Genomic DNA, 57,671 nt, shown 5'->3' with positions numbered 1-57,671 from the left:
AGATTCAGAGGGCAATATCTGGATTAAAATAAAAAAAGTGAGCGACGCAGTGCTCCATATAGAGATTATTGATGATGGCATCGGAATTGAGAATTCAGTGAGGCAGTACAGCACAGAACACGTTAGCCGCGGCATGGAATTAACTAATGAGCGAATTAAACTACTGAGTAAGTTTAGTGAACGTCCTATTACAATCACGGTACTTCCGGTACACCCGGAAGGCACTCATATTCATATAACAATTCCAATTCAGGACCGTTTACTCAGTTAAAGCTACCGGTCACTCAATTGCGGAGAAAACAAAATTTAAAAAGATCTATTATTGTATTAGAATTTCGAAAGACATTAACGGTTCACAGACCATTAATATATTTTTTATCTAAGTGTGTGTTTAGCGGCTGAAACTTCCCCAAAGTTTCACCGCTTTTTTGTTTTTAGACGTCTTTGTTCTTCTTAGATTTGCCGATTGTGGAATCATTACAACTAAACATAGAGGCATTAATATTTGCCTCAGAACAAAGTATCTCGGTTAACGAGATTTATCAGGTACTCTTGGCCACAGGAACCAGCAGCGTAACCGAGGAAGAGATATCACTTCATATCCAGGCTATAAAGGAAAAGTACGAAGGCAATTTTGCAATAGGACTAGTTGAGCTGGCCGGAGGCTATCAATTTTTGAGCAAAAAGGAATACTACCAGTTGGTAAATCAGCTCCAAATCCAGCGTTCAAAAAAGAAACTAAGCCAGGCAGCGTTGGAGACTCTTGCCATTATCGCGTACCGACAGCCGATAACCAAATTGGAGGTTGAACAGATAAGAGGAGTTAATTGCGACTACACCATTCAAAAACTTCTGGAGAAGGAATTAATTACAATTTCCGGGAAAGCCGAAACCATAGGAAAGCCTATTCTTTACAGCACCAGCCCACTTTTCATGGACTATTTCGGGATTAATAGTAGCGCTGAACTTCCTCAGCTGAAGGACTTTGCAAACGACGCGAATGAGATAGGAGAACAGCAGGAATAATTTTTTGGACAACTATTTGCGCCGATCGATTTTCTTTTATTTTTGCCCTCATACAAGAATCAATTTTAATTAAATTAGTACTATAAATTCTTAACATTAATCAGGAACGCTTACCCAATTGCTAAGAACATGAAAACGCCGAAGAAGAAGCCAAGCATGACTAAAAACGCTACCAGTGGCGCCAAGACGTTGAATTTAAAGCCTGCCGACTCGAAGGCGAATAAGAACTTCATCGATGATGACGATGACCTGGACGTTCCCTTAGATGACCTCGGAGGTCTTGACGATTTTAGCTCATTTGACGATGATGATGACGATTACTAGCAAGTAGAAATAATGAAAAAGCATTCAGAAGTTGAATGCTTTTTTTGATAACACCTGTAGACCTGCCCTAAACTTTTCATCCGCTTCTCTTGTCCATTTTTTCTAGTGTTCTGTAATTTTAAAGCCAAAATTTTCTCTAAGTTTGGGACGTAATATGATAATTACTGAAGTAAAGGATAAAAAAGAAGCGAAAGCTTTTTTGGACGTGGCAAGGATTATCTACAAAGATGATCCGGTGTGGGTATGCCCTTTGGATGTAGACATAGAGAAGGTATTTGACCCAAAACAAAACAACTTCCACCAGCACGGAGTAGTTTGCCGATGGATAGCCTATAACGAAAACCAGGAGCTTGTGGGCCGGATTGCCGCTTTCATTAACTATAAGAAAGCAAACTCTTTCCCGCAACCTACCGGAGGAATTGGCTTTTTCGAAAGTATTAACGATCAGGCGGTGGCAAACCAACTGTTTGACACGGCGAAGCACTGGCTACAAGAACAGGGCATGCAAGCGATGGACGGCCCCATTAACTTCGGCGAGAATGACACATTTTGGGGGCTTCTTGTGGAGGGTTTCACTCACCCTTCCTACGGCATGAACTATCATCGCCCCTATTACAAACAGCTGTTTGAAAACTATGGATTCAAAACGATTTACGAGCAGATTACCAATCACCTCAGCGTTCATAAGCCTTTTCCTGAACGATTTACTAAAATAGCAGAGTGGGTATCGAAGAAGGCAGGATATAGCTTCCGCCACTTACAGGTGAAGGAGATAGACAGGTTCGCAGCGGACTTCATGGAGATTTATAACGACGCCTGGAAAGACTTTGAAAATTTTGTCCCGATAACCAAGGAGACAATTATCCAGAGCTTCAGTAAAATGAAGGCGATAATGGACGAAAAGCTGATTTGGTTTGCTTATGTGAACGAAGAACCTGCTTCATTCATCATAATTCTACCGGACGCCAATCAAATCATTAAACCCCTCAATGGAAAGCTGGGGATTCTGGAAAAGTTGAGATTTCTCTACTACCGCTGGAAAGGAGTTTCGCGCATGCGTGCTGTAGTAATGGGGACGAAACAAGCGTATCAGAAGCATGGCCTGGAGTCGGCAATGTTTATCAAACTTAAGGAGTATGTTTTACCACTCAATCAATACGACGAACTGGAGCTATCTTGGGTGGGGGACTTTAATGATAAGATGTTAGCAATCCACGAAGCAACTGGTGCTACCTTCGGGAAAAGGCATGTAACGATGAGGAAGATATTCTAAAAAATGCCCTGACATCCAGGGCATTTTTTTTAAGCCAATACTTTCGACCTGCGAATTTCCTCAAAAAGTTCAATGATCTTCTTTTGAAGCTCAATTACTTCTGTTTCTCTTTCCTGAAGCCTTTTGGTAATAATTTCTAACTCTGAAATATACTTTTCCTGTTGCTCAGTATCATTAAAAGTAAGTAATTGTACCACTGTCATATCGAACAATTTTGCGATTTGTTCTAAACGAGAAAGATTAATATCAGTAATACCGGTTTCTATCTTTGAGAACGCAGGAATAGAAATGTCCAACCGCTTTGCTACATCCTCCTGACTCCAGCCTTTTTGATGTCTAAGGAGCCGTATCTTTTTTCCTAATGTTTTCATTTTCCTTTATGTTATACTTTTAATGTGTTAAAGCCTTTTCAGCTATCTGACTCAAATCCAACCCGCCAAAATCACCGGAACTCATAAGAAGCAAGTTTTTAGAGTTATAATTAATAGAACTCAAAAATTCTACCAATATTTCGGGTTCGTTGAAAAATTTTAACTCCTCGTTACCAAAGGCTTGCCTTACTATATCTTCCTCATAAGGTTCTAGTTGCTTTTGCTCAAAAGTGCGTCGGTTTATAAATACTGCAGCCACATCCGCTCTGTTCATACTGCCTTCATACTCCCTCAGAAAGTCTTTGTTAAGGCTACTAAAGGTATGAAGTTCGATCACCGCAACTAGCTCCCTTTCAGGATACTGTTCCTTTACAGCATCAACGGTCGCTTTTAGCTTTGACGGCGAATGAGCAAAGTCCTTATAAACAGCCGTTGAAACATTTTTTCCCAAAAGCTCTAATCTTTTAGCTGCACCTTTAAAAGAACTGATGGCGTCGTAAAATTGTTCATCAGAAATATCCAATTGTGTACAGACACCGTGGGCCGCTTCTATATTTTGTAAATTATGTTTACCAAATACTTCCAGAGGATACTCATTAGTATCAGTCCGCAGATAAGTGGTCCCCTTTAGTGTGTAAAACGAAGGCAAATCATAAGGTATCCGGAGAAGGCCTGGATCTGCTTTAGCTGCAACCTGATCTACAATAACGTCACTGCTATTGTAAACAATGGCCCCGCCAGGAACTATTGTCTGCAGAAAAATCTCGAACTGCTCCACATAATTCTCGAATGTCGGGAAAACGTTTATATGATCCCAGGCGATGCCACTGATGACACCGATGTTCGCCTGATAAAGATGGAACTTAGGCCTTCGGTCAATCGGCGATGCGAGATACTCATCTCCCTCAATCACGATAATGGGAGCATCCGATAGTTGGACCATTGTATCAAATCCTTCCAACTGAGCCCCAACAAGATAATCGAACTCTTTACCACACTTCTTCAAGACATGAAGAATCATGGAGGTAATTGTCGTTTTACCATGACTTCCTCCCACCACGATTCGGACTTTCTCTTTCGATTGTTCGTAAATGTACTCGGGATACGAATACACTTTCAAGCCAAGCTCCTGCGCGCGAAGCAACTCCGGATTATCCACCCGTGCATGCATTCCCAAAACAACGGCATCGATATCAGGGGTGATATTTTCAGGAAACCAGCCCATCTGAGCAGGAAGAATTCCCTGTTTGCTCAACCTCGAGCGGGATGGTTCATATATTGCATCATCAGATCCGGTAACTTCGTTTCCTTTTTTAGACAAAGCAATAGCCATATTATGCATAGCGCTTCCGCCCACGGCAATGAAATGTATTCGCATTAAACTAAAATATATTTAGATTTTAATCTAGGGTAAAACAAGAGAACTTATTTTAAGTTTTCTTTTATAAATTTTACAGAAGCCCAGTTATCCAACTGTTTTGATGAGATCTTTTTGAGAGAATGAAGTTGCGCCTCCTCTTCCAGGATAGCAATATCTTCCTGGTAAAACCCGCTTATAAAAAGTGAACCGCCATTCTTTAGTACTACCGCATAACTACTCAGTTGGTCCAATAATATATTGCGGTTAATGTTAGCAAGGATTATATCGAAAGACTGATTTGGGATTGCTTCTTTAGAACCACAGAGAACTGTGATTTCCGGGGTGTTATTCAGGTGAGTGTTTTCGATAGCGCTATCGTAACATATAGGATCGTAATCGATAGCCGTTGCCGCGACTGCACCTGTTTTTCGTGCCAGGATAGCCAGAATTCCCGTCCCGCAGCCCATATCTAATACCGTCTTCCCCTGGAAGTCCTCCTCCAGTATGTACTCCATCATCATGGTTGTTGTTTGATGATGCCCTGTTCCGAAAGACATTTTAGGGTCAATTACGATCTCGTAGCGAAACTCTGGCCGTGGAGCGTGGAAGGTAGCCCTTACATAGCACTCATCTTTGATCGTTAGCGGTTCAAAGTTACTCTCCCACTCCTCATTCCAATTCTTTTGCGGAATTAAATTTTTTTCGTAGGAAAAAGAGAACATCTCTTCATAGCCCAGCAGTGCCTCGTTTAGCTTCTCCTGATCAAGCTCAGAGCTAGAAATGTAGGCATTAAAACCGGCGCTCGTTTCCTCAAAGGTATCGAAACCTGCTTCTGCCAAAGCATTTATCAGCAGGTCCCGATGAAAATCCTCCTCAGACTGTAAAGTGAATATGAATTCGTAGTAGCCCAATTACTGAATATTAAAAGCTTTCACAATGTCTGTAAAATCTCTCGACTTTAAAGAAGCACCACCAATTAATCCCCCGTCAATATCTGCCTGCGAAAATAATTCCGCAGCATTTTTGGGGTTGCAGCTGCCTCCGTATAGGATTGTTGTGTTTTCAGCAACCTCAACTCCGTATTTAGCTTCTATTTCTTTACGGATAAAGGCGTGGATTTCCTGTGCCTGCTCAGGACTCGCAGTAACTCCCGTTCCTATTGCCCAAACCGGCTCATAAGCGAGTACAACTTTCGCAAAATCTGCTTCAGCAAGATGAAACACGCCCTGCTCCAACTGTTCTTTAATCAATTGGAAATGCACGTTCTGATTACGCTCTTCCAATGTTTCCCCGATACAGAATATTGGTCTTAAACCGTTTTTTAATACCGCATCTGTTTTCTGAGCTAATAATTCATTGTTTTCGCCAAAATACTGGCGACGCTCTGAATGGCCCAGGATCACATATTCTGCACCAACTGATTTAACTTGCGAAGCTGAAATTTCACCAGTGAAAGCACCTGAATCAGCCTGATGACAGTTTTGTGCACCAACGCTTACTTTTGAACTTCCTTTAGCAAGTTGTGCAAGGCTGTAAACAAACAGTGAAGGAGGACAAACGATCACTTCCTGATCTCCTCTTGCTTCATCATTTACCATATTAATAACCTCAGAGAATAACGTCATCCCTGAAGTGTAATCCATATTCATTTTCCAGTTACCTGCTACTATCTTCTTTCTCATGATATACTATTAGGTTAAAAATTTCTATAGCTTTTTGTTAATTCAAAGACTTCATTAAGGATTTTCTGATCATCCTCCCCAAAAGTTATTCCCCTCCGTTCAAAAACTTTTTCAGCGGTTTCAAAAACTTTATTCAGGTTGTACACTTCAAAACCCTGTGCTCCTCCCCAGGCAAAGTCCGGAACGAAATTGCGGGGATAACCGGCACCAAATACATTTGCACTTACTCCTACCACAGTTCCTGTATTAAACATTGTATTAATACCGCACTTTGCATGATCCGCCATAATCAGACCACAAAATTGCAGTCCGGTTTTACGGAACCTCTTTTTATTATAGTCCCACAACTTCACCTCGGCATAGTTATTTTTAAGGTTGGAATTGTTGGTATCTGCACCAATATTACACCATTCTCCTAACACTGAATTTCCGAGGAACCCCTCATGCCCTTTTGACGAATTGGAGTATAGAACCGAATTATTTACTTCTCCTCCCACCTTACAATGAGGTCCTACAGTCGTTTTACCGTAAATCTTTGCTCCCATCTTGACCAGCCCATTTTCGCAAAGGGCAAAAGACCCGCGAATTACTGAGCCTTCCAAGACATTAGAATTTGAGCCAAGATAGATGGGTCCCTCCTTAGTATTAAAAATAGTGCACTCCGCATTGGCTCCCGGTTCCACAAAAATTTGGTCGCCTAATAGGGTATTGGTAGTGCTCAGGCTTGCGGATGACCTTCCTTTCGTTACCAGCAAAAAGTCCTTTCGAAGCTCAGCATCATTGAATCTGAAAATATCTTCAGGATATACTATTCTGATAAAATCGGTTGAATAGTCTACGATTTTTAAAGCAGGGCGATTATGCAGTTCCTCGGGCGAGCTGTCTTTTGCCGCAAGCAGTACGTTCTGGCTATACAGAGCCTCTCCTGCCTTCAAATTATCTATGGCTTCCAGTAACTGATCGTCAGGACAAACTGAACCATTTATAAAGATATTTTGACGGTGGAAATGATAGGGAAACTTGTGCTGCAGGTATTCAGCAGTCAAGTACGACGCTTCCGCTTTCAAGTACCTCTCCCATTTTTCCGCGATGGTTAAAATACCGATGCGAAGGCTGGCCACCGGCCGGGTGAACGTAAGGGGCAGCAAGCTTTCCCTGGCCGAATCATCAAATAGAACGATCTTCATCGGGGCAAAAATAAAAAAAGTCCCAGCTGATTTAACCGGGACTTTATATATTTTAAATGATGTTAATTACTTCTTTGCGTAGCGGCTACGGAACTTATCAATACGTCCTGCTGTGTCTACTAACTTCATCTTACCTGTATAAAACGGGTGAGACATGTGAGAAATCTCTAACTTCACTAATGGGTATTCATTTCCGTCTTCCCACTGAATTGTTTCTTTTGTGTCTATGCAAGATTTGGTAACGAAAGAATAGTCGTTAGACATGTCTTTGAAAACTACCAATCTATAATTCTTTGGATGTAAATCAGCCTTCATGGTTCAAACTCCTTTTTGAGAGGCGCAAATATAATACTAATACTTTGACATAAAAAGCTTTTTTCTTTTTTTATCGAAAATCATTTTTCTTATCCCAAATATCGCACCACTCGTTTTACTTCTAAAAGACTAACAGAAGCAGAAAGTGGAAACAAATGGCTTTACTCCCGCTTTAGGTTAAAGCTCCGCTTTTAGCGGAATTTTATCTTTGAACTTTTCATAAATATCTATTTTCGCGGATATGGCCAAATTTATCAATTTAAAACCATTTAAGGACTTCTTTCGATCCGGGCAAATCGGGGGCGTGCTGCTGATGCTCGCGGTAATTATTTCCCTAACCTTAGCTAATATTGGTTTTTACGATAACTTCCATTCCGTACTTAATTATCCTATTGGGTATGAACCATGGCATTTAAGATATTCCGTGGAAATGTGGATCAACGACGGGCTGATGGCGATATTTTTCCTCCTTGTGGGCCTCGAAATCAAACGCGAGATACTTGAAGGAGAGCTTTCCTCTATCTCCAGAGCTGTACTTCCCATCTTTGCGGCGGCGGGAGGAATGCTTTTTCCCGCAGGAATTTATGCCCTGTTCAACTCTGGCACTACGTCGGCAAGCGGCTGGGGAATTCCGATGACTACAGACATTGCATTTGCCCTGGCGGTAATTTCCATGCTTGGGAAAAGAGTCCCTACTTCACTAAAAGTATTTCTAGCTGCCCTGGCTATTGTAGACGATTTGGGCGCTATTCTGGTAATCGCATTATTTTATACAGAGGAAGTACATGTTACCCAGTTGCTTTACGCAGGAGGAATTCTGGCGCTGCTTGCAGCAATGAATGCGATGGGCGTAAAAAAGATAGTTTTTTACCTCATTCCCGGTATCTTTCTCTGGTATTTCATTCATCATTCAGGGATTCACGCCACCATTGCTGGCGTCCTTCTGGCGTTTACAATTCCTACTAATCCTATAAAACTTGAATCTCCGCTCGAAAAGTTGGAACATAGCTTAACAGGCCCTGTCAACTATTTGATCATGCCTATTTTTGCACTAGCAAATACAAATATCAGATTCGAAGCTGCCATGCTGGACGGAGTCACTTCCCGAATGGGTATGGGAATTATTTTGGGATTAATCGTCGGAAAAACATTAGGCGTTAGCCTGTTTTCCTACCTGGCAGTAAAACTAGGACTGAGTACTTTACCTAGCAGATCGTCCTGGAAACATATTATTGGATTAGGCATGCTGGCCGGTATCGGCTTTACCATGTCTGTATTCATTGCCATGTTATCTTTTGACAACCTCGAGCACCAGTCGGAAGCAAAATTTTCCATTCTGATTGCCTCCATTTTGGCTGGCGGTCTGGGCTATGCTTTTCTCAGTTTTGTATACCGAAAACGTGTAAAAAGAATACTGCGCTCGAAAGAGGAAATCAAGAGCTTGGGCTATGAGTAATAAGGGAACTATCGTCTGGACTAGCTACAATTCGAGGTGGGAAGATGTAACTGCATGCCCCAGGAAGATCTCTGCCTTCTTATCGAAGCTGCCCGTAGATTCTGTAGTATAAAACTGTCTCGAGCCGTTACTGGAACATAGAACGGCGATTTCGGGATGCCTTAACAAGTAGTCATTTAAGCTTCTGGCAACGATCTCTCCCTGCGAAACCAAGTTTACATTGGCCGGTACCTGCTTCCTGATTTTCTCCTCCAGCAAGGGATAGTGCGTGCAAGCCAGCACGAGGGTATCCACATTAGCCGATTTCGCGAACAGGTTGTCGAGATTTTTTTTGATGAAGTAATCAGCGCCTTCAGAATTGAACTCGTTGTTTTCAACCAGAGGAACCCACATGGGGCAGGCCTCCTGCACAACCTTTATTTCCGGAAAAAACTTCGCTATCTCTATTACGTACGATCCGGAGGCTACAGTTCCCTGCGTCCCTAAAATGCCTACCTCGCCCGTCTGGGTAAGAGTACCTACAACTTCGGCCGTAGGCCTGATCACCCCAAGCACTCGCCTTAAATCGGACAACTCTGGCAAATTCTGCTGCTGAATGGTGCGAAGGGCCTTTGCGGAAGCGGTATTACAGGCTAGTATCACCAGGCGGCAGCCCATCTCAAACAAGCGCTGCACACATTCCCAGGTGTAACGATATACGGTCTCAAAAGACCGCGTACCGTAAGGAACACGGGCATTATCGCCTAAGTAGATATAGTCGTATTGAGGCAACTCTTTAACAATCTCCTTAAAAACGGTTAATCCGCCATATCCTGAATCAAAAACGCCGATCGGTCCGTTATGCAACATGCCGCTAAATTACTAAAAACACATACAGGGTCTACTTCAATTGTTAATCTTACAACCACTATTTCTGTACCTTCCCAGCGGCAGATTTAAAAAGAGATTTATTCCATTCATTCGGAGCCAGCGCCCTATTTTCGCCAGATGAAATTTGTGCTGACATCCACCCTGCTTCTATTTTTCACTGTCTTAGCCAGCTGTCAGGAATCAATAAATGGCAGAGTAGTTAAAATAGCTGATGGAGACACTTTTACGATCTTGACCGACCAAAAAAAACAAGTAAAAGTGCGACTACACGGTGTCGATACCCCGGAAAAAAGTCAGGACTTTGGAACTAAAGCCAGGCAGTTTACTTCGGATTTAATTTTCGGCAAGTCGATTAAAGTCGAAAAAAAGAACTACGACCGATATGGAAGATTGATTGGGATAGCAATGCTTCCGAATGGAAAAAGTCTTAACGAGGAGCTTTTGAAAGCAGGCCTGGCATGGCACTACAAACAGTACGATAAATCCCGAAGATACGCGGAACTTGAGCAGTGGGCCCGATCGCAGAAAAAGGGATTGTGGAGCGCTAAGCAACCGGTGGCGCCCTGGGAATTTCGCAAGAAGAAACTGGATAATGCTCGAAAGCGAAAGATATCTCAGAAAAATAATTTACCTTAGGGCAAAACCGAACCGATGAAGGTAAAAGTACTACTATTGTTTCTGATGATTGGCTTTGGCCTGACGGGATGCCAAAAGGATGACGAAGATCTTTCAGTCGCAGCTAAATTGAAAGGAAAGTGGAAAAATACGGCATCCTATACCCACTATTACAACACTCAGGGTGTTAAGATATACACCGAATCTGATGACGCACTTGCGGATATTGAATTTGACGGAAAATCGACAGCGAAAGTTTCAATGACCGATGGCTCCATCTTTGTTTCTATTCCCGTTCAATATGCTGTAAGTGAAACGAACAGCCAAGACTACCTCACCCTCAGTTCCGGGCTCGGCGTCGAGAAGTTTAGCATTACATCGCTTACCGACTCCAACATGACACTGGAAATTGAAGACGATAGCCCTGAATATACAGAAGGCGATCAAGAAAAAGTGGCTGCAAAAGCAGTTTATATTCAGGAGTACAGGAAGGAGTAAGTCGCGCAAGATGACCGCTGATTATCCAATCTGCACACTCCCTTTTTGCTGTTTCCGGATTTTCCTTGAACCACCTACCTTTACAATATGAAAATTGCCCTATTTCCTGGTTCTTTCGATCCTGTTACCATTGCTCATGTAGACATCTTGAAGCGGTCTGTATCCCTGTTTGATAAAGTTATTATAGGAATTGGCACCAACAGCAACAAGCAGCCATTGCTAGCAATCGAAACGAGAGAGCAGATATTGAAGTCGGTATTTGCAAAGGAGCCGAAGATCGAAGTAGCCTTTTATGAAGGTTTAACGATCGAATTCTGCAAAACTACCGGCGCTCAGTATTTACTCAGGGGAATTAGAACCGTGTCTGACTTCGAATATGAGAAAGCTATAGCACAAATGAATCACGCGCTTGAACCAAGTATCGAAAGTATTTTTATTCTTAGTAATCCGGGATATTCTTCTATCAGCTCTACGATTGTTCGTGACATCCTCAGACACAAGGGAGACATAAGCCAATTTGTTCCCAAAGAGGCCCTGCCCTACCTGACATAAAACTGAAGGCTAACTATTAAAAAGGGGCAAATACCAATAGATTTCGCCCCTTTTCTTTTAAACCTCAATCAGGCTGATTACGTCACAGATCAGCGGATAGGTATTTCTTTTAATATATTCAAAATCAGAAGGAGCAAACCAGCGAGCTTCAGTAATTCCTTCCTCTAACTGGGGGGTCAATGGCTGATTCTCGGCTTTCATGGTGTACCAGGTTGTCTTCTTAAACACCACCTCCCCTTTCTCCTCGTACACATGCCAGGTTCTGCACAGTTTATCTTCAGCTTCCAGCACTTTTATACCGCACTCTTCTTCCACTTCCCGAACGGCTGCCTTCTTCGTTTTTTCATCCTCATCAAGTTTCCCTTTGGGCAAATCCCACTTCCCTTTTCTGTAAATAAAAAGATACTGATTCTCTTCATTTTTTACCACGCCCCCGGCGGCTTTTATAACATTAAAAGGCTTTCTGATTTTCCTAAAAAGCTTTTTAGGGTCCTGAGAAAGAAGAACATAAACAGAAGGAATAGAGCCTTTCACCTGTTGATAAAAATCGCGAAAATCAAATTGCTGAGCATCAATTTGTTGGTAAGAACCGATGCCTCCTGGCATAAAATCTGAGACAATTAAAGCTGTATCGTTAATATAAATCCTATATATTTGTGTCATGATCAACAAAAGTGAGATTGAACAGAAAGTTGCAGAGTTTTTGTTACAAATTAAAGCAATTAAATTACAACCAAACAAGCCGTTTACCTGGGCGTCCGGAATTAAATCACCTATTTACTGCGACAATCGGGTAACTCTTTCTCATCCCGCAATAAGAACATATATAAGACAAAAATTATCTGCTCTTGTTCAAGAAGAATTTGGATCTGTAGGATTAATAGCTGGTGTAGCAACTGCAGGTATCCCTCAGGGGGTGCTTGTGGCGCAAGAACTAGGCCTTCCGTTCGCTTATGTGAGATCAAAACCGAAAGAACACGGAACCGGCAGTTTAATTGAAGGAGAAATTTTTGAAGGTCAGCGTGTCGTAGTGGTTGAAGACTTAATTTCTACGGGAAAAAGCAGCCTGCAGGCAGTACAAGCTTTACGCGATGCTGGTTGTGACGTTGCAGGCTTAGTAGCCATCTTTAGCTACGGACTGGACAGCGCAACGGAAAACTTCAAAGCTGCAAAATGCCGGTTTGAAACCCTATCCAATTATACTGCACTTATCAACTTTGCGTCTGAGCACCAGTTTATCAACAAAGGGGATATTGAGCTTTTGCGTAAATGGAGAGACAACCCGACTGAGTGGGGAAATTCGATCGAGAGCCTTACCTAGCAAATTGCAGTTTAAAAAAACCTAAAAGCTCGAAAAACCTTATAGGGTAAAACGTTCACCATGACAGTATTTGAAAGCAAAGTAGAAATCAATAAACCTGTTGCTGAAGTTTACAGCTTTCTCTCTGATTTTAACAACCACCAAAGATTAATGCCTGACACGGTGAGTAACTGGGCATCGACACAGGATACCGCGAGTTTCACTGTTCAGGGTATGGCCAACCTTGCCTTGCGCATTACTAACCGCGTTCCGAATTCAACGATCATCATTTCGCCTGACCAGGAAGTTCCTTTCAATGTTGATATCCGTTGGGTAGTGGCTGACCTGGGTAACAATACCACCGAAGCAATTCTTACCTTTTCTGCTGAGCTAAACATGATGATGAAGATGATGGCCAGCGGCCCTCTTCAAAAACTTGCGAATCAGCAAACAGCTAGCTTAAAGTCGATTTTACAGTAATCCTACAGCACTGTAGCGGTGAAAGGCAAATTTGCGTAACTAATAGAAATTAGTTTTATGAAATTGACTTTCCTGACCCTTGCATTAGCCACCATCCTAACTTCCTGCAATGACGTCATTACTCAGGAGCAATGCGAGAACATGATGTGTACTCAGCAGTTTGCTGCCGTAACAGTGCAGTTTAAAAACCAATCAGGAGACCTGGTGCAAGTAGAAGATTTCTCTGCGGTTATTCGAAGGACAGAAAAACCAACTTCTGCAGTAGCGCATAAAAGCAGTTTCCCCGATAATTTTTACCCGATAGCAACGGATGCAGATAAAAACATTTTGCGGACAGAAGGTGATATCATCGATGTGTCGGCTCGCCATCCGCTTACAAAGCAAACCAAAACCGCTGAGTTTGTGATTACAGGAGGCAAGTGCACTTGTCACATCGCAAAAAAATCAGGACCAGAAGTAATTATTTTTGATTAACGCCCCTTCGCGAACGCTGTAGGAAGCAGCTCCACTTCTTATCTAAACCCGATTGGACGGAAAGCCCGCAATGAAGCGTGGACTTCTGAGTTTGGGATGAGGACTTGGAGGGAAAGCGGGACCGTAGCTGAAGAAAGCAGGGGCGGCCGTTTTCAAATCCCTTTTCAAGCCATTTTTTCCGGAAGTATCTATTTAGCACCGACTTTTCGTCACCCCTTTTTAAATTCAAACGCCATTTTTTCTTATTGAACGCCCTGATGCTGAGTGGCAAAAGATTTGTTCAACAAACAGCGTTATGAACTTGAATAATTTTACAATCAAAGCACAGGAAGCCATCCAGAAGGCTTCGGATATAGCGGTTGGGAATCAGCAACAGGCTATAGAGAACGCGCATTTGTTGAAGGGGTTGCTCTTGGTTGATGAAAATGTAGTCAACTACCTATTGAAGAAATTGAACGTAAACGTCAACCGTTTGAATACGGTGTTAGACGCGGAAATACAAAGCTATCCGAAAGTTAGCGGTAGCAATATCTATCTATCCTCTTCTGCAAATGCTGCGCTGGTGAAAGCTCAGGGATATTTGAAGGAGTTTAAAGATGAGTTTGTTTCAGTAGAGCACATCCTGCTGGGGATCTTGAATGCCGGCGACAAAACCAGTGGTATGTTGAAGGATGCCGGAGTTACCGAGAAAGACCTTAAAAAAGCAATTACTGAATTACGAGGCGATAACAAGGTGACGGATCAGAACGCTGAAGCGACTTACAATGCCTTGAATAAGTATGCCCGCAATCTGAATGAGTTCGCCGAGTCCGGAAAACTTGACCCGGTCATTGGCCGCGACGAGGAGATCAGGAGAGTTATCCAAATCCTGTCGCGCCGTACCAAGAATAATCCGATCCTGATTGGTGAGCCGGGTGTGGGTAAAACTGCCATTGCAGAGGGCATTGCGTTCAGGATTATCAAAGGCGACGTTCCCGAAAATTTAAAGAGCAAAGTAGTATACTCGCTGGATATGGGAGCCCTGATTGCAGGTGCTAAATATAAGGGTGAGTTTGAGGAGCGGCTGAAAGCAGTTGTAAAAGAGGTTACGCAAAGCGACGGTGAAATCATCTTGTTTATTGATGAGATCCATACACTGGTTGGTGCTGGTGGCGGAGGTGAAGGCGCGATGGATGCCGCAAACATCCTGAAGCCCGCCTTGGCGCGTGGTGAGTTGCGTGCAATAGGCGCCACTACGCTGAACGAGTACCAAAAATACTTAGAAAAAGATAAAGCTTTAGAGCGCCGATTCCAGAAGGTGATGGTGGATGAGCCCGATACCCAGGATGCGATCTCTATTCTTCGGGGATTAAAGGAGCGGTACGAGACCCATCACAAAGTAAGGATTAAGGATGAGGCAATCATTGCTGCTGTTGAGCTATCGCAGCGCTATATTTCTGATAGGTTCTTGCCCGATAAGGCGATTGACCTGATGGATGAGGCGGCTTCGAAACTGCGTCTGGAGATGGACTCCGTTCCGGAAGCAGTAGATGAGCTGCAACGGAAGATAATGCAGCTTGAAATTGAACGCGAGGCGATCAAACGCGAGAATGATGAAAAGAAAGTGGCGGAGCTTTCTGCAGAAATAGCAAATCTTTCTGCGGATCGCGACTCCTTGAGAGCTGCATGGCAGGCTGAAAAAGACCTCGTCGATGCGATCAACACCGAAGTTGAGCAAATTGAAAACTACAAGCTTGAAGCTGAACAGGCAGAACGAGCCGGCGATTACGGTCGCGTTGCCGAGTTACGATACGGAAAGATCAAAGAGTCGCAGGATAAGGTAGAGCGTTTGAAAAAAGAGCTTCAGGAGAAGCAGTCGGACGGCAACCGCATGCTTAAAGAAGAGGTTACTTCTGAAGATATTGCCGGCGTTGTTTCCCGCTGGACTGGTATTCCCGTGACTAAGATGATCCAAAGTGAACGCGAGAAGCTGTTACACCTGGAAGAAGAACTTCATAAGCGAGTTGCGGGACAGGAAGAAGCGATCGAAGCTATTTCTGATGCGATCCGTCGTTCTCGGGCGGGTCTGCACGACAAGCGTAAACCTATCGGCTCTTTCATTTTTCTTGGAACTACTGGTGTGGGTAAAACGGAGTTGGCGAAGGCGCTGGCAGAGTTTCTGTTTAACGACGAACACTCAATGGTACGCATTGACATGAGTGAGTACCAGGAACGTCACGCCGTATCCAGACTGATTGGAGCGCCTCCGGGATATGTTGGTTATGATGAAGGCGGTCAATTAACGGAGGCTGTCCGGAGGAAACCGTATAGTGTGATTCTGTTGGATGAGATTGAGAAGGCGCATCCGGATGTGTTTAACATCTTGCTTCAAGTGTTAGACGATGGTCGTTTAACCGACAATAAAGGACGTGTGGTGAACTTCAAAAATACGATCATTATCATGACCTCTAACATCGGTTCGCACCTGATCCAAGAGAACTTTAGTGGCCTTGACGAGGACAATCGCGAGGAAGTGGTGGCCAGAACGAAGAATCAGCTGTTCGAACTCTTGAAACAAACAATTCGCCCCGAGTTTTTGAACAGAATTGACGAACTGATCATGTTTACACCGTTGAACCGCAACGAGCTCCGGGATATTGTAAGCCTTCAGTTTAAGCAGGTGCAGCAAACACTTGCTGACATGGGAATTGAAATTGAGGCTTCAGAAGATGCACTGGACTGGCTAGCTCAACTTGGCTACGATCCTCAATTCGGAGCTCGTCCGCTAAAAAGAGTGATTCAGAAACGGATCTTGAACGAATTGTCGAAAGAGATTCTTGCTGGTAAAGTTGACAAGGAAAGCCGCATTTTACTCGATGTTTTTGACCACAAGTTTGTGTTTTTAAACAAGGATAAGTTAGAAGAAGCCGGGGTGTAAGGTTCAGACCTGCGCTATGGCTTAAGAATAGAAAAACCGCTAACCTACAAGGCTAGCGGTTTTTTTATTCCCATGTTCTGAATAATTAGGCCCGAATCTCATAGTCATGAGGCTCCTTTTCTCAGTTTTTCTGGCAATCACCTCGGTTCTAAGTTCTTCTCAATCTAATCATAAAAGTGGTTTACTTAGCACTTATAGAGCAACACCATTAAAGGTTATATCAACTACAAAGAATGGTATCAGGCTCCCCGTCTAAGAAAAGTAAGAAGGCCAGGCAGAGCCTATTGACGTGGAGGGGGTAGCGGCCGTAGAAATAAAGGGGCTGGATTGAACCACAAGAAACATCAAACCTCCACAACTCTTATAACAAAAGCCTCGTGTCTTTCTTTAGAATCCCGTAACAATAAATTAATTTAGCACCTTCACCCTATCACAATGCAAAAGGTTTTACTTTTTCTCTCGCTTCTAATCCCAGCGCTTGGTATCGCTCAGGTTAATCTTACACCCGCTAGTATTGTTCTTAATAACGGAGAAACACTTCAGGGCTTTGTAGATTACAAAGAATGGAACCATAACCCGACGAAGATTTCATTTTCTAAAACTCCCGACAAATCGACATTGAAAATGTTTCAAATTGCGGATTTACAGTCTGTTGAAGTTTCGGGAATGGAAATTTATGAGAGACATGAAGTTAGCATAAGTCAGGGAGGCACTGAGTATCAGAATCTCCAGTCCACCGTTGATACCACTCGTATCAAGAGTTTAGTGTTACTAAAAAGGCTTTGGAAGGGAGACAACATCAGTTTATATTCCTACAAGGATAAAATCAAGGAGAGATTTTATATCTCCGATAGAATTGAGCAGACTCCCAGGGAATTAGTAATTCTTTATTATAGGGTAAATAACATAATTAAATCGAGGAAAGAGTATGTATACGAACTGCTGAATACCGCTGAAAGGGTAGGTTTGAAAAGCTATGATTTATTAAATAAAGTTAGTTCCGTCTCCTATAATGAAAAAGACCTCGTAAGCATTTTACGTGGGTTAGAACCAGAGAAGGTAGCTAGCGTCGAAAAAAAGACGAAGAGTCGCAAAGCAGTAAGCTTCTATGTGGGCGGCAAAGCTACTTACAATCATTTAATGTACACCGGCGACCATTACCTTGCAGAAAGAGGGACTAGCCATTCTGGCGCTATCACCCCCGGACTTAGTATCGGATTAAACTGGTACAAACACAGGAATATAAGAAAGACGTTTGTTAGGTTGGAAAGCTCAATTCTTCAGCTTGAATCTACTACTAAACGTGAACCTGCACAGCACTCTACAAAAATTTTAGCGCTGTCCTTTCTGCCTACCTTCCAATATAATTTCTACAATACCTCGACACTTAAATGGTTCGCAGGATTTGGAGCGGGAGTAAACATCTATCATTATCAAGAAAATAGCTTTAGCAGAAAAACAACGACCACCTGGTATCGAAATATTCACAACAGTGAAAACATCGGCTACAGGAACAGACTTATTTATTCCATTCCCTTCAATGCCGGGTTTACTTTTAAAGAAAAAGTAGAACTCTGCTTAAACTTCAACAGGGCCTTTTCGTACGCTTCCTACGACACCTTCGCGCTCCACAACAATACTGTCAGTATCAACCTCAACTATTATCTGAGCAAAAAAAGAAAACCTTAAGGAATTGGCTTAAAGTGAGACTATAGGATCTGCTATCCAATCAGATGCAACACTTCATCCAGTGGCTGGTCTGAATTGATTAAGATTCCCTTGATTCCCGCCGCTTCACCCGCCAGTACATCTCTTTCACGATCACCGATAAAATAAGCTTGTTTCTTGTCGATATTGAATCGTGCAATGGCTTTTTCAAGCATAATAGACCCAGGCTTCCGGCAGAGGCAATTCCCATTATATTGAGGGTGGTGGCGACAGTAATAGATGTCGGTGATATGAATGCCATGGTAGGCGTAGGTATCTTTCAAATGTTGATGCATCTGGCCAAGCGTTTCCTCTGAATACCAGCCCTTCGCTACCCCGCCTTGATTTGTGATTACAATCAACATGTAGCCTCTGTCCTGCAGTTCCTTGAGCGGTTTGAAGTTATGCTCCAGAATCTTGAAATCGTCAAAATTGCACACATAATCTCCCAGTTCCTTGTTCAAAACTCCGTCTCGGTCTAGAAATACTGCTTTGTTCTGTTCCATTGCCCAAAACTACAATATAAGAAGCAATTAAACACCCTATTCTTCGCTTCCGCTGAAGGGATTGAAAGACCTCGCAGAGATACCCATGGTGGAGGCCCGGGAGATTGTTTTGGAGCCGTAACGATTATTCAGCGCGTCGAGCGCCTGATACAGCTTGCTTGTCTTCTCGTAATCATCAAACAATCCCGGCTGTATATTACCCTCCGAAAGGTTACTTAGGCGGACGCCGATAAGCCTCACCGGCCTCCCCTTCTGATAAGCCTTTTTGAAAAGTGTTTTCAAAGCTGGAATCAAAAGATTGTCGGCCTGAGTTGGCGCCACTGTTACCTGTTGGGTGAACGTCTCAAAATTCGAGTAGCGAATTTTTACCGTAAGGCACGCTGCCGACTTTCCATCGTTCCGAAGCTTGTAAGTGAGCTGTTCGAGCATGGAAACCAACAGCGGTTCCATGTACTCCGGATGAGTGATGTCCTTTTCAAACGTATGTTCGCTCGATATAGACTTGCGCTCGTGATAAGGAACGACAGGAGAATTGTCGATCCCGTTTGCCTTATTCCACATGACCATTCCCATCCGACCGAAATGCCTTTCCAAATTGCTCTTGCTCTCGTTCTGGAGCTGGCCCACGGTCATTATCCCGATACTGCGAAGGATCTCGCAAGCCCGTTCGCCAATCATCGGAATCTTCCCCACAGGCAAGGGCGCAAGAAAGGCCTTTTCCTGTCCGTGCTCCACATACAACTGACCGTTTGGCTTCGCCTGGCCGGTAGCAACTTTTGAAACTGTTTTATTGGAAGAAAGTCCAAAAGAAATAGGCAATCCAGTTTCCCTCATCACCTTCTGCCTTAATTCAGATGCCAATCTGTAGCAGCCAAAAAACTGGTCTGTTCCGGTCAGGTCGATATAAAACTCGTCAATAGATGTCTTTTCAAATAAGGGAACGCTTTCGCGGATGATCTGCGTTACCGCAGCCGACGCTTTAGAGTAGGAAGAATAGTCGCCCTTAACGACAGTGGCCTGGGGACAAAGTTGTAAGGCTTTTTTTACAGGCATAGCAGAATGGACACCAAACTTGCGGGCTTCATAGCTGCAGGAAGAAACCACTCCTCTGTCCGAACTTCCTCCAATCAGCACCGGTCGTCCGTTCAGAGAAGGTTCTTTCAGTCGCTCCACCGATACAAAAAAGGAATCGAGGTCGATATGAACAATATGCCGCTTCTCATTCTTCACGTACAAATATACTGAAATACTAAAACAGTTAGTATTTAATGCTAGTTTTGCAACTATGCCCCTGTACCTTACAGCCATCCTGCCTCCCCCCCGTCTAGCCGAAGAGATTGACGAGATCAGAAAGGAAATTTCCGTCAAGTATCAAGTCTTTGCTGCTCTAAAACCACCTGTGCATATCACACTTTATCGTCCGCTGGATGTAGCAGCTAGCGAAGAGAGCCGACTGATAAAGCTTCTGAAACCAATTGGTGCGAGTCACGCTCCATTTCCCCTACAATTAGAGAACTTCGATTCGTTCAACAACAAAACGCTTTTTATTAATACCCCTAAATCCCCGGCTATCGCTAATCTGCAGAAGGACGTTTCGAAAGTATTTTATCAAAACCAGGTAGACGTGCCCGAAATGAAAGGGAACACATCCTTTCATCCGCATATAACTATTGCTTATCGTGATGTTAATCCTGGCACTTTTAAGACAATATGGGAAGAATTCAAAAACCGCAAGTTCAAACGAAGTTTTGATGTAGAGCAATTTAGCTTATTGAAGCATGATGGAAGAAGGTGGAACACCTTTGCACAATTTCCCTTGTGCAGGCCCACTGAGTTAACACTGTTCTGAACCACATCCTACCGCTCACCTGTCAGTATTCACTAAAATTCCTATTTTAGCGATCGACCATAAAATTTAAATAAACATAGTTCCTGTAATTACTGTCTATTTAAACAATCAGCTGTTTCATCACCGGTTTCACCGGATAAATTAGAAAAGATGCGTTTAGGATTTATCTACTACCTGCTTCTTCCATTGTTTCTTCTGCTCGCCTGCAACGATGGAAAGAGAGAAAAGGAGCTTGAAAAGAAAGAAGCAGAACTTGAAAAAAAAGAACAGGAACTGATTCTTCGAGAGAAAAACTTGCAATTGAAGGAACAGGAGCTGGCAAAAGCCGATAGCAGCAAAATCAAAGCCGATACTTCCGTTTACAGCGCCGACCTTCCGGGAAGATGGAAGGTTCATATGGTATGTATTAACACCACTTGTCCTAGTTCCGCCATTGGAGACACAAAAAATGAGGAATGGGTTATCGCTTACGAAAATCAGAAAGTTGTAGCCCGGGCGATGGTAAATAATAAACTGGTTCGCTTATATTCCGGAATCTATAATGGAACAACCCTCAATCTTACCGCCCAACCTGCCACGGAAGAGCCCCAACAAAGTACTGAGATGGTTGTGCAACTGCATCTAACTAATCCTACCCGCATGGAGGGCCGAAGAGAGATAACAAGGGAGGAAGGGTGTACAATAGTTTATTCGGTAGAATTGTCGAAATAGCAAGAGAAAGCCTGATATGATTTTACTTACAGAACTGGACTTCTCTCTGCCGCTTAAAAATCCTGTGGTTATTTTTTCGCTGGTGCTTTTTATCATCTTGTTTTCGCCAATTTTGTTTAACAAGATAAAGGTTCCGCACATCATAGGCCTAATTCTGGCCGGTGTAATTATTGGTCCGTATGGCTTCAATCTCCTGCTCCGTGACAGCAGTATCGTACTTTTCGGCACGGTGGGCTTAATCTACATCATGTTCACTGCCGGGCTGGAAATTGACATGGAAGAGTTCCGGAAAACAAGAGTTAAAAGCTTGGTTTTTGGTTTGTTTACCTTCCTGGTGCCAATCATCTTGGGAACAGCTGCAGCATATTACATTCTGAAGTTCAGCATTCCTTCAGCAGTGCTATTGGCGAGTATGCTATCGGCACATACGCTACTAGCTTACCCAATTGTAAGCAAGTACGGAATAACACGCATGAAGGCTGTTACCCTCACTATTGGAGGAACTATCATTACGGATATCCTGTCACTTTTAGTGCTTGCGGTGGTTACCGGAATGACCCAGGGAGAAATAGGTGCAGCTTTCTGGCTCCGATTGGTGGTGAGCTGCGCAATATTTGGAGTTATCATATTCCTTGGTTTTCCCCTTATCGCCAGGTGGTTCTTCAAACAGTTTGATGATAATATTTCGCAGTACATTTTCGTACTCGCCATGGTCTTCCTTGGTTCTTTCCTAGCTGAGGTTGCGGGATTGGAGGCTATTGTAGGAGCTTTTTTGTCGGGACTTGCCTTAAACCGCTTCATCCCTCACGTATCACCCCTCATGAACCGCATTGATTTTGTTGGGAATGCCTTTTTTATCCCATTCTTCCTGATTGGGGTGGGAATGCTAGTGGACATTAGTGTCCTGTTTAAAGGGCTCGGGGCGATAAAAGTGGCAGCGGTGATGATAACAGTGGCCGTGCTTTCCAAGTACATAGCAGCCTGGCTCACCCAAAAATCATTCAAACTCAGCAGCAGCGACCGGCAACTAATTTTTGGACTGAGCACGGCACGGGTCGGCGCTTCATTGGCAGTTGTACTGGTGGGTTACAACACAATTCTTGCAGAAACCGCTACTGGTGAACCGATCAGGCTTCTTTCAGAAGACGTATTGAACGGCACCATCCTAATGATTTTAATAACCTGTACAATCAGCTCTTTTACGGTTGAAAAAGCATCCCAAAAAATTGCCTTAAAAGAAGAAGACGCAGTGGTTGAGGATGGTAAATCAAATCAAAAGATTCTGATCTCGCTGGCCTACCCTGACACCGTAGCTGAGCTGGTGGACTTCGGCTTATTGCTGAAACCTAAAAAAAGCGATATACCAGTTTATGCCCTTCATGTGATCAGTGATGAAACGGACAGTGATAAAAGTTTGGCAGTAGGAAAGAAAATGATCGACAGGGCTTTGAAGCATGCTTCTGCCACAGAGAATACCTTGATCCCGCTGACCCGCTTTGACATGAACATCAGCAACGGAATCACCTATACGATCAAAGAGCAAAACATCAGCGATGTGCTGATCGGGTTGCATCAAAATTCGAATCAGGAAGATTTCTTAGGACCCGTTGCTGAGCGAATCCTTGAAAGAACAAGCGAGACGATTTTCATATATAAGTCCATTCAGCCCTTCAATACCTTAAAGCGGATGGTTGTAGCTGTACCGCCCCACGCTGAATCAGAACCGGGATTTGTTCACTGGCTGAATAAGCTGGGAACAATTGCCAAAGAAGCTGGACTACCTATAGTGTTTTACGCAGCAAATGAGGCCCTCGAGCATCTGAAGAATCATTTTAGCTCCAGCTCTGTTAAGGTCGACTGCAAGCCTTTCCACAATTGGGACGACTTCCTGATCTTCAGCAGAGAACTGAAGCAAAACGACCTGTTTTGGATTATCTCTTCCCGTAAAGGGCACATTTCCTATGTAGAGCAGCTCGAGAAGCTCCCCTACTATCTTTCTAACTACCTGACAAACAACAGCTTTATTATCCTATACCCGAAACAAATGGAAACAGACATGCTGGGAGGAGAAACATTCATCGAGACGATCTCCGATAAGATCAATGTGGTTAATAAAGCCGGGTCATTCCTGAAACGCTTATTCAGAAGAATTTAAGAAATACGGCGTATACCAATGGCTTCAGTTCTCAGAGATTGGAGCCATACTGGTACTGTATATCACGCCCTTCTCAGCCATTTCCTTAGTGTTACCCGACGCTTGTACATTGCTAAAAGTATTCGTTACAATGCCTAGCCAGCTCATTCCAGCTTTACAAAGGTTTTTCCTAAGAAAAATATCGGAGCTACCCGGTAAAGACTCCAGACGAATGCAAAATGCATTCGACCAGATTGTGTTTCCTTCGACAGTGATATTGTTTACTACCCGGCGCGCGCCGTAAGTACCAACAACTATTCCGGAAGAATTACCGGTGGCAGATCTGGTATCAATAGAATTGCCTACTACCCGGATATTATTCAGGTTATAGCCTCCGTTGCCCATTAGGATGCCAGAAGCATTTTGGCCCTTAGACTTCACACTATTTCCCTGGATAAGTACATTAGTACCATCTTCTGAAAAACCCGGAGAAATCGCGATGAGTCCGGCGGATATTGTATTGTTCAATAAGCGATTATTGCTCCCAAATATCTCAAGACCACTTCTCTGGTTTCCATTGCCGCCAGTCAGCACATTATTACTGATCTCAGTATTTTTAAAATAACCAGAAATACCGTTGCCCCCGCGGTTTTGCGGGTCGTTAAGTTTGTTATTTGTGATTTTAGAATCACTTACGTAGGCTGCAGCACATTCAATAGCAAACTGAATCCCTTTGGTATTATTAAACGTATTTTCAAAAATCTGAACATTGATATTTTCCTGACTCTGAAGTTGAATAGCTGGAGAATTAGGATTTTGAGTTCCCCAATTGGAGAACACGCACTTATTAATCGTCACGTTCTTGGTTCCCCGAAGCTCAATGGAGGTTCTTCCCGCTAAGGGAAAAGTGCAGCTTAAGAACTTTATATCGGTAACGGGAGTAGCATTCAATCCTTTTATCTGTACCACCCCACGGTCTCTTCCTCCTTCAAACGTAACATTTTCAAAATCGAGACCCGCTACTCGGTCATGCACAAACAGGGCGACCAGGTCTGCTCCGATGTTGCCTGGCTGATTCGCATTTAATTTCAGATCCTTTAACTTAATATTACTACTTCCGGAAGTAATCCTAAAAACATTTCTCTTAGCAGCGATGCCATCGGTAAGAATGATCTCAGTAGAAGCGCCCTTCCCTACGATGGTCGTATTGGAGGGTATAAGAAGTTCGTTGGAAATAATAAAACGGCCTGCTGGCAAATACAAAGCTTGTTTACTGGCAGCTGATTTATTAATAAGATCCTGCAGTTCTGCTCTTTTATCAGGAGTGGTACTTGAAATTACGACCGCAGCTGAAGTATGGTCATTTGCACTAGGCGTTTCTTCCGTTGAAGGTTCTGCCACCGCTACCATAACTTCTGAATCCTTTTTACAGGAAAAGAGAAAAACAAGAAAAATAAAGGCGAAAAAGTGGTTCACCCTTCCTAAACTCTCACACATGATCAGCTTTACGAGAGTTTAGACGTCTTTGTTACAACAAGTTATTTCATCGTACAGACAAAAAAAGGTTGCCACTGGATCTTGGGATCCAACTGGCAACCTTCGAAAGGTTTTATAATAAGAAAGAAATTCTAGCGGTGAATTACTTCTGCACGGCTATTTTCCCATTCCCGCTCCAGATACTGAGCATCTTCTGTGCTGCGCGGGTGTACACCTAAAACTATTCCACCTTCTTTGATTCCAGACTCGTATTCCCTTGCGTGTTCTTCAGGAATGCCTGAACCAATCAAGGCTCCAATTATTCCGCCGGTTAGTCCGCCAGCACCTGCTCCCGCCAAACCAGCGGCTAGCGGTCCTGCAACTACCAGCCCCAATCCCGGAATTGCCACAGCTGTACCAATAGCTGCAATTGCACCGATGATTGCACCTGCTGTTCCACCAATAGCAGAACCGGCTCCGGCTCCTTCCATTGCTTTGTTGCCCAGGCTGGAGTCTTTATCGGATTTTTCAAATTCCCTCGTACGGGTTTCATCAGACATCATCACGGAGATTTCGTCCTGACTGTAACCCTTGTTGATTAAAGAATTGTAAGCACGTTCCGCACTTTCTCTGTCTCTGAACATCGCGGTCAGCATGTGACCAGAATTTGTTCTGTTTTCCATAGTGTTAGATATTTAATTATAACGGCCCTAAAGCCGCACCTTCTTAAGCAAAAAGCTAGCCACAATAAAGAAGAGACCTGAGTCGCCAGGCTCATTCCGCAAGTGTTCCCGACCAAAAGTTTGATAGTCAAAATGTTGAGAAGATTAACGGCGAAATAATCTTTAAGGCGATACAACAAGCAACGCTGCGCCGGAAAAAAGACTTATAGCGTTTTTGCCGAGCAGGTACTTCTGCCTCAGCTCCCTATCCAGTCACTCCTAGCTCCCATCCAAACCTCCTATCACCCTGCCTTCACTCGGCTAAGGATCCAGGATGAGTCCACCCTTTTCCGCAAAAAAGTGGACTCAATGTGGACTCGATGCGGAATCAACGGAGAGACATAGGGAACTTGGCCGAGACTTGGACCAGCTCGGGCTAGGAGACGGGGCAGATAAAACAAGGTCGGGACAGCAGAAGTGCAACGATCAGGCAGTTAATTCGGACTGGAGAGACGAAATGAAAATATTCCTACCCCCTTAAGTGTTCAAACACCTTTTTTTTGGGGGGCAAGTCACATTCGAGCCTCTAATATAACACGTAAACAATCAATTATAATTCTGTCTGTCGAAAATACAAATTGAAAGAAACTGAATACACCTCGTTTGAATATCCTGCGGCTCAAGGCAGTACCGAAGGCTGACGCTTAAAAAACTAAGAAGAAGTTCTTTGGACGAAGTAGAAATATTTGTTTTTGAACCTTATAGTAGTGGCGTCTTATCCGTCACGACTCTCCTATACGGTTTCCGTTCGTCAGACCAGCGATGTATCTTCAACTTCCTTCGGATTTCGAACCGCCCGCCCCCTGCTGTTCAGCAAATAATCCCCCTGCCCAGCCGATAGAGGACTTAGATCTCCTGGAAAAAATTACGCCTCGCCGGGCGCACAATAAAAAAGCTCTCGATGGGCGAGAGCTCAAACTAACCAATTATAAACCTAAATATATGAAAGGAGCTGTAGGAGAAGGAGTCGAACCTTCAAGGAGTGGTTTGCCCATTGCTGGATTTCCCAAAATCTCCGCCACCGAGACAAGGAGGTGTGTCTGCCAGTTCCACCACCCTACAGTATTTATTTCTGTTTTAAAGAACTGATACAAACATAACGACTTCTATAATAACTTGCAAATATTTTAACAAAAAAAACTTTTTCATATCAGTTTCGCAAGAACAACATGATACCGTTGCCAATAATATCAGTGATTCAGAAATTATAAACCGATTGATAAATAACAGGGAAGCTAACCAGGGATTTAAAAAAAATAAAGCTCTCGATGGGCGAGAGCTCAAACTAACCAATTATAAACCTAAATTATATGAAAGGAGCTGTAGGAGAAGGAGTCGAACCTTCAAGGAGTGGTTTGCCCATTGCTGGATTTTCCAAAATCTCCGCCACCGAGACAAGGAGGTGTGTCTGCCAGTTCCACCACCCTACAGTATTTATTTCTGTTTTAAAGAACTGATACAAACATAACGACTTCTATAGTAACTTGCAAATATTTTAACAAAAAAAACTTTTTCATATCAATTTCGCAAGAACAAAACAATACTATTGCCAATAATATCAGTGATTCAGAAATCATAGACCGATTGATAAATAACAGGGAAGCTAACCAGGGATTTAAAAAAAAATAAAGCTCTCGATGGGCGAGAGCTCAAACTAACCAATTATAAACCTAAATTATATGAAAGGAGCTGTAGGAGAAGGAGTCGAACCTTCAAGGAGTGGTTTGCCCATTGCTGGATTTCCCAAAATCTCCGCCACCGAGACAAGGAGGTGTGTCTGCCAATTCCACCACCCTACAGTATTTATTTCTGTTTTAAAGAACTGATACAAACATAACGACTTCTATAGTAACTTGCAAATATTTTAACAAAAAAAACTTTTTCATATCAGTTTCGCAAGAACAACACGATACTGTTGCCAATAATATCAGTGATTCAGAAATCATAAACCGATTGATAAATAACAGGGAGCTAACCAGGGATTTAAAAAAAATAAAGCTCTCGATGGGCGAGAGCTCAAACTAACCAATTATAAACCTAAATTATATGAAAGGAGCTGTAGGAGAAGGAATCGAACCTTCAAGGAGTAGTTAGTCCATTGCTGGATTTCCTGATTTCTCCGCCACCGAGACAAGGAGGTGTGTCTGCCTGTTTCACCATCCTACAGTATCTGTTGCTTTGTTAAAGAACTGGTACAAATATAAGGTGACCTGGATCGTTTTTGCAAATTTTTCAACAAAAATTAACAACTTTTAACATTTCGAAAACACAGAGCAAAGTTCAGTACCAATATTGGAACAAACGACAAAAAATCGCTGCTTTAATTGTCAACTTTACAATTTCTTAAACTTTTTGAATTCGAATTTATTGTGGAGAGTCAAAATCTTTTTAAAAAAATAAAGCCCTCGATGGGCGAGAGCTCAAACTAACCAATTATAAACCTAAATTATATGAAAGGAGCTGTAGGGGAAGGAGTCGAACCTTCAAGGAGTGGTTAGCCCATTGCTGGATTTCCCATGATCTCCGCCACCGAGACAAGGAGGTGTGTCTGCCAGTTTCACCACCCTACAGTATCAAAACATCCTGTTAAAGAACCTTTGATACAAAGATAAAATGCCGGTCTATATTTTGCAAATATCATAAGAAAAAAAAGAAGTTTTTGCACTTCAGTCAAAAACAAAGTACCACATTATTAAATTGTTAATAGACCTTTAAATTAGGGTGACTTTTTTGCGATTCTTTCAAAACTCCACCCGCATTGTCCTATTCGAGTTTCAACTTCTCCGCGGGATGTTTATACTACTTCGGGCTGTATCTCCTCCCTCTTCTGAAGTTCCCTCGATGTTTTCGGCGTGGACTCCGGGAATTGCCTTATCCTCTTCCCTCTCCTCGCTTCCAGTACTTGCTGAAGATTCATCTGCTGACACGTCTGAATAGCGGTCCTGCAGATCCTGTGTATCCTCTAATGACGTACCCTCTACATTTTCCGCATGAACTGTTTGTACCCGACCATGCTGTTCATTTAAATTTTCCTGATTTTCCATCGGCGTCTGTTTTCACTACCGCTGCAATTGTCATACCGGAGTTATATCAGTCCCCTAATTTCCTAATCCCTATAATCTAAGTACCTTTGCGCCTGTTATGGCAAAAGTTTCAATAAATATCGCAACAGGCTCAATTCAAAAAGAGGAGATAATTGTAGGCATCGATCTTGGAACCACCAACAGTCTGGTAGCATTTATTAACCCGGAAGGAAACCCTCAGGTGATTAATGATGCAGGCAAGGGACTATTAGTACCATCGGTGGTGCATTTTAACCCGGATGGAAGCGTAGTTGTAGGAAACGAAGCCAAGCAATTTCTGATTTCTGATCCACAGAACACCATCTTTTCGGTTAAAAGATTGTTAGGGCGATCTTACCACGATATAGAGAATTACAAAGATTTCTTCTCTTACAAGGTCATCGATGATAACTCTGAAAGCCTGGTAAAAATAAAAGTAGGCGACAAATTTTTTACGCCGATAGAACTTTCATCATTGATTCTGAAAGAGCTGAAAGAACGGGCGGAACATGCACTGAAGACACCGGTTAACAGAGCCGTTATAACGGTGCCGGCATACTTCAACGACAGTCAGCGACAAGCAACCCGCGATGCCGGAAAACTTGCAGGACTTGATGTTCTCAGGATTGTAAACGAGCCGACTGCTGCTAGTTTAGCCTACGGCATCGGATTAAATCCGGAAGAAGAAAAAACAATAGCAGTCTACGATCTCGGTGGGGGAACGTTCGACGTCTCCATTCTAAAAATCCAAAACGGCATTTTCGAGGTGCTTGCTACCAACGGAAACACATTTTTAGGTGGCGACGATTTCGACCGTGCAATTGTTAATTACTGGGTCGAACAAAATAATTTGACAGATCATGCCTCCGATGCCTCACTGCAGCAAGCGCTACGCCTAAAGGCTGAGGAAGCTAAAAAAGCGCTAAGCACCCAAAACCTGTACAATGATCAAGTAGCAGATATACCGTGTGCCATTACGCGGCAAATGTTTGAATCGCTGATCGCGCCTAAGGTTGAAGAAACAATTTTGGCTTGCAAGAATGCCTTGACGGATGCTGGCCTGAGTCCGGCGGATATCGATGAAGTGGTGATGGTGGGAGGTTCAACACGCACTCCCCTGGTGAAGCACAAAGTGTCGGAGTTTTTTGGGAAAGCGGTACATGATAAAATAAACCCGGATGAAGTGGTGGCGCTTGGAGCAGCTATTCAGGCAGATATTCTGGCTGGCAACCGTAAAGACATTTTACTACTCGACGTAACTCCCCTTTCATTAGGAATAGAAACCATGGGAGGATTGATGGACGTGATCATCCCGCGAAATTCAAAAGTACCCACTAAAGCCGGCAGGCAGTACACCACCTCCGTAGATGGTCAGGTGAACATGAAAATATCGGTTTTCCAGGGGGAACGTGATCTGGTCAAGGAAAATCGAAAACTTGCAGAATTTGATTTGAAGGGAATTCCGGCGATGCCCGCAGGCCTGCCGAAGGTAGACATCAACTTCCTATTAAATGCGGATGGTATCCTAACCATACAGGCTATTGAATTGCGGTCTGGAGTAAAACAAGAAGTAGAAGTAAAACCAACTTACGGGCTTACAGACCAGGAAGTAGAAAAGATGCTATTCGATTCTATTACTCACGCCAAAGATGATGTGGCCCACCGGATGATCATCGAAGCCCGAACCGAGGGAGAGCAGATGGTGTATACGGCGGAGCGGTTCCTGGAAAAGAATGGAGCTTATCTCTCTGTACAGGAAATAGCGGATAGCCAGAAATTTATTCAGGACTTAAAGGAAGTTTTGAACTCTGGCGACAAGGATCTTATCCATAAAAAAATAGACGAACTGAACGAGTTTACCCGGCCTTTTGCTGAACGTGTCATGGATCAGGCCATTGCACAAGCAATGAAGGGGAAGACAATATAGATAGAGCGGTTTTAGCGTCTACCAGGTTAAATCTTAAAAAATGTTAAGGCAGGAACTGTTAACTAAATAATTAGTTGATATTTCCTACCTTAGCTTTTATGAAAACCTTACTAAGCCTTCTAACATTCTTGACCCTGTGTACAAGCACCCTCCAAGCTCAATCTTCCGGTGGAAATAACGAGTACCTACTTGAACTGCTGCAATCTCAAAACTATAAGGAAGCCGCTGAGTACCTGGAAAGAACATCCGACCCAAAAGATCAGAAAAGTATTTCCCGACTTGCCTACTGCTATATGATGGCTGGGAACCTGCCGGAGGCCGAAAAGCGCTACAAACATTTACAGGAACTAGATTCCACCAATACAAATGTCCTTTACAACCTCGCGGTGATCAACGAGAAACGTGGAAATTATCAATTAACGAAAACCTACTATCAGAAGATTACCGAGCAAGACTCTACCAACTTTTTCGTCTACAAGCGCCTCTCCTTCATTGCCGAGCAGTTGAAAGACAACGCGCTTCAGTTGTCAGCCCTCATGCGCGCGAACTATTTGTCGCCTAGCGATCCAGACGTGGCCTACGACCTTTCGAGAACCTTACGAGCGAACGAACAACTCGAAAAGGCTGACTCGGTGATTGACGTAGCACTGGCAGCGGACTCCCTTAATCTTTTGCTTACCCGGGAAAAGATGAAAATAGCTCACTGGATGAAAAAAAGAGAGTTAGCCCGGGACGTAGCAAAACGAGCAGTGGCACTGTTAGGAGATAAATCAGGCGAGACCATAAGCATCCTCGCGCAATCCTACTATCACCTTAATCAGTTTAAGGACTGTATCAACACCTATAACCTGCTGGAACAGGAAAAGCTGGGCAATGAAATTTCTTTTTATTATACTGCCCTCGCCTACAGCAAGCTGAAGGACTACAATAACAGTATTGAATATCTTCACAAGAGTATCGACGATGGCATTTCGGACAATATTAGTCTCTACTATCAACAGCGGCGGAGAACTTCGAAAAGCTGGAAAAATATTCAAAAGCAATTCAGATGTACAAAAAGGCAGCAGAGTACAAGGCGTATAACAGTTATAATTACAGTATTGCCCGCTTGTACGATGGCCAGATGAAAGATTACAAGAACGCCAAATCCTATTATAAGCTATACTTACGTAACTACAAGGAAGAAAAATCCGATAAAGAGATCTACCCTTTTGTTGTGAAGCGGGTTCGGGAACTTGAACAGTTTTAGTTCAGACTATCCTCTGCCCATCAACCTCGCTACGTATTTACCAATAATATCAAACTCCAGATTTACCGACGTACCTGGCTTTACATTTTGCAGGTTCGTATGCTCGTAAGTGTAGGGAATGATTGCCACAGAAAAACGTCCCTCCTGAGAGTTTACAACGGTAAGGCTAATCCCGTTGACACAGACTGAGCCCTTCTCGACGGTTACATTCCCTTTCGACGGATCGTACTGAAATGTATAAAGCCAGCTTCCGTCCATCTCTTCTAATTCAATGCACTCAGCCACCTGATCCACGTGCCCCTGAACAATGTGGCCATCCAGTCGCCCATTCATTTGCATACAACGCTCCAAATTAACCAGATCTCCTTCCTTCAGCTTTCCAATCGCCGACTTATCCAGCGTTTCCTGAATAGCGGTTACCGTATGCGTGTTTCCGCTTACGGAAACCACCGTGAGACAAACGCCGTTATGAGCTACAGACTGATCTACCTTTAATTCCTGAGAGATCTGCGAAGTTACCGTAATGTGGAGGTTTCCCTTATCGGATTGAAGAAACTGAACCTTTCCCAAGGTTTCTATGATGCCAGTGAACATGGGTCAAATTTACATAATTAAAACGACCAGTTCCCAAACTTCCCCTGCCGGTAATCGTCATAGGCTTGCCTTATTTCTTCATGCGTATTCATCACGAACGGGCCTTGAGCTACCAGTGGCTCATTTAAAGGCTCAGCGTGGCCAAAAAGTAATATACTGTCGTCTATCGCATCGATCTGTAAGTTTCCTGAACCCGCTCCAAACTCTACCAGCTGATGTATGCTCGCAAGCGCTTCATTCACCCTCAACTCGCCCCGGATGACATAGAAAAAGATGTTGTGATTTTCAGGAACAGTAAGATGAATGCTGCCTCCCCGGTTAAAGAATATGGTGCTTAAGTGGAGGTCCAGATGCGACTCAAAAGCTCCTTGTACGCCTTCCAGATTCCCCGAGACGAGATTTAGAGTCACCTTACCATCATCCAGCGTAAGTTTGGGAATGTCTCCACTTTGCAGCCCCTTATAAAAAGGTTCTGTCATTTTCAACCGGGCCGGCAGATTCAGCCAGAGCTGTAATATCTCCAATCCTCCCCCCTGCTTCTTGAACTCGTCTGATGATACCTCAGCATGGATAAGTCCCCTCCCTGCAGTCATCCATTGAACACCTCCTGCCGTTATAACACTTTGATGCCCTCCGGTGTCCTGATGCATGATATCTCCTTCAAGGATAAAAGTTACTGTTTCCATTCCCCGATGTGGATGGGGACCAAAAGGTAGTCCATTATTATTAGGAGGATAAACCTGATGACCGTGGTGATTCAGAAAAAGAAAAGGATCAACCTGATCGATGGATCTGTTAGGCAGGGCTGTATACGTGATAAGCTCTCCAATAGGGGAAAAACTGGCATTATGAATCGCTTTTACTGTTCTCATACAGCATAAATTAATCTAAAAATATTTTGTTTCTGCATAAAAAAAATTCACATCAGACTATCCAAAACCTTAAAAGCTTCTGTATAAAGGACCTATCTCCAGTTAAATATTTTATAAGCTATTGCTAAATCTTTTTTATTAATCTTGTGTTACATGTAAACCAAAAACAGCTGCCAGTCCAGCTGTTCCCCTTTTTATTTGTTTATATGTATTTTTGGGGCACAACTTTATGCTAAGACAGAATTTACAACAAAAGTTACTTCAGAAACTATCTCCACAGCAGATACAGTTTATCAAATTACTACAAGTACCAACTGTGGCCTTAGATGCACGGATTAAAGAAGAGTTAGAGGAAAATCCTGCGTTAGAAGATCTGAGCTTAGCGAATATGAACGAGCCGGTGGAGCAGTATCCTGATAAGGATCCTGATGACGACTCAAACTTTGAGGGAGAGGAAAGCGGAGACGATTTCGATGAATTTAATATAGACGACTACCTTCAGGAGGATAACGTTAACGAATACGGATCAAAATACGATCAAAATGGTGATGATGAGGACGATCGAAAGGAAATCCCTATCGCCATTCAAAACTCGTTTTATGAAAATCTTCAGCAACAGCTGGACCTGGTTCCTTTGTCAGATAAAGACTTCGTCATTGGCCAACAGATTATTGGAAGTCTCGATGACGATGGCTACCTGCGCCGGTCAATCACGTCCTTAATCGATGATCTCGCCTTCTCTCAAAACGTTTTTGCGGAAGAAGAAGAGGTAGAGGAAATGCTCAAAGTAATCCAAGGCTTCGAGCCAGCAGGAGTTGGTGCGAGGGATTTGCAGGAGTGTTTACTTATCCAGTTACGTAAGAAAGATCAGAACAACCCGGTCATTCACAAGGCCATCGAAATTGTGGAGAACCACCTGGATGAGTTTACCAGAAAACATTACGATAAGCTGGAGCGGATCCTGGGCATGGACTCCGAGGAACTCCGCGAGGTGGTGAACGAAATCCTGAAATTAAATCCTAAGCCAGGTGACTCGAGTGAGGTTAATACCAAACAGCTACAGGTCATCCCTGATTTTCATATTTCCAACAACGACGGAACATTAGTATTGACCCTAAATGCACAAAATGCTCCTGAACTTCGCATCAGCCGATCCTACCAGGAGATGTTTGAGCACTATGATAAGGCATCCCAGAAGGATAAAAAACTAAAAGAAGCGGTCCAGTTTGTGAAGCAAAAACTGGATTCTGCAAAATGGTTCATCGACGCCATCAAGCAGCGCCAGCAAACCTTGCTTAAGACGATGAATGCTATTATGCACTATCAGTATGATTATTTCCTTACTGGTGATGAGCGCAATCTGAAACCGATGATCCTGAAGGATATTGCAGACCGCATCGGCATGGACATTTCTACAGTTTCCAGGGTTGCTAACTCTAAGTACGTTCAGACTGAGTTCGGAACGTTCCTGCTGAAATCATTCTTTTCTGAGGCCATCCAAACCGAAAGCGGTGAAGAGGTTTCGAACAAAGAGGTGAAGAAGATCCTGGAGGAATGTATCGGTAAGGAAGACAAACGTCACCCACTTGCGGATGAGAAGTTGGCGGAAATTCTAAAAGAGAAAGGTTATAATATTGCCCGAAGAACGGTTGCGAAATACCGCGAGGCAATGAATATTCCGGTAGCGAGGTTAAGGAAAGAGCTATAAACCGAGCTCTTTCCTCTACCAGTTTCTTTGCGGGCAAGTCACCTTGTAGCGGTTGTTCAGCAATAAGCCCAAAATAATTTCATGAGATCCGTTGCTTACCGTCTGTAAATCGGAAGTTGTAAAATCATAAGCATAACTTAAATTGAGCAGGTGACTAACGTTGAATCCTGCAAGGACTGAAAAAGAGTCGTCCTGGCGATACCCTCCCCCTATCCAGAATTTATCCTGAAAAGCAAGCTTTAAATTGGCATCAAAAACCATTGGTGAAGAGGCTGTTTTAGCAAGCAATACCGAGGGAACGGCTGCAATATCCTCCGACATAAATAATTTAACACCTCCCGTAGCGATATATTGCGGCAAGGCATCGTCAAAAGCAGACTCCATATTAGAGGAAGAAGTTAGTCTGATCCCCAGAAGCTGTTGCCCGGAAACTCCAAAGAAAAACCTGGAACCATAAAACCAAATGCCAGCGCCCAAATCGGCTTTAATCCTTGACCCAGCAGCAGCTAACACTGCAGGATCGGGGCGGCTTGGATCTCCAAGTTCTACATTGGAGGAGTTAAATGCATGTCTTGTCAAACCAGCTGCAACCCCCAATGAGAGGTTCAATGATTCAGAAAGACCCAAATGGTACGCATAAGTCCCATTTACATTAAACTGGTTAATCGGCCCTGATTCATCAAACGTTCCATGGAAGCCAATGCCGTGGTGAGGTTCAGAAGCTCGATAATACTGGGTGTAACTCCTGCTCATCCGGTTGTTTCCATCGGAAGAAAATGAGGTGGCATTGCCATAAAGGAAATTCTTACCGAGGGGAGCGTGAAGAGATACAAAGCTAGTGACGGGGGCGCCTTCCAGGCCCTGCCACTGCGTGCGATGGCCTGCCTTTACATCGATATAATTTTCAATCCCTGTAATTGCAGGATTCCAGAGGTAGTTATTGAAGATAAATTGGGTGTACAGCGGCCGCTCTTGCCCCTGGACAGAGCCAGCGAGAAATAATGCGAACAATATGGGTAGAAGTAATCTCAAATTTTCACCAATTAGGATTATTAACGAACAATGCTTACATAACCTGAAACCGGTTTTCTACCACTTTTAGGCTCAATAATATAGTAATAAGTTCCTGCAGGTAAGTCGGCGCCGTTTGCCCTTCCATCCCAGGGATTTGGATAGCCTCTCGAGCTAAACACTTTCCGGCCCTGCCGGGTAAACACATCCACTGAACTTTCCGGATATTCATTTAGAAAATCAATTACCCAAAAATCATTCACCAAATCGCCGTTCGGAGTAAAAGTATTTGGAACTTTTAACTTTTTCAACACTTTAACTTTCACAGACTCCCAGGCTATACAACCTTTGTCTGATACAACCTCCAGCCGGTAAGTAATATCTGCCTCAGGCGTAACACGCGGATTAGGCACATCCGTACGGTCTAAATAAAGGGCCGGAGACCATAAATAACGAATAACGTTATTGCTGGCCTGCGCACTTAGCTGCAAAGTTTCCCCTTCCAACACGTACACTTCTGTTAGCGTATTGAGTGCAGGTGTGGGAAATAGTTCAAGTTGGAGGGTTTCGCTAACAGTACAACCTGCAGCCGTGAAGCTGCACGTAATGGTATGTTTTCCCGGACCTGCTGCTGCCGGATCGAATATACCCGAAGCTGAAACTCCACGACCGGAGAAGTGATAGGTACCCTGGAAATTATGTTTTTCAAAAACCTGGAGCCTGAACGGTTTGGAATCCATACAAACCGCTGGCGGCTGATCGATCTGAAGTTCCGGCAACCCTTTCACCATCACCTGCAGTTCTGTAGCATCCACACAGGAGCTACCAGAGTAAGCAAGTAACCGCACCGTATACTGCCTGGGCTGAAGTTCATGATGAACGGGGTACTTGTGACTGACCACTTCCGAAAATTCCGGATCATCATCCACCAATACTTCTTCAGGTTTTGTAGCATCAAAATACCATTCCAGCCGGGTTATTTTCCCAAAACCAACAGTAGACTTATTGATAAAGCTAAAGGCCTGGTTGCTGCACAGCTCCGTAGGACCTTGCGCTTGAAACACGGCCACGGGATTTTTTCCATTGACCGTAAATTCTTTGCTGGCAGTAAATGAGCAACCTGTGGCAGAGGTGACGGTTAAAGAAACCGTATAAACTTTCGCTTCGGTATACCTGTGGGATGGATTTTTCCGGGTATTATTAATCGTCACCGGCGAACCGTCTCCAAAATCCCAGAGATAGGTAAACTGAGCAGCTGTATTATTATCGATGGTGGAAAGGTCCGCGAAGATGACCTGGTCATCAACACAAGCTTTTGGGAGGGCAAAATCTACCTTTGGCTTAGGACTAATGATGACTTCTTTCGTCACACTGCTCCGGCAGCCGAACTCTGTTTCCAGCAGCAGCTTCACGTGATATACGCCGGGCCGACTAAATAAATGAGTAGGATGCCGGTCCTCGCTAGTATTCGGATTATCCGGTGTAGCATTTGGGTCGTTAAAATCCCAGCTCCACTTGACGATACTTCCATTGCCCGCCGAAACCGAAGACAAGTCGGTAAACACTACTGGTTGTCCTTCACAAGCCTGAGCTGAGATTGAAAAATTGCCACTTGCATTATCTTTAATTGTTATCACGTGTTCCACAAAGGCTGGGTCGCAAGTCGATTCATTTTGTATTTGCAACTTCACGGTGTAAGTGCCCGCTTTGGAAAACACATGGGTAGGATGCTGGATGCTTGAAGTATTCGGACTAGCGCTGGTGGCATAGGGATCCCCAAAATTCCAGCTCCAGGATTTGATAGCTGGCCCCAAACCGTCACTTGCATCGGTGAATACTACCTCGGTACCCAGGCATGCAATTTGAGGGAAGGAGAATTCAGCTTTAGGGGAGCTATAAATGGAAAAATCGGACACTAGTTCCTCCGTGCTTCCACAGCCATCAGCCAGGGGCTTATTGGCGGTAACTTCTATCGAATAATCGCCCACCGCATTAAAACTAATCGGCGAGTTTGGATACTGATAAACATAATACTCCTTTCCTTCCCGAATTACCGTCCCGGATGGAGACGGGTTGTTAACGACAAGGGGAGTGCTCCCATTTCCGAGGTCCCAAACCAATTTATTAGTGGCATACAACAGATACACCTTCATATCAAAGAGCTCACCGATACAACCGTTCGCTTCTACCCGGTTGGTTACCTTACTCTCCGCCTCAATAGCCAAACTCTTCACGTTAGCTCCCGCTGCATAACCATAGGACTCAGCCTGACCGAATCCGTATGCAATGGCATTGAATCCACGATCGGCGGACAAGGTGTGGACCCCTTCTCCCACCGAAATCTGGGCATAGGAATATGTTGGATTATTAGGAATGGGTGTGAAACCTCCTGTGTATGGACTCCCGTCCAGGCGCAGACTGCCCGCCGCTGCCGTTTCGATTACGACATTTACAAAATGTGCCTGAATATTGTAATATCCGGAAGAATACAAGGTGATTTTTTCGAGGGTTTGCTCGATAGGATTCAGATAGATCATTTCAGGATCCCCGTAGGGCTCGCGAAGGGCGGTACAATTGACATTTTGGTTTTGGGTCACAGAATACTGGACCACCTGAATAGATTTATCAGACTCTACGTAGTTAGCACTTGTAGAAGAAAACTCGAAGTAGAAATTGTTAGTAAAAGAACTTGCTGGAATTACTGTCCCATTTAATTTCACAGAGGCGGACGGGTCGCTCTTTATGATTCTATAAATATCATAATTCCTTTCTTTCAGTGGCGCAGTTACAAAACGCTTTCCCCAGGCGGCAGTAGGATAGAGCTGCTGAAAAAGATTATCTGAACTTCTGGTGTTGGAAGAGCATCCGATAGCGATTTTCCCACTTCCCGAAAACACGGCAATTCTTTTACACGGCTCTCCCGTGGTACTGATCGACCGGATCTTGGAGCCCGTTAAATCTACGCCGTGGTGGTCATATACCGGCGTTCCGTCCTGCCTCGTTCCTATTTCTGTCCGGCCTGTACTCACCCCCAGCACCTGATAAACCTGCCCCCGGTTCAACCTGATGCTGTAGGTCTGACCCGCCGTCCAGCCGCCTTTCGTATCTGCAGAAGGAGTGACTTCCACCTCGGTATTATCCTCCACTCCTACAATGAAGAAATAAGAATGAGCATTATTATCGTTGGACGTTTGCTGATAATTGATTGAATAATATTCACGACCAAGCGTATTTACCGGCAGGATCAGAGAAGCCCCGGAAACAGCCTGATTATAAATATGCGAATAGACCACAATCGGCCTGGCTGATGTTACATGAATTCCTAAATCGTACGCTCCCTCATCCTTCAAATAGGCTTCCTGAGGAATGTCAACCACTGTGATCGAATTAGCAGTAACACTGAAGGCGGAAGCATAGCCAATCCCGGGAATTTCCACCTGGCCCGTGGTGTTTACGTCGGAGGTTATGTACAAAGCCATGCGCTGCGACATATTGCTAAAGCCCTGCACATGATTGCCATAGCCCAACCAGAAATCCTTTCCCTTATTGGAGGTGTTTTGACCTAAGGCACTATCAGAAGAAATCAAAAAAAGAATGACCACCACACAGCCCCACCACACAAGTTTTTCGGAGGCATTTCTAGAATTCATGGCTAGCTATCAGACCGCATTAAAACGGCTTAAATCCAACCAATTATACCTAAATATGTTTTAACATCCAATAAAAAACCTGCACATTTTCAGCACGTTCTTCTTTAGCCTCGCCGCTAGTGCACACCCAGTCGGTACTCCTCCTGATACAACTGCGAGTCAGTATAAATAGCTGAAAGAACATCTTCTCCACAACCTGAGGCTATGATGCAGCGCTCTGTAGTCAACAGCTGCTTCTCCATTTCGATATCGATGGATTTGCTTACATCGGCGATACTGTTTTTGAACTCCTGTTTTAGTCGCTTCCTCTTAATGGCTTCAATAAACTTGATCACCTCCTTCTGATTCTCGAGTATCAAACCCGGTACTGTAGTGGGCTTATTATTATCTCCAATTGCTACCATCGTAAAATAGCTGATGTTAGTGTGTTTAACAGAGTGCGTTTTAACATTCTCTGCTACTACGCGGATCCCCACCACTACTGAGGTTTTGCCGACATAATTTACAGAAGCATGAAAGGAGACCAGTTCTCCTACCGCAATTGGGGCCAGAAAATCCACGGCGTCGATCGAGGCGGTGACACAATAGGAGTTTGAATGTTTTGCAGCACATACATAGGCCACCTTGTCCATCAAAGAAAGGATGATCCCCCCATGAATATTGCCTTCAAAATTAGCATAGGAAGGAACCATTAGTTCGGTGATAATGGTTTCAGAATAACGAACGGGCTTAAAGTCTTTTGTAAGCATACTTTTGTTTCTTTTTGTATAAATTTTACAATACCTGCACTCTATGGCGCAGAAATAAAACACTCAAAACAAAAGCGACTTTTAAAAGAGACTACACTTGCAAATAAGCCTCTGTATTATCACCTTTTTTTGTTTTAAGTTGTTAAAGCAATAAATTATTTCAAAATCCAACCAAAATGCGACCTCGGAAACTATTTGAAATTAATTTCAATATCAAATATAGAAAAATAATCGACTTTATTAACTGAAAAACCAAAAAACACCTCAATAAAAACCTTTCTCCTCGAAAGACCGAATTCCTCCTGAGAGGATGAATTTATTACATTTGCTCCTAAGTCAAAGTCCCTGCTCCCGTTGCTGGCATATAAATAGCAGTAAGCTTATCATCAGAAATTATGCAGAGTTTAACATCCAAAATATATAAGAATACCTTCACTGAAACTTTTGAAGGAGATGAGACAGGCAATCTAACGCCCAGGCAGACACCGGGGGTTTTATACAGTAAGGCCTTGCCGAGCCCCGTAGCGGCGCCTAGGTTACTAGCATGGTCAGATGAACTAGCCACAACACTGGGAGTGCAGAAACCGGAGACGCCTGAAGATGTAGCCGTACTGGCGGGAAATTACGTTACGCCGACCATGCACCCATATGCTGCCTGCTATGCAGGACACCAGTTCGGACACTGGGCGGGTCAGCTGGGCGATGGCCGTGCTATCACTCTGGGAGAGTGGGAAGCCCCGGATAAGCGCCTTTGGGAGTTCCAGCTGAAGGGAGCGGGACCAACACCCTATTCTAGACGGGCAGACGGACGTGCCGTTCTGCGTTCATCCTTACGGGAGTACCTCATGAGTGAAGCGATGCATTACCTTGGTGTCCCTACAACGAGGGCACTAAGCCTGGTAGCAACCGGTGACCAGGTAATGCGCGATATGTTTTATGATGGGCGTCCGGAGTACGAACCGGGAGCCATTGTGATGAGGGTAGCGCCCAGTTTCCTGAGATTTGGAAACTTTGAGATGCTAGCCGCGAGACAGGAAACCGAACATTTAAAGCAACTGGTTGACTGGACCATCAGTCGGTTTTACCCACACATTCAGGGTGAAAACAAAGTACTTCAGTGGTTTCAGGAGGTGGTTGACAGGACAGCCACGCTGATAGTAGAGTGGCAACGGGTAGGTTTCGTCCATGGAGTAATGAACACGGACAACATGTCCATCCTAGGACTTACTATTGACTATGGCCCCTTCTCTTTCGTGGATGAGTACGATCTCAACTTTACTCCAAATACTACTGACCTGCCGGGCAGACGCTACGCCTTCGGCAAGCAGGCCTCCATCGCTTACTGGAACCTGGGATGTTTAGCCAATGCACTGGTTCCCCTGTTTGATGGCACTGAGGAGCTGGTGAAAGCAATTGAAAGCTTTAGCGATACTTATTGGGAGAGGTACTATCTGATGCTTGCGTCAAAGCTGGGGCTGGATCATGTGCGGCCAGAGGATATTCCGATGTTTGACCAATTAGAGAAATTCCTTGATACCGTAAAACCGGATATGACCATTTTTTTCCAGGAACTCATTGATCTGGCGGAGGCTACGGAACCTATCGCTCCCCTTGCACATTTCAGCAGGTCATTCTATCGTGAACCAGATCCAGTGGAAAGAAACATACTGCAAGAGTTTATTGAAAGCTACCGTCAACGATTCGCCAGCAATACCTGTAGCAAGGAGGAGTCTCTTGCCAGGATGAGAGAAACGAGCCCGCGGTTTATCCCACGAAACTATCTGCTTCACCAAGCCATCGAGGATCTGCAGAAAGGCGATTCAAAGCTATTTGACAGACTGCAAGAGGCTATAAAAGAGCCCTATTCGAATAAGTTTGACGAATTCTTTTTGAAACGTCCGGACTGGGCCAGTAACAAAGCCGGCTGTTCGATGCTTTCCTGTAGTTCGTAGCGCTTCTTAAACATCTTCAACTTCCAGCGGCAGGCTGAAAGAGAACGTAGATCCTTCGCCGGGAGTGCTTTTGAGCCAAATGTGCCCCTGCTGCCGGTGAATGATCTCTGCGGAGATATAAAGCCCCAGACCAAGTCCGGAAATATTGTGCTGCGCCTCATCCCCCACCCGGTAAAACCGCTTGAACAGCTTTTCCTGCTTTTCGGGTGGCACGCCTAATCCAAAATCCTGCACAGAGCATATTACTTCCCCGTCCCGCTTCTCAACAGATACAATCACTTTGTCTTTTCCCGGGGAATACTTAACCGCGTTAGTTACCAGATTGATCAGAACCTGTTCTGTTCGCTGCCGGTCACCGAAGCATTCTACCAGCTCTTCCTCGTTAACGATGATTTGGTGAGAACAGGTTCTTCCTACCTGGGTAGCCACCTCTGCAACTAACTCATTAAACACGTACCTTTCAAGACGTAGCTTCAGCTGGCCGCCCTCAATCCGGGTTAGGTCGAGCAGATCGTGAATAAGATGAGACAGGCGTACAATTTGCACCACCATCTTTCGAAGCATTACTGCTGCTACGTCGTCGCCACTTTTACCGAATTTTCGTTCCAGCACTTGAGCAAAAGCCTTTAGAGAAGTTACAGGAGTCTTAAGCTCGTGGCTCACCACGCTCAATAATTCATCCTTCTTCTTTTCAGACTCTTTGCGTTCGGTGATGTCCAGGGTGGTCCCCAAGAGCCGGACGGCTTCACCCGACTCATTTCTGTACACTTCCGTCGTCAATCCAATCCAGCGCAGTACCTTATCCACTCTGATAATCCTGATTTCCACGCTCATAAACCTTTCCACTTTAGCCCGCTCCAACGCTTTCAATATCACTTCCCGGTCCTCCTCCAGAACGTGACTCATAAAGCGCTCCATATCCCAGGAAACCTCTGATGAGTCATAACCAAAAATGCGATTCCCAGTACCGGTGGTGATGAGGTCTCCTGAAAGAAGATCCAAATCCCAAACACCCATTTTAGATGCTGAAATAGCCAGACGCAGTCTCGATTCACTATCTTCCAGCTTCTGCTTCAGTCGCACCTGCTCCGTTACATCCTGAGCGATGGAAATGAGGCTATGTACACTCCCATCGAGGTCGTGGAGGGGCTCGATCACCAGGTTAATCCAGGCCTGCTCTGAGGAAGTTAAAATAATAGGAGTTTCAAAAGCAACAAAAGTATTCCCAGACGTATATACGTCTGAAAAAACCTTCCGATACTCCCCGGTTTCATCCGGGAGAAGGTCAAAGATGGATGTACCTATCGCTTCCTCCTCTGTCAATCCCCACATCTTACAGAAAACAGGATTAGCCATTTCGACCAGAAATTCCGGACCAAAATAAACGGCAATAGCTACCGGGGCCTGTTTCAGAAAAGACTCAAGACGACGCCGGTAGTTCTCGCCGGCCTGCCGGGCCGACTCTTCCCGCTCCGCAGCTTCCTGAGAGGCTGTGTCGTCTACAGGTGCGTGTAGTATGAATTGAATATCTCCGGTACTCCCAAAAATCGGAGTATTTACCGAACGCCAGCGCTTTCGCTCTGCTCCATTTATTACCCAGACGCTCGAAGTCTCGGCAGAAGCTTCTACAGTTTCTTTCCGTTGCAACACCTCCTGCAGGACGGTATCTAACTCGCCCGCAGTGGGTACATCAGGGCTGTTTAAGCTCAGGGGAAATACTTCATATATACTTCTCCCCAAAATGGTGTCGCGGGTGGCGCGAATTGAAGACAGGAATTTTTGATTAACCGCAGCCACAGAGAACTCAGGTGAATTAGCATTCAACAGCAGAAGCGGGCATTTTGCAGCCTCAAAAACAGCTTTATAAATTTCCAAACTAACCCCGGAGTCGGTAGATGAGGCAGACATAGGAGACTGAATAAGGGTTCCGTTAGAGAACACCTCAGTTTAAAATAAGTTCTCGTTAATTAAAAGTAAAGGTTAGTTTTAACCTAGTAGTTAATTGTCAGAAGGACAGTTTTCGGCTACACGAAAAAATTTCTCCCAAACTATTTTAAACCCCAGGATGCGAAACAAAAGACGCGTAAACGAACGTTCGAGCTAAACCCGGCCTTTTGAGGCAAGCAATCCAATGACGTAGTGCGAAAATTTTCTCGTTCGAATTAAGGCGTATAAACGAGTCCCGGTAAGAGGCTGCCCTGAAAATACTGCATTTTCAGCGACACCTTTTTTCGTTGGGGTGTAGGTTGCTCTCCGCCGTTGTCTCGTTTGATTTTAGCGTAACGATGGTAATTATTTACCACCTGTCTCCCGGTTAAATACCCAATCGTAGCACCTACCACAATGTCTGTCGTCCAGTGTTGATTCTCGGTGATCCTGCTAAGACTGATCAGCGTTGCACCGGTGTAAGATAAGATGGGGATAATAGGCTTGTCCCGGTATTCCATAGCGTAGACGGTGGCAGCAGCAAAAGCGAGTGTTGCATGTGCAGAAGGAAAGGATGCGGCTAGCTTTTTCCCCTCCTTGTCGCGGCCGGTATTAGAAAAGGGTCCGTAAAAAGTAGGTCGTGCTTCTACCCTATCGGGGTTAACCACCGAAGGCCGATGCCTGCCTGCCAGGTTTTTCAGCAGCGTATTGATGGTAATTCCTGTGATGTATGCCTGACTAGCCAGCAAGCTCGTCGTTTTAATCTTTTCATTTTTAAAAGCAAAGCCATAGGTGGCGAGGCCAGCCAAAGTAATCGCCTCATAAGTGCCGCCGGTATTAGTGATAAAAGAACTGACGTTCGTGAGCACAGGATTGTCTTTCCTCCAGATTACTGCCCGTCGTTGGATAGGCCTGTCTGCGAACATCAGCCCGCTTAAACCCAAACCATAGTGGGCAACTTTCACCCAATCTTTTGCCGGCATGGTAAAGGGTGTAAACAGCTGCTGCTTAATATCGCTTCCAAGCAAAACAAAATAGTTTTTGAAAGTAATCTGGGTACGCTGGGTATAAGCCTCCGGAGCAATGACGTTTGTTTGCCCGACTGTGTCCGCTTTTCTCCCCAAACTATCCAACTTTCTGATCAGGGAGTCTGTTTGAGCATACAACTGCTGAAAGCACGAGCTCAAAAATAAGATCAAAAAACACCTAAAAAACGTCTCTTTCCCCATAATACACATTAACAAATCATTAATTGCTGATTAAGTAATTACTAAGCAATCAAAAATTTGTTTTTATGAATCATGGCACGCTTTCTGTTTCTACTGTTATACATTCACACTCATACTCTCACACAAAAATAAAAGCATCGTCCCAAACGATGCTTTTGTATTTTAAAATGGTCTCAAGCGCTATTGGTGCGCCAAATTCTGCAGATGTTTATCGATCTTCCTTCCGATCTCCTCCCAGGGATGATGATGATCTATCCTGTCCGGGCCTTCCCAGGACCAGCCTTTAGGTTCCTTGTACATCTGCCCTATAAATTCAGAGTTTTGCACGATTGAGTACTTTCCTTCGGATTCGTCGGCAGTATAGACTTTGCCATCAATTGTAAATTCGATCGTTTCCATATGCATTTTGGTTTATATGAATGTAAGGAGCATCAGTTGAATTTGTTTTGGGATTTTGAGGACCTACCGTGCAGCAAACAGGACATCTCCGACAGCCAAGCATTACGCTGTCTGAATAAATCGACATGTACTATTTGTGTGCTCTAACAGTCCATTTTATTTTTCCTGCATACGGATCCTGCTGAAGCTTGATTCCATTCAAAGAAACTTTGTGCAACACATTATCATTGGGAAGACAGACAAGCCCTTCGGCGTTCGGAGCAGTGGAGTAAGAAACAAGCTCCAGTGCCGTCCAGTCCATCCTTGAAGTGGATTGAGCCAGTTTTATATGTGGGATAACTGCGCCGTTTCTCACCAGGATAACAGCCCGTACAGTTCCTGCTTTGATCTTGTTCCAGCCCTGCTGATACACCTGGCCCGTTTGGTAATCTATCCACTGGCCACCGGGAAGATAGACATCCCGCTCCGCAACGTGTTCCATCAAAGGAGCGACGAGCATATCGCCTCCAAAGAGGTATTGATCGTCGACCTGCCATGCACCGGGATCATTCGGATATTCTACAAACAGCGCCCTAAGCATGGGGAGGCCACGTTGAGTACAATCTTTAGCCTGTGCATAGATGTACGGCATCAGCTTATAACGCATCTCGGCCACCTGCCGGAAATAATTTAGAAATTGCGGACTGTATTCCCAGGGCTCTTTAGGTGGCATTCCATGGCTGCGTGTGTGAGACGACAAAAATCCAAAGGCCGCCCAGCGTTCATAAAGATCTTCCGGTGTTTTTTGTACGAAACCGCCAACGTCATGGCTCCAGAAGGAGAAGCCGGAAAGCCCCAACGAAAGGCCGCCTCTCAGCTCAGCAGCCATCGCGGTATTGGTATTAGCTGCATCGCCGCCCCAGTGCAGCGGGTATCGCTGGCTTCCCGCCCAGGCACTTCGGGCCCAAATAATGTTTTCCCCATTAGTTTGCCTGGTAATATCCGCAACAGCCTTGTTATAGCGTAAAGGGTACAAATTGTGCTCGTAAAAGCCGGTACGACCGGAATGGTAAAGACCATTATCAGGAGCTGCTTCCCCAAAATCCACTTTAATAGCACCCACGCCTAATTTCAAGAGACCAGCAATCTTATCCTGATACCACTTCACTGCAGTGGGATTGGAAAAATCTAGCACCGCATCCTCAAAAGGAAGATTCCCTTTTGCATCTTTTACCACCAGATTTTTCTGCACCAGGTCGTTAAAAAGGGTGTTCTGTGGTGTAAAGTAGGGCAACTGCCATAAAGAAACGCGGAATCCGTCCTTCTTAAGATCGGACATCAATTTAGCGGGATTGGCGAAACGATCAGGAGCAAACTTATAATCTGTACGCCAATCGGTAGTAAACCAACCTGTGTCGTAATGAATTACATCGGCAGGGATATTATGCTTGCGCAGATTGGCGGCAACCTCTCTCCCATCCTGCTCGGAGAAATACGTAATCCGGCTCATCCAGAACCCAAAAGACCACAGTGGAGGCATGGAAGCTTTTCCCGTAAGGTTGGTATACTCGTTCAGTACCTCTTTCGGCTCGCCAAGGAAAACAAAAAGATCGAGCTCGTCATCTCCTATCATTAAGGAGTTAACCCCGCTGAAGTACTTTCCGAAATCACAGGTAATGGGAGTTGAGGTATGCATAAACATTCCATAACCGCGGCTGCTCATAAAAAACGGAATAGGCTTATACATGGTCTCGTTCTGCACTCCGTTCGCATCATCCGCCCAGAGCACTACCTTCTGGCCGCGTTTGTCCAAGGAAGTGAAGGACTCGCCGCATCCAAATATCTTTTCTCCGGGAGACAGGGCAAAAGCTGCGTTCATGCTGCGTGAATAATCAGCAGCCCTTCTTACATAAGAAAATGGCAGAACAGGAGTATAGGTGGAATCTGCATTGTCAACATGGTGAATCGTTTTGGTGAGAAGCTTTCCCTGCGGGTCCCTTATCTCCACCCGCCAGGGGTATTCAAAAACAGTGACCGAGCCGCTTGCGCTGGTATACCGGTGAGCGCCTTTCAGCTTGCTGTACTTCCAGGAGCTTTTGTTGACGGGCGCTTTTCCATTCATCAACATCAACGATTCCTGCTCAGGTCTTGCCTGAAACCCCGATACTGTCCTGATCCGGACCGTTTTGTCTGACACAAATTGGATGGAAAAAGGAAGCGAGGGCGATGCCGCATATTCTGTAGTGGGAAACTCGTTGGCAGCTACTGCCCTGAGTGTTCCCAGCATATTGTTGAATGCCTGCCTGGTTACATAATTGTGCCTCTTGTAAACCAGCTCGCCAGTCCCTGTTGCAGGGTTGAAACTTTTAAGGCTATCCGCCAGATAGTAGGTATTGGAAAAGTCTTTGAAATCTTTGCTGATATCTACTGGTGCGTTCAGCAGCTTCATTTCCTGTATTTGCGCCCGCACGGACTGAAATAATAAAGGAACCAGGGTAAAAGCTAGGAGTACTGCTCTTTTTCTCATTTCGTAATTTTTAGGTATTAATAGGTTGCGATGAGGATCGCCTTTACCTCCAAAGTAAATGAAAAGGACCGGCCAGTAACAGAAGAGTATGTTAAAGAATATGGATTAAATGTTAACTATAGAGGAATTGGAAGGTCGAGAAGGAAGGGGTGGGATGAAATGAATAGGGATGGGTTGTTCGTGGAGACACGAACCAGGGCGTGGAGGAGAGGAACTAAAGTATTGGAAATTAAGAATCGTGGGAAAGATCTAGAATCGAAGGAAGACGCAGAGTCCCTTCCTTTGCTATGGCCTCCGCATAGGAGACTCTGCGAGGAAGGAAATGGAAAACGGCTAAAAGCGAGGGTAAATACCTCTTTCCGGTAAAAGCTATGAGCAAACTTTTCTGGGGGAAGTTTATGGCCTTGTTGAACAAGAAGGAGATTCCCCTGGACAGAGATGTGGTCAATACCTTGTACAAAAAAAATTGGGTGGTGTATGCCAAGCGGCCCTTTGCTTCTCCTCATTCAGTAGTAGAGTACCTGGGACGGTACACCCACAAGATTGCCATCTCTAACAATCGTATCCTCTCGATAGATGACCAGAAGGTAACTTTCGGCTACAATGATTACCGCCACGGCGGCCGGAAAAAGCAGATGAGCCTGAACGCTGAAGAGTTCATCCGCCGCTTCGCTCTGCATATTCTACCAAAAGGCTTTGTAAGGATCCGCCATTTCGGTTTTTTGAGTTCTACGGCAAAGAAAGAATCCATCGCTCTGATCCGCGGGCTATTACCGCAGAGGGTAAAGACCAGAGTGGAACCCCGGAAGCTGCAGAAGTTCAACCCATTACTTTGTCCCTGCTGTAAAACCGAAACGATGGTCACCATAGAGCTGCTGCCTAAACGCGGACCACCAAAAATTGCTGAACTATCGAAACTGCTGTCACAAAATAAAAGCCGTAGTATACTGGCCTGGCAGCGCTATGCCTTGTCAGAAGAAAAAAGGGAAAATACTTCTGAAAAACACCTCAGGAAGGTAAGAGGATTCATCCGGAGGCTATGAAAACCCAAAAAAAGTGCTGGCCCAACTAGAAAGCTAACCTAAACCCTCCTGCTAGAAACCAAGCCTGATCGTCGCAAAACCCATAAGCATGATGCCTAAAAAACTACCGAAGGTTCCGTACAACCGAGGGTTCATTGTTGGTGCTACGCCCCCAACGGAACCCTAAGTGTTAGTTGCTGTTGTTTTTTATTCTTCTTGTTACCTGTGATTTTTCGTTCGAGTTCGTTTTCCTTTCTAAATCTAACACGTGAGAGACGTAGGCAATATTCTTTAAATTTCCTTTGGCACTATCCCTCCAATGAATGAATTTTATATTCTCCATTGTATCAATCAGAATTAAATTTTCTTTTAATCTAACTGGCGAAAAATTGCCCCATTCCCTAATGATTTCAACGTGCTTATTCGGCTTGAAAATAAGGTAAGCACCCATACCTCCATCGAAACCACTAAATTTAGATTCTATATATGATTCCGGCAACTTGTCAACTTCTGGGTCGAACTTACCATAGTAAAATCTGTCTTTAGGAAAGTCATTAATTCTGGTTATCACAACTCCATTGTACTCGTAGTAGACAATTTTTTTCTGTTGGTTTTGGCAAGAGAGCAACATCATAGGAGGTAATATTAAAAGAAAAAAAGTCGTCCAGCTTCTCATTATTGGGAAAGTTCTCGGGTTTTTACAATAGCAACTAACATCTGGGTTTACGAATTTCGTATATATCCCATTTACCTGAACTCAAATTTCTTACGCCAAAGGCTGTTTTTTGTATAAGCTTCAGGTTCATCCCACATATTTAACAATTTTTTCAATCAGTTCAAATTAAACCACCGCGACTTCCCGTTTTGAGTCCAGTCCGCTCTAATTGAAGATCTTAGCTTTATTCTTTTTTTATCCCAGCTCGGGTTTTATTCGTAATTTTAGCAAAGCATCTCCTGCGATAACTCCTCGTTCAACCCTCGGAAGAATTCCAACAAGACCTTATAGCGACCTTACAGCGATGTTATAGCGACCTTATAGCGATATTTGACAGTTTGCGTTCAGTATTCATTCTTATTTCATTTAGAGTTCCTTCGTGGTTGCATTAGGGCTGATACAGGCCTCAGCTCCCCTTTCTTGCTGAATTTCCGGTAAAAGCTGAACCAGGTCCGAAGCAGGTCGCTCTCTGCCTGCAGGTTGATCTAAGGCTAATATGGACAGGGCTAGGGCCACTCTCAAATTTTGACTCTACCTTTTCAACTGACCTCCGGACCCTCCAGTAACAATGTTCATTTTAAGTAAGAATTGAGAAGATGTTGCAAAGCGTAGCAGTGCATCAGAGGTAGGTCAGGCAATATCCGAGAACTGCTCCCCCTAAAATAATGAAGGCGGTATTTAGGTGTTTGAAATAGAAGGCAGCGGCAAAGCCAGCCAGTGCTATCAAGGTAGTTCTCCAATCGGTGATGGATGCTTTGGCGAGGTCGACGGAAACGACCAGGATTAAGGCGACAGCTACCACATTTACCGCATCCAAAAAAGCGGACATCAGCGGGGATTTCCTCAGCTTCGGAATGATGGGATTAAGACAGCCCACAAAAATGAAGGAAGGTAAAAAAATCCCGATAGTGGCCAATACAGCCCCTGAAATTCCTGCTATCTGCCATCCGACAAAGGTGGCAGAGGAAAAGACCGGCCCGGGAGTAAACTGGCCGACCGCGATGGCGTCTACCAGCTGTTGTTTGCTTAGCAAACCCCTGCTTACCAGCTCGGCATCCAAAAAAGCGAAGAGCACATAGCCACTTCCGTACAAGATGGAGCCTACCTTTAAAAACAGCCAGAACAACTGAGTAGCCGAGGCTTTGGCGGGCAAGGTCTGGGCCTGCAAGAGCATAAGCGGGACAAGGCCAAAAAACTGCTTCTTCCCTGCCAGCTGAAAAAAGGCCGCCAGAAAGCCTATCCCAAAAAGAATATGTACCTCACTAAATCCTGCAAGGGCAAGTAGAACAGCCGCTATTCCGAAAAAGGCAAGCCGGGCTGATTTCACCGCTTTTTTGGCCAGCGAAATCATCAGGAAAACAACCACAGCCAGGATGGCCGGTTTGATGCCGTAAATGAAGGGTTGTACATGGGGAAGTTCCCCGTATTCCTTGTAAGCCCAGGCAAATAAGCCCGTGATGATCACTGCGGGAAAGATAAAACAGAAACCAGCGACAAACAGTCCCGGCCAGCCCGCCCGCTCTTTGCCGCAGTGCATCGTTAGCTCGGTGGAGTTCGGACCGGGAATCAGGTTTACAGCACCCACCAGATCAAGGAACTCTTCAGGGCGCAGCCACTTTCGTTTTCGCACCACTTCTTCTTCCATCATGGCAATGTGCACGGCCGGGCCACCGAAACCGAGACAGCCAAGCCGAAAGAATACCGCGGCTACTTCTATCAGCGCCTTTCTTCGCTCTTTCTTTTCCATAGCAATTTGTCGATCGACCACCTACCGCCACCCTTTATCAACAGAAAAACTGCCCCTAGTAGCATTGCCCAATCCGTACGGCTTTCATGGAGCATCGACCAAAAGCCTGCGTCCGTCAGGATCTTTAACTTGGTGAGACTAATTGCAGCGAGCATGATAACAATCAGGGGGATTGCCGCCAGTCGGGTGATTAGTCCAATAAGTATCAGTACACCACAAATTATTTCAAACGAACCTACCAGAGGACCAAAAAACTCCGCGGCCGGAAGACCTATTTTGGTAAACCTGCCTGTTCCCAGTTTATCTGCGAACAAAAACTTCTGCAAGCCTTCCGACAGAAACACGGCTCCTACCATTGAGCGCAGCAGGATGGTTGTTCCCGAGTTATCTGTTTGCAACAATTTCCATCTCTTCATGATAATAGATCAATATGCTTTTCTTAACCGATCGGCAAACTCGGTGGGTAAGGGACTATTTTCTACCGCCGAAGCAGCCTTTTCCACATCGTACTCAAACCGAAAGAATTCGACCTTGATACCATCGGCGCTTTTCAGCGAGCTGCTTTTATCCAAGGTCAGGATGACATAGCAACCCCTCGGATCCCCGTCCTTCGGTTTTCCAATAGATCCTACATTTATTAAATGACGATAGCTATTCGAAGTTGTAAGTGTCCGATGATAAGGTTTATGAGTATGGCCGCAAAACATTATATCCGCATCTTCCTCTTCCATCATGGCGGACACATAGCTTTCTTCGAGATCTTCCAGCAGGTATTCGTTCACACTCCTAGGACTTCCGTGAACGAGCATGATCGTTGCAGGTGCGCCGTCCAGCTCAAAATGCTTTCGAATGAAGCGGGGAAGCCTGCTTAGGTAGTCGCGGGCGTCATCCGACCCAATGTGGTAAGCATAATCTACCTCAAGTCCTTCATCCCGTTTCAACTTTTTCACTTTCAGGTCATGATTCCCGGCTATTGTCGGAATCTTTCTTTTTCTGATTTCTTCGATCACCTCATTGGGCCAGGTATTGTATCCTACCAGGTCACCCAGACAGTACCAGCTATCAATATCCCTTTTCTGTATGTCCTCGAAAAACGCCTCTAAGGCCGGCAGATTTGCGTGTATATCTGAAAATATTGCTATTCTCATTCAGTATCTAAAGTAGTTGATTTATAATATTTATTTCTCAGCCAGAAGGCTACATTAACGAGGGCTATCAGAGCCGGCACCTCAACCAGTGGTCCTATCACACCGGCGAAAGCTTGCCCTGAATTAATTCCAAACACTCCGATGGCCACGGCAATTGCCAGTTCGAAATTGTTACCTGTAGCAGTGAAGGCAATAGCAGTCGTCCTGGAATAATCTGCGCCGAACCTTTTTCCAACAAAGAAGCTAAACAGGAACATGACCGCAAAGTAGACAACGAGCGGAATCGCAATCCGAATCACATCTGCTGGAATCTGCACAATCAACTCCCCTTTCAGGCTGAACATCACTACAATAGTAAACAATAACGCAATTAAAGTAATGGGAGAAATGAAAGGAATATATTTTTGTCGAAACCAGTCCTCTCCCTTTATAGCAATCAAGCCGTAGCGTGTAATCAGACCGAGAGCAAACGGAATCCCAAGATAAATACCCACGCTTTTAGCGATTTGAGAAATCGTGATGTCAATTTCCAGCCCTGTTAGGCCGAAATATGGTGGCAATATCGTGATAAAAACGTAGGCATAGACGCTGTAGAGCAACACTTGAAAAACACTGTTCAAGGCGATCAGTCCGGCTCCGTATTCCCGGTTTCCTTCAGCCAGCTCATTCCATACAACTACCATCGCAATACATCTTGCCAGACCGATCAATATTAAACCTACCATATACTCCGGGTAGTCTGAGAGGAAAAATATCGCCAGCAGGAACATGACTACCGGCCCGATCACCCAGTTAAGAAACAGAGAAGCGCCCAGAACTTTGGTATCCCTGAATACGTCGCCCATGTGTTCGTAACGCACTTTAGCAAGCGGCGGATACATCATCAAAATAAGCCCGATGGCAAGGGGGATGTTAGTGGTACCGGCCGAGAATGAATTGATATATCCCGATGAGGAGGGAAAAAAATAACCAATGGCTACGCCGAGCAGCATCGCAGAAAAGATCCAGAGCGTTAAATACCTGTCTAAAAAACCTAACTTCTTACGGTTGGCGGCAGGCGCACAATTAGTTGCACTCATCGCTAGCCCTTCAGATGTTGCTTCACGAAATCCTCTGCATATGATTTTATCATTTCCCTTACCTTCCGGAACTGCTCCATTATTTCTTCTTCTGTACCCGTTGCTTTTGCTGGATCAGGAAAATTGAAATGAAGTTTCTCGGCCCTAGTGGGGAAATAGGGACAGCGTTCCTTCGCGTTATCACACACCGAGATCACAAAATCGAAGGGAATGTCTGCGTACTCATCCACGTGATTAGAGGTATGGGTGGAGATGTCTATTCCATCCTCCTCCATGATTTTTACGGCCCTTGGATTTAGTCCGTGAGTCTCCACTCCTGCGCTATAGACATTTGCTTTATCGCCTGAAAAGTGGCGGAGGTATCCTTCTGCTATCTGGCTCCGGCAACTATTACCGGTGCAGAGCACTAAAATGTTCTTCATCAATTTTTATTTAGTCGATTCCAACAACTTTGCTTCTTCGTGTCTGCAGCTAAACTCACGTCCCTGGTGGCAGTGATTCGCTCCTATAAATCTTTTGGATTGCTTCGGCATCAGAAGCAAGCATTGGTCGAATGGTGATCATAATATATTAACAGCAACCTGATCCTGGAGTACAGCAGCCTGCTGCTGCCAGGTTTTGTATTTCTGGTTTCGGGTGTTCTGCAGGAGTAGCACAACAAGCCTCTCCGTCAGCCTCGGTTCCGCAGCTTCCTCCTCTTCCTATCGCCTTGCATTGAACAGCGTCTGGTCTTAAATTTACAATTAAATCTTCGCCGACTGTTAATAATTCCCCGGGATACATTTGCCGGGTTTCAAATTTAGAATTGCCAAACTCAATTTTTACTTCCGCAGCCTCATCTAGTTTTAAAGCCTTTTCGACCAGATCAATAATAGATAAAGCTTTGCTAGCCTTCATTGCCGGCCCCTCTTTTTCCTGTTCGGGCTCCCAAAGTTGTATAACAATCTCCGTCCATGAATTGACCACTCCGCCACAATCCACCGAAGTAATGAGTGCTTGCTTAATCTCAGTAATATGGTAAGAGGGTTTAACCCATTTCCCCTCCGCGTATTGAAACTGAAGGGCCAAATGTGAGTGCTGGACCAGGTTTTCCTTGAAAAGCCTCCAGCTGATTGCATTAGGATTATTCATATTCATCTATTTATCGCAATCTAACGATTGATTTAAGTAAATTTTTTTAACAGCATCCCGCTGTTCCTCTGTAGGAACTAAAGAAATCTCCCAGCTCCTTTTCGAGCTGCTTCCAATTTTCCGGATGAATACAGTAGCAGATGCTCACCCCTTCTATCGTCCCCTGAATCAAGCCAGCATTTTTTAACTCTTTAAGGTGTTGAGAAATAGTAGCCTGCGCTAAGCCCAGTTCCTCAACCAGGTCGCCGCAGATGCAGGCCTTGCTTTTAATAATCTCCTGCAGAATAGCTATACGCGCCGGATGCGCAATGGCTTTCAACATTACAGCCAGTCGGTTTTGCTCCGCAGAAAAGATTTCCGTTTTAGTTATTCCCATACATCGCAATATTACGATTAATTTATAACCTGTAAAATTTTTTTTAAAATAAGGGGAATAGGTCCCCCAAGAACCTAAACCGTCTGTCTAATGCTTTATATTTTTCAGTAGCCAGAGGATGTAGTCACCCAGCTCCTGCGCTGCCCGGTCATAATTGGCAAGGACAACGATTGTGTAACCTGAGTCCGGAAGAATAAACTGCAGGCCATTTACGCCGGGGGCACCGCCTGAATGTCCTACCGCCTTGCCCAGCCTGGTGTTCCAAAGTTGAAATCCGTAACCGTACCCTCGTCGTTTGTAATCGTGAAAAAGTTTCTCGAGGCTTGCAGACGATAGGAGCTTTCCGCCCGTCAGCGCGAGGGCGAACTGGTGCATGTCTTCAATAGTCGAGTAGCCACCCCCGGCAGATGAACCGCGGGTAAAGCCCGAGTACAGGTTACTGGTATATCCATTTGCTTGCGGGATGTAACCAATCGCGATATTTTCCCGGTAGCTTGCCAGGTCAAAAACATCGGTATTTTTCATACCGGAGGGTTGATAAATATTTCTACGGACGTAATCAAAATAGCTCGACTTGGATACGGATTCGATAACGGCTCCAAGGAGCACCATCCCCGAATTGCTATAAGACCAGGCCGATCCGGGCTCGAACTGAAGGCTGTTATTGCTTACAAAGGGCTTAAAGCCTTCGAGCTTTGTGAATTGGGCCGCAGGGGCCTTGTCAAAGGAATCCCCTAAAAAATCCCCGAGCCCCGAAGTGTGCGAAAGCAGGTGATGAACGGTCACCTTCCGGCTGATGGAAAGTGGAAGCCAGGTACTGTCGAGATAATTGCTAATTGGGGCATCAAGCTGTAGATACCCTTTTTCTGCCAGTTGCATGATGCTTACGGCGGTGAACATCTTGTTCATTGATCCCAAACTGAACTTGGTATCCGTATTATTTTTGATATGCTTTTCTTTATCTGCTTCGCCACAGACATACTTTAGTAACACTTTCTCATTTTGAGCAAGCAGAACGGTCCCTGAGAATAGGTCCTTTTTGGCAAGCTCATCGAGTTTGGCTTTCAAGTGCAGGACGAGCTCTTTGGGAGTCGCCGGTCTCGGCTCAAGCTGAAAGTGGCTGGTTTCGCGAAATCCGAAATGCAGAATTTTTCCGGAAGAACTTAAGGCAAGATTAACTGCATAGTTGTTTCCAAAGTCCCTGGCTTTAAAGGTCATTTCGCCGCGCTCGGTAGAGAAACTCTTCGGAACGGGAGCATCGATGCCGCCTGTGTGCCGGTAAAGTCTCCTTACCTGCATAACTAACTCATTTGTGGGAACCATTTTAAGAATAGAGGTATCCACGTTGGATCGTACCAATGCTTCAATAGTTGCAGGAGAATCTGAATTTACTGCCTTCGAAAGGTTCTCGAACATAACTTCATACGATTCCTTTAACCGCTCAACTTCTGCCGGACTTGGTCGCTCCTCCTGCAATCTGGTTTTCTCCCATACGTCCCTTTTAAAAGCCGTAACTTTCACGATAACACCCTTCTCATCCTTTTCGAAGTCGAGGGGAAAGGTTGAGTCCTGAGAAGCAAGAAAACTTAAAGGTGATGATTGCCGAAAAGCGATTTCCTTATTATCCCACCCTTGTTTCAGGATTAGTTGATCTCCGTTTGCAATGATCTTTAAGAACATAGCTTTATTGTTAGTCAGCTGATAAGTGCCTTCAAATTGCTTTAGTTGCTGGTCCTGAGCAGAAGCAGCTTCTAACTTGAGAATTATCAGCATGGCAAAAAATGATCGGAATAGTTGAAGAGAGAAGGAATTTA

The 57,671-nt window shown here is 44.4% G+C and carries 53 protein-coding genes and 4 tRNA genes (2 of these 57 running past the window's edge); 22 read left to right on the top strand and 35 right to left on the bottom strand.

Going from position 1 to position 57,671, the window contains the following annotated elements:
- The 4 genes from J4N23_RS11840 to J4N23_RS11825 form a co-directional block, all read left to right on the top strand.
- On the top strand, positions 1 to 271 hold the end of the coding sequence (locus J4N23_RS11840) for a sensor histidine kinase (RefSeq protein WP_207427502.1). It extends 2,657 nt beyond the left edge of the window; the window shows 271 of its 2,928 coding nt (coding positions 2,658-2,928); the start codon falls outside the window, past its left edge; it ends in the stop codon at positions 269 to 271.
- 197 nt (positions 272 to 468) lie between these two features.
- Positions 469 to 1,026, top strand: coding sequence for an SMC-Scp complex subunit ScpB (scpB, locus tag J4N23_RS11835; RefSeq protein WP_207427501.1), 558 nt, complete (start codon positions 469 to 471; stop codon positions 1,024 to 1,026).
- A 129-nt stretch (positions 1,027 to 1,155) separates the two neighbouring features.
- The gene (locus J4N23_RS11830) at positions 1,156 to 1,350 is read left to right on the top strand and encodes a hypothetical protein (RefSeq protein WP_207427686.1); all 195 of its coding nucleotides are present in this window, start codon (positions 1,156 to 1,158) and stop codon (positions 1,348 to 1,350) included.
- 154 nt (positions 1,351 to 1,504) lie between these two features.
- Positions 1,505 to 2,623, top strand: a complete 1,119-nt coding sequence (locus J4N23_RS11825; RefSeq protein ID WP_207427499.1) for a GNAT family N-acetyltransferase — start codon at positions 1,505 to 1,507, stop codon at positions 2,621 to 2,623.
- Between the two features lie 29 nt (positions 2,624 to 2,652).
- Here J4N23_RS11825 and J4N23_RS11820 read toward each other — a convergent pair whose 3' ends face one another.
- The 6 genes from J4N23_RS11820 to J4N23_RS11795 form a co-directional block, all read right to left on the bottom strand.
- On the bottom strand, positions 2,653 to 2,994 hold the full coding sequence (locus J4N23_RS11820) for a helix-turn-helix domain-containing protein (RefSeq protein ID WP_207427497.1): 342 nt from the start codon (positions 2,992 to 2,994) through the stop codon (positions 2,653 to 2,655).
- Between the two features lie 19 nt (positions 2,995 to 3,013).
- Positions 3,014 to 4,372 carry a UDP-N-acetylmuramate--L-alanine ligase gene (gene murC / locus J4N23_RS11815; RefSeq protein ID WP_207427495.1) on the bottom strand — a complete coding sequence of 453 codons (1,359 nt, stop codon included), beginning with the start codon at positions 4,370 to 4,372 and terminating at the stop codon, positions 3,014 to 3,016.
- Positions 4,373 to 4,419: 47 nt separating this feature from the next.
- Complete coding sequence (prmA, locus tag J4N23_RS11810) at positions 4,420 to 5,265, bottom strand: 50S ribosomal protein L11 methyltransferase (RefSeq protein WP_207427493.1); 846 nt, start codon at positions 5,263 to 5,265, stop codon at positions 4,420 to 4,422.
- The gene (gene tpiA, locus J4N23_RS11805; RefSeq protein WP_207427492.1) at positions 5,266 to 6,036 is read right to left on the bottom strand and encodes a triose-phosphate isomerase; all 771 of its coding nucleotides are present in this window, start codon (positions 6,034 to 6,036) and stop codon (positions 5,266 to 5,268) included.
- A gap of 14 nt (positions 6,037 to 6,050) precedes the next feature.
- The gene (locus J4N23_RS11800) at positions 6,051 to 7,223 is read right to left on the bottom strand and encodes a GlmU family protein (RefSeq protein ID WP_207427491.1); all 1,173 of its coding nucleotides are present in this window, start codon (positions 7,221 to 7,223) and stop codon (positions 6,051 to 6,053) included.
- Positions 7,224 to 7,289: 66 nt separating this feature from the next.
- Positions 7,290 to 7,538, bottom strand: coding sequence for a type B 50S ribosomal protein L31 (locus tag J4N23_RS11795; RefSeq protein ID WP_207427490.1), 249 nt, complete (start codon positions 7,536 to 7,538; stop codon positions 7,290 to 7,292).
- A 241-nt stretch (positions 7,539 to 7,779) separates the two neighbouring features.
- Here J4N23_RS11795 and nhaA point away from each other — a divergent pair, with 241 nt between their 5' ends.
- Positions 7,780 to 8,994 (top strand): Na+/H+ antiporter NhaA, encoded by a 1,215-nt coding sequence (gene nhaA / locus J4N23_RS11790; RefSeq protein ID WP_207427485.1) that lies wholly within the window; start codon positions 7,780 to 7,782, stop codon positions 8,992 to 8,994.
- Positions 8,995 to 9,018: 24 nt separating this feature from the next.
- Here nhaA and murI read toward each other — a convergent pair whose 3' ends face one another.
- Positions 9,019 to 9,843 (bottom strand): glutamate racemase, encoded by an 825-nt coding sequence (gene murI / locus J4N23_RS11785; protein ID WP_207427484.1) that lies wholly within the window; start codon positions 9,841 to 9,843, stop codon positions 9,019 to 9,021.
- A gap of 138 nt (positions 9,844 to 9,981) precedes the next feature.
- Here murI and J4N23_RS11780 point away from each other — a divergent pair, with 138 nt between their 5' ends.
- The 3 genes from J4N23_RS11780 (at position 9,982) to coaD (ending at position 11,529) form a co-directional block, all read left to right on the top strand.
- Positions 9,982 to 10,500, top strand: coding sequence for a thermonuclease family protein (locus tag J4N23_RS11780; protein WP_207427483.1), 519 nt, complete (start codon positions 9,982 to 9,984; stop codon positions 10,498 to 10,500).
- A gap of 15 nt (positions 10,501 to 10,515) precedes the next feature.
- The gene (locus tag J4N23_RS11775) at positions 10,516 to 10,977 is read left to right on the top strand and encodes a hypothetical protein (RefSeq protein ID WP_207427482.1); all 462 of its coding nucleotides are present in this window, start codon (positions 10,516 to 10,518) and stop codon (positions 10,975 to 10,977) included.
- Positions 10,978 to 11,064: 87 nt separating this feature from the next.
- Positions 11,065 to 11,529, top strand: coding sequence for a pantetheine-phosphate adenylyltransferase (coaD, locus tag J4N23_RS11770; protein ID WP_207427481.1), 465 nt, complete (start codon positions 11,065 to 11,067; stop codon positions 11,527 to 11,529).
- A 57-nt stretch (positions 11,530 to 11,586) separates the two neighbouring features.
- Here coaD and J4N23_RS11765 read toward each other — a convergent pair whose 3' ends face one another.
- Positions 11,587 to 12,192, bottom strand: a complete 606-nt coding sequence (locus J4N23_RS11765; protein WP_242689198.1) for an NUDIX domain-containing protein — start codon at positions 12,190 to 12,192, stop codon at positions 11,587 to 11,589.
- On the opposite strand from J4N23_RS11765, the gene pyrE reads away from it, so the two are divergent.
- The 5 genes from pyrE (at position 12,191) to J4N23_RS11740 (ending at position 18,389) form a co-directional block, all read left to right on the top strand.
- A complete protein-coding gene (pyrE, locus tag J4N23_RS11760) occupies positions 12,191 to 12,850 on the top strand; it encodes an orotate phosphoribosyltransferase (RefSeq protein WP_207427480.1) in 660 nt (219 codons plus the stop codon). The genes J4N23_RS11765 and pyrE overlap by 2 nt on opposite strands.
- Before the next feature lie 60 nt (positions 12,851 to 12,910).
- On the top strand, positions 12,911 to 13,309 hold the full coding sequence (locus tag J4N23_RS11755; RefSeq protein ID WP_207427478.1) for an SRPBCC family protein: 399 nt from the start codon (positions 12,911 to 12,913) through the stop codon (positions 13,307 to 13,309).
- Between the two features lie 57 nt (positions 13,310 to 13,366).
- Positions 13,367 to 13,783, top strand: a complete 417-nt coding sequence (locus tag J4N23_RS11750; RefSeq protein WP_207427474.1) for a hypothetical protein — start codon at positions 13,367 to 13,369, stop codon at positions 13,781 to 13,783.
- Between the two features lie 295 nt (positions 13,784 to 14,078).
- Complete coding sequence (gene clpB / locus J4N23_RS11745) at positions 14,079 to 16,700, top strand: ATP-dependent chaperone ClpB (RefSeq protein ID WP_207427473.1); 2,622 nt, start codon at positions 14,079 to 14,081, stop codon at positions 16,698 to 16,700.
- 435 nt (positions 16,701 to 17,135) lie between these two features.
- A complete protein-coding gene (locus J4N23_RS11740) occupies positions 17,136 to 18,389 on the top strand; it encodes a hypothetical protein (RefSeq protein WP_207427472.1) in 1,254 nt (417 codons plus the stop codon).
- A gap of 32 nt (positions 18,390 to 18,421) precedes the next feature.
- Here the strand turns inward: J4N23_RS11740 and J4N23_RS11735 are convergent, their stop codons facing one another.
- Both J4N23_RS11735 and dinB read right to left on the bottom strand, forming a co-directional pair.
- Positions 18,422 to 18,913 (bottom strand): HAD-IIIA family hydrolase, encoded by a 492-nt coding sequence (locus J4N23_RS11735; protein ID WP_207427470.1) that lies wholly within the window; start codon positions 18,911 to 18,913, stop codon positions 18,422 to 18,424.
- 36 nt (positions 18,914 to 18,949) lie between these two features.
- A complete protein-coding gene (gene dinB, locus J4N23_RS11730) occupies positions 18,950 to 20,143 on the bottom strand; it encodes a DNA polymerase IV (protein ID WP_370527265.1) in 1,194 nt (397 codons plus the stop codon).
- A 55-nt stretch (positions 20,144 to 20,198) separates the two neighbouring features.
- Here dinB and J4N23_RS11725 point away from each other — a divergent pair, with 55 nt between their 5' ends.
- From J4N23_RS11725 to J4N23_RS11715, 3 genes are all read left to right on the top strand, one after another.
- Entirely contained in the window at positions 20,199 to 20,762 is a 564-nt protein-coding gene (locus tag J4N23_RS11725) for a 2'-5' RNA ligase family protein (RefSeq protein ID WP_207427467.1), read from the top strand.
- 150 nt (positions 20,763 to 20,912) lie between these two features.
- The gene (locus J4N23_RS11720) at positions 20,913 to 21,473 is read left to right on the top strand and encodes a hypothetical protein (RefSeq protein ID WP_207427466.1); all 561 of its coding nucleotides are present in this window, start codon (positions 20,913 to 20,915) and stop codon (positions 21,471 to 21,473) included.
- 16 nt (positions 21,474 to 21,489) lie between these two features.
- Positions 21,490 to 23,628 (top strand): cation:proton antiporter, encoded by a 2,139-nt coding sequence (locus J4N23_RS11715; protein ID WP_207427465.1) that lies wholly within the window; start codon positions 21,490 to 21,492, stop codon positions 23,626 to 23,628.
- Between the two features lie 24 nt (positions 23,629 to 23,652).
- Here the strand turns inward: J4N23_RS11715 and J4N23_RS11710 are convergent, their stop codons facing one another.
- The 7 genes from J4N23_RS11710 to J4N23_RS11680 all read right to left on the bottom strand — a co-directional run bounded on the left by J4N23_RS11710 (position 23,653) and on the right by J4N23_RS11680 (position 28,849).
- Complete coding sequence (locus J4N23_RS11710; RefSeq protein ID WP_207427464.1) at positions 23,653 to 25,104, bottom strand: right-handed parallel beta-helix repeat-containing protein; 1,452 nt, start codon at positions 25,102 to 25,104, stop codon at positions 23,653 to 23,655.
- Positions 25,105 to 25,235: 131 nt separating this feature from the next.
- Complete coding sequence (locus tag J4N23_RS11705) at positions 25,236 to 25,766, bottom strand: hypothetical protein (RefSeq protein WP_207427463.1); 531 nt, start codon at positions 25,764 to 25,766, stop codon at positions 25,236 to 25,238.
- A 991-nt stretch (positions 25,767 to 26,757) separates the two neighbouring features.
- A tRNA-Asp gene (locus J4N23_RS11700) sits at positions 26,758 to 26,867 on the bottom strand.
- A gap of 258 nt (positions 26,868 to 27,125) precedes the next feature.
- Positions 27,126 to 27,235: transfer RNA gene (locus J4N23_RS11695), tRNA-Asp, on the bottom strand.
- Positions 27,236 to 27,494: 259 nt separating this feature from the next.
- Positions 27,495 to 27,604 (bottom strand) — tRNA-Asp (locus J4N23_RS11690).
- Between the two features lie 661 nt (positions 27,605 to 28,265).
- A tRNA-Asp gene (locus J4N23_RS11685) sits at positions 28,266 to 28,375 on the bottom strand.
- A 204-nt stretch (positions 28,376 to 28,579) separates the two neighbouring features.
- On the bottom strand, positions 28,580 to 28,849 hold the full coding sequence (locus tag J4N23_RS11680; RefSeq protein ID WP_207427462.1) for a hypothetical protein: 270 nt from the start codon (positions 28,847 to 28,849) through the stop codon (positions 28,580 to 28,582).
- Positions 28,850 to 28,946: 97 nt separating this feature from the next.
- Here J4N23_RS11680 and hscA point away from each other — a divergent pair, with 97 nt between their 5' ends.
- Positions 28,947 to 30,794, top strand: coding sequence for a Fe-S protein assembly chaperone HscA (hscA, locus tag J4N23_RS11675; RefSeq protein WP_207427461.1), 1,848 nt, complete (start codon positions 28,947 to 28,949; stop codon positions 30,792 to 30,794).
- 98 nt (positions 30,795 to 30,892) lie between these two features.
- Positions 30,893 to 31,921 carry a lipopolysaccharide assembly protein LapB gene (locus J4N23_RS11670; RefSeq protein ID WP_207427460.1) on the top strand — a complete coding sequence of 343 codons (1,029 nt, stop codon included), beginning with the start codon at positions 30,893 to 30,895 and terminating at the stop codon, positions 31,919 to 31,921.
- A gap of 128 nt (positions 31,922 to 32,049) precedes the next feature.
- Here J4N23_RS11670 and J4N23_RS11665 read toward each other — a convergent pair whose 3' ends face one another.
- Together J4N23_RS11665 and J4N23_RS11660 are read right to left on the bottom strand one after the other, a co-directional pair.
- Positions 32,050 to 32,637 carry a riboflavin synthase gene (locus tag J4N23_RS11665; RefSeq protein ID WP_207427458.1) on the bottom strand — a complete coding sequence of 196 codons (588 nt, stop codon included), beginning with the start codon at positions 32,635 to 32,637 and terminating at the stop codon, positions 32,050 to 32,052.
- Positions 32,638 to 32,654: 17 nt separating this feature from the next.
- Positions 32,655 to 33,509, bottom strand: a complete 855-nt coding sequence (locus tag J4N23_RS11660) for a pirin family protein (RefSeq protein WP_207427457.1) — start codon at positions 33,507 to 33,509, stop codon at positions 32,655 to 32,657.
- Between the two features lie 229 nt (positions 33,510 to 33,738).
- On the opposite strand from J4N23_RS11660, the gene rpoN reads away from it, so the two are divergent.
- Complete coding sequence (gene rpoN / locus J4N23_RS11655) at positions 33,739 to 35,217, top strand: RNA polymerase factor sigma-54 (RefSeq protein ID WP_207427456.1); 1,479 nt, start codon at positions 33,739 to 33,741, stop codon at positions 35,215 to 35,217.
- 15 nt (positions 35,218 to 35,232) lie between these two features.
- On the opposite strand, the gene J4N23_RS11650 is transcribed toward rpoN, so the two are convergent.
- The 3 genes from J4N23_RS11650 to J4N23_RS11640 all read right to left on the bottom strand — a co-directional run bounded on the left by J4N23_RS11650 (position 35,233) and on the right by J4N23_RS11640 (position 40,627).
- Positions 35,233 to 36,249, bottom strand: a complete 1,017-nt coding sequence (locus J4N23_RS11650; RefSeq protein ID WP_207427455.1) for a type IX secretion system membrane protein PorP/SprF — start codon at positions 36,247 to 36,249, stop codon at positions 35,233 to 35,235.
- 20 nt (positions 36,250 to 36,269) lie between these two features.
- The gene (locus tag J4N23_RS11645) at positions 36,270 to 39,878 is read right to left on the bottom strand and encodes a PKD domain-containing protein (RefSeq protein WP_207427454.1); all 3,609 of its coding nucleotides are present in this window, start codon (positions 39,876 to 39,878) and stop codon (positions 36,270 to 36,272) included.
- 116 nt (positions 39,879 to 39,994) lie between these two features.
- Entirely contained in the window at positions 39,995 to 40,627 is a 633-nt protein-coding gene (locus tag J4N23_RS11640) for an acyl-CoA thioesterase (RefSeq protein WP_207427452.1), read from the bottom strand.
- 395 nt (positions 40,628 to 41,022) lie between these two features.
- Here J4N23_RS11640 and J4N23_RS11635 point away from each other — a divergent pair, with 395 nt between their 5' ends.
- The gene (locus J4N23_RS11635) at positions 41,023 to 42,579 is read left to right on the top strand and encodes a YdiU family protein (RefSeq protein WP_207427451.1); all 1,557 of its coding nucleotides are present in this window, start codon (positions 41,023 to 41,025) and stop codon (positions 42,577 to 42,579) included.
- A 6-nt stretch (positions 42,580 to 42,585) separates the two neighbouring features.
- Here the strand turns inward: J4N23_RS11635 and J4N23_RS11630 are convergent, their stop codons facing one another.
- From J4N23_RS11630 to J4N23_RS11615, 4 genes are all read right to left on the bottom strand, one after another.
- On the bottom strand, positions 42,586 to 44,487 hold the full coding sequence (locus tag J4N23_RS11630; protein WP_207427450.1) for an ATP-binding protein: 1,902 nt from the start codon (positions 44,485 to 44,487) through the stop codon (positions 42,586 to 42,588).
- A 254-nt stretch (positions 44,488 to 44,741) separates the two neighbouring features.
- Positions 44,742 to 45,692, bottom strand: a complete 951-nt coding sequence (locus J4N23_RS11625) for a phosphatase PAP2 family protein (protein ID WP_207427449.1) — start codon at positions 45,690 to 45,692, stop codon at positions 44,742 to 44,744.
- 222 nt (positions 45,693 to 45,914) lie between these two features.
- Complete coding sequence (locus tag J4N23_RS11620; protein WP_207427444.1) at positions 45,915 to 46,133, bottom strand: hypothetical protein; 219 nt, start codon at positions 46,131 to 46,133, stop codon at positions 45,915 to 45,917.
- A 130-nt stretch (positions 46,134 to 46,263) separates the two neighbouring features.
- A complete protein-coding gene (locus J4N23_RS11615; RefSeq protein ID WP_207427443.1) occupies positions 46,264 to 48,639 on the bottom strand; it encodes an alpha-xylosidase in 2,376 nt (791 codons plus the stop codon).
- A 30-nt stretch (positions 48,640 to 48,669) separates the two neighbouring features.
- On the opposite strand from J4N23_RS11615, the gene J4N23_RS11610 reads away from it, so the two are divergent.
- Positions 48,670 to 49,005 carry a hypothetical protein gene (locus tag J4N23_RS11610; RefSeq protein ID WP_207427442.1) on the top strand — a complete coding sequence of 112 codons (336 nt, stop codon included), beginning with the start codon at positions 48,670 to 48,672 and terminating at the stop codon, positions 49,003 to 49,005.
- Positions 49,006 to 49,010: 5 nt separating this feature from the next.
- Positions 49,011 to 49,682 (top strand): transposase, encoded by a 672-nt coding sequence (locus tag J4N23_RS11605; protein ID WP_242689197.1) that lies wholly within the window; start codon positions 49,011 to 49,013, stop codon positions 49,680 to 49,682.
- A 169-nt stretch (positions 49,683 to 49,851) separates the two neighbouring features.
- On the opposite strand, the gene J4N23_RS11600 is transcribed toward J4N23_RS11605, so the two are convergent.
- The 9 genes from J4N23_RS11600 to J4N23_RS11560 all read right to left on the bottom strand — a co-directional run.
- Positions 49,852 to 50,295 (bottom strand): hypothetical protein, encoded by a 444-nt coding sequence (locus J4N23_RS11600; RefSeq protein WP_207427441.1) that lies wholly within the window; start codon positions 50,293 to 50,295, stop codon positions 49,852 to 49,854.
- A 700-nt stretch (positions 50,296 to 50,995) separates the two neighbouring features.
- Entirely contained in the window at positions 50,996 to 52,123 is a 1,128-nt protein-coding gene (gene chrA / locus J4N23_RS11595) for a chromate efflux transporter (RefSeq protein ID WP_207427439.1), read from the bottom strand.
- Positions 52,093 to 52,539 (bottom strand): DoxX family protein, encoded by a 447-nt coding sequence (locus J4N23_RS11590; protein ID WP_207427437.1) that lies wholly within the window; start codon positions 52,537 to 52,539, stop codon positions 52,093 to 52,095. Before J4N23_RS11590 ends, chrA begins: the two co-directional genes overlap by 31 nt.
- A 9-nt stretch (positions 52,540 to 52,548) precedes the next feature.
- A complete protein-coding gene (locus tag J4N23_RS11585) occupies positions 52,549 to 53,271 on the bottom strand; it encodes a metallophosphoesterase (RefSeq protein WP_207427435.1) in 723 nt (240 codons plus the stop codon).
- Positions 53,268 to 54,350, bottom strand: coding sequence for an ACR3 family arsenite efflux transporter (arsB, locus tag J4N23_RS11580; protein ID WP_207427433.1), 1,083 nt, complete (start codon positions 54,348 to 54,350; stop codon positions 53,268 to 53,270). The genes J4N23_RS11585 and arsB overlap by 4 nt, the downstream gene beginning before the upstream one ends.
- A 2-nt stretch (positions 54,351 to 54,352) precedes the next feature.
- Positions 54,353 to 54,772: an arsenate reductase ArsC gene (locus J4N23_RS11575; protein ID WP_207427431.1), complete on the bottom strand. Its 420-nt coding sequence runs from the start codon at positions 54,770 to 54,772 to the stop codon at positions 54,353 to 54,355.
- 148 nt (positions 54,773 to 54,920) lie between these two features.
- A complete protein-coding gene (locus J4N23_RS11570; protein ID WP_207427429.1) occupies positions 54,921 to 55,481 on the bottom strand; it encodes a DUF6428 family protein in 561 nt (186 codons plus the stop codon).
- Between the two features lie 46 nt (positions 55,482 to 55,527).
- Complete coding sequence (locus tag J4N23_RS11565; protein WP_207427427.1) at positions 55,528 to 55,857, bottom strand: helix-turn-helix transcriptional regulator; 330 nt, start codon at positions 55,855 to 55,857, stop codon at positions 55,528 to 55,530.
- An 87-nt stretch (positions 55,858 to 55,944) separates the two neighbouring features.
- Positions 55,945 to 57,671: the 3' portion of a serine hydrolase gene (locus J4N23_RS11560; RefSeq protein WP_207427425.1), read on the bottom strand. Its footprint extends 16 nt past the window's final position; the window shows 1,727 of its 1,743 coding nt (coding positions 17-1,743); the start codon falls outside the window, past its right edge; its stop codon occupies positions 55,945 to 55,947.

The sequence above is a fragment of the Pedobacter sp. SYSU D00535 genome, assembly GCF_017355855.1.
GTDB lineage: Bacteria > Bacteroidota > Bacteroidia > Sphingobacteriales > Sphingobacteriaceae > Desertivirga.
Note: the sequence above shows the minus strand (reverse complement) of the source record. Positions and strands in the feature narration are given on the sequence as shown.

Bases quoted from the DNA above. Each gene is read 5' to 3' on its own strand.
- J4N23_RS11620 (WP_207427444.1), bottom strand. From the start codon at position 46,133: ATGGAAACGATCGAATTTACAATTGATGGCAAAGTCTATACTGCCGAC.
- J4N23_RS11755 (WP_207427478.1), top strand. From the start codon at position 12,911: ATGACAGTATTTGAAAGCAAAGTAGAAATCAATAAACCTGTTGCTGAA.
- J4N23_RS11720 (WP_207427466.1), top strand. From the start codon at position 20,913: ATGCGTTTAGGATTTATCTACTACCTGCTTCTTCCATTGTTTCTTCTG.
- murI (WP_207427484.1), bottom strand. From the start codon at position 9,843: ATGTTGCATAACGGACCGATCGGCGTTTTTGATTCAGGATATGGCGGA.
- J4N23_RS11610 (WP_207427442.1), top strand. From the start codon at position 48,670: ATGAGGATCGCCTTTACCTCCAAAGTAAATGAAAAGGACCGGCCAGTA.
- J4N23_RS11715 (WP_207427465.1), top strand. From the start codon at position 21,490: ATGATTTTACTTACAGAACTGGACTTCTCTCTGCCGCTTAAAAATCCT.
- J4N23_RS11710 (WP_207427464.1), bottom strand. From the start codon at position 25,104: ATGTGTGAGAGTTTAGGAAGGGTGAACCACTTTTTCGCCTTTATTTTT.
- J4N23_RS11615 (WP_207427443.1), bottom strand. From the start codon at position 48,639: ATGAGAAAAAGAGCAGTACTCCTAGCTTTTACCCTGGTTCCTTTATTA.
- J4N23_RS11585 (WP_207427435.1), bottom strand. From the start codon at position 53,271: ATGAGAATAGCAATATTTTCAGATATACACGCAAATCTGCCGGCCTTA.
- murC (WP_207427495.1), bottom strand. From the start codon at position 4,372: ATGCGAATACATTTCATTGCCGTGGGCGGAAGCGCTATGCATAATATG.
- J4N23_RS11645 (WP_207427454.1), bottom strand. From the start codon at position 39,878: ATGAATTCTAGAAATGCCTCCGAAAAACTTGTGTGGTGGGGCTGTGTG.
- nhaA (WP_207427485.1), top strand. From the start codon at position 7,780: ATGGCCAAATTTATCAATTTAAAACCATTTAAGGACTTCTTTCGATCC.
- J4N23_RS11575 (WP_207427431.1), bottom strand. From the start codon at position 54,772: ATGAAGAACATTTTAGTGCTCTGCACCGGTAATAGTTGCCGGAGCCAG.
- J4N23_RS11640 (WP_207427452.1), bottom strand. From the start codon at position 40,627: ATGCTTACAAAAGACTTTAAGCCCGTTCGTTATTCTGAAACCATTATC.
- J4N23_RS11570 (WP_207427429.1), bottom strand. From the start codon at position 55,481: ATGAATAATCCTAATGCAATCAGCTGGAGGCTTTTCAAGGAAAACCTG.
- J4N23_RS11600 (WP_207427441.1), bottom strand. From the start codon at position 50,295: ATGATGTTGCTCTCTTGCCAAAACCAACAGAAAAAAATTGTCTACTAC.
- J4N23_RS11825 (WP_207427499.1), top strand. From the start codon at position 1,505: ATGATAATTACTGAAGTAAAGGATAAAAAAGAAGCGAAAGCTTTTTTG.
- J4N23_RS11780 (WP_207427483.1), top strand. From the start codon at position 9,982: ATGAAATTTGTGCTGACATCCACCCTGCTTCTATTTTTCACTGTCTTA.
- J4N23_RS11590 (WP_207427437.1), bottom strand. From the start codon at position 52,539: ATGAAGAGATGGAAATTGTTGCAAACAGATAACTCGGGAACAACCATC.
- J4N23_RS11670 (WP_207427460.1), top strand. From the start codon at position 30,893: ATGAAAACCTTACTAAGCCTTCTAACATTCTTGACCCTGTGTACAAGC.
- J4N23_RS11665 (WP_207427458.1), bottom strand. From the start codon at position 32,637: ATGTTCACTGGCATCATAGAAACCTTGGGAAAGGTTCAGTTTCTTCAA.
- chrA (WP_207427439.1), bottom strand. From the start codon at position 52,123: ATGGAAAAGAAAGAGCGAAGAAAGGCGCTGATAGAAGTAGCCGCGGTA.
- J4N23_RS11800 (WP_207427491.1), bottom strand. From the start codon at position 7,223: ATGAAGATCGTTCTATTTGATGATTCGGCCAGGGAAAGCTTGCTGCCC.
- J4N23_RS11740 (WP_207427472.1), top strand. From the start codon at position 17,136: ATGCAAAAGGTTTTACTTTTTCTCTCGCTTCTAATCCCAGCGCTTGGT.
- coaD (WP_207427481.1), top strand. From the start codon at position 11,065: ATGAAAATTGCCCTATTTCCTGGTTCTTTCGATCCTGTTACCATTGCT.
- clpB (WP_207427473.1), top strand. From the start codon at position 14,079: ATGAACTTGAATAATTTTACAATCAAAGCACAGGAAGCCATCCAGAAG.
- J4N23_RS11725 (WP_207427467.1), top strand. From the start codon at position 20,199: ATGCCCCTGTACCTTACAGCCATCCTGCCTCCCCCCCGTCTAGCCGAA.
- J4N23_RS11750 (WP_207427474.1), top strand. From the start codon at position 13,367: ATGAAATTGACTTTCCTGACCCTTGCATTAGCCACCATCCTAACTTCC.
- J4N23_RS11830 (WP_207427686.1), top strand. From the start codon at position 1,156: ATGAAAACGCCGAAGAAGAAGCCAAGCATGACTAAAAACGCTACCAGT.
- J4N23_RS11635 (WP_207427451.1), top strand. From the start codon at position 41,023: ATGCAGAGTTTAACATCCAAAATATATAAGAATACCTTCACTGAAACT.
- J4N23_RS11605 (WP_242689197.1), top strand. From the start codon at position 49,011: ATGAGCAAACTTTTCTGGGGGAAGTTTATGGCCTTGTTGAACAAGAAG.
- rpoN (WP_207427456.1), top strand. From the start codon at position 33,739: ATGCTAAGACAGAATTTACAACAAAAGTTACTTCAGAAACTATCTCCA.
- J4N23_RS11765 (WP_242689198.1), bottom strand. From the start codon at position 12,192: ATGACACAAATATATAGGATTTATATTAACGATACAGCTTTAATTGTC.
- J4N23_RS11565 (WP_207427427.1), bottom strand. From the start codon at position 55,857: ATGGGAATAACTAAAACGGAAATCTTTTCTGCGGAGCAAAACCGACTG.
- J4N23_RS11795 (WP_207427490.1), bottom strand. From the start codon at position 7,538: ATGAAGGCTGATTTACATCCAAAGAATTATAGATTGGTAGTTTTCAAA.
- J4N23_RS11660 (WP_207427457.1), bottom strand. From the start codon at position 33,509: ATGAGAACAGTAAAAGCGATTCATAATGCCAGTTTTTCCCCTATTGGA.
- J4N23_RS11735 (WP_207427470.1), bottom strand. From the start codon at position 18,913: ATGGAACAGAACAAAGCAGTATTTCTAGACCGAGACGGAGTTTTGAAC.
- tpiA (WP_207427492.1), bottom strand. From the start codon at position 6,036: ATGAGAAAGAAGATAGTAGCAGGTAACTGGAAAATGAATATGGATTAC.
- J4N23_RS11820 (WP_207427497.1), bottom strand. From the start codon at position 2,994: ATGAAAACATTAGGAAAAAAGATACGGCTCCTTAGACATCAAAAAGGC.
- J4N23_RS11630 (WP_207427450.1), bottom strand. From the start codon at position 44,487: ATGTCTGCCTCATCTACCGACTCCGGGGTTAGTTTGGAAATTTATAAA.
- pyrE (WP_207427480.1), top strand. From the start codon at position 12,191: ATGATCAACAAAAGTGAGATTGAACAGAAAGTTGCAGAGTTTTTGTTA.
- arsB (WP_207427433.1), bottom strand. From the start codon at position 54,350: ATGAGTGCAACTAATTGTGCGCCTGCCGCCAACCGTAAGAAGTTAGGT.
- J4N23_RS11705 (WP_207427463.1), bottom strand. From the start codon at position 25,766: ATGGAAAACAGAACAAATTCTGGTCACATGCTGACCGCGATGTTCAGA.
- J4N23_RS11680 (WP_207427462.1), bottom strand. From the start codon at position 28,849: ATGGAAAATCAGGAAAATTTAAATGAACAGCATGGTCGGGTACAAACA.
- J4N23_RS11775 (WP_207427482.1), top strand. From the start codon at position 10,516: ATGAAGGTAAAAGTACTACTATTGTTTCTGATGATTGGCTTTGGCCTG.
- hscA (WP_207427461.1), top strand. From the start codon at position 28,947: ATGGCAAAAGTTTCAATAAATATCGCAACAGGCTCAATTCAAAAAGAG.